At 30.9% G+C, this 57,671-nt stretch carries 49 protein-coding genes and 1 pseudogene (1 of these 50 running past the window's edge); 30 read left to right on the top strand and 20 right to left on the bottom strand.

Annotation, left to right across the window (positions count from 1 at the left end):
- Positions 1 to 685, top strand: the 3' portion of a protein-coding gene (locus MOV50_RS00250) for a hypothetical protein (RefSeq protein ID WP_321778449.1). The gene continues 119 nt to the left of window position 1, outside the view; the window shows 685 of its 804 coding nt (coding positions 120-804); its start codon lies beyond the left edge, outside the window; its stop codon occupies positions 683 to 685.
- Positions 675 to 2,264, top strand: coding sequence for an NAD(P)/FAD-dependent oxidoreductase (locus MOV50_RS00245; RefSeq protein WP_321778448.1), 1,590 nt, complete (start codon positions 675 to 677; stop codon positions 2,262 to 2,264). The genes MOV50_RS00250 and MOV50_RS00245 overlap by 11 nt, the downstream gene beginning before the upstream one ends.
- 2 nt (positions 2,265 to 2,266) lie before the next feature.
- Here the strand turns inward: MOV50_RS00245 and MOV50_RS00240 are convergent, their stop codons facing one another.
- Positions 2,267 to 3,328, bottom strand: coding sequence for a class I SAM-dependent methyltransferase (locus MOV50_RS00240; RefSeq protein WP_321778447.1), 1,062 nt, complete (start codon positions 3,326 to 3,328; stop codon positions 2,267 to 2,269).
- A 107-nt stretch (positions 3,329 to 3,435) separates the two neighbouring features.
- Here MOV50_RS00240 and MOV50_RS00235 point away from each other — a divergent pair, with 107 nt between their 5' ends.
- The 9 genes and pseudogenes from MOV50_RS00235 (at position 3,436) to MOV50_RS00190 (ending at position 12,666) form a co-directional block, all read left to right on the top strand.
- Positions 3,436 to 4,659 carry an NAD(P)/FAD-dependent oxidoreductase gene (locus MOV50_RS00235; protein WP_321778446.1) on the top strand — a complete coding sequence of 408 codons (1,224 nt, stop codon included), beginning with the start codon at positions 3,436 to 3,438 and terminating at the stop codon, positions 4,657 to 4,659.
- 1 nt (position 4,660) lies between these two features.
- Entirely contained in the window at positions 4,661 to 4,954 is a 294-nt protein-coding gene (locus tag MOV50_RS00230; protein WP_321778445.1) for a hypothetical protein, read from the top strand.
- A complete protein-coding gene (locus tag MOV50_RS00225; RefSeq protein WP_321778444.1) occupies positions 4,951 to 5,637 on the top strand; it encodes a glycosyltransferase family 2 protein in 687 nt (228 codons plus the stop codon). Before MOV50_RS00230 ends, MOV50_RS00225 begins: the two co-directional genes overlap by 4 nt.
- Positions 5,628 to 6,491, top strand: a complete 864-nt coding sequence (locus MOV50_RS00220; protein ID WP_321778443.1) for a lysophospholipid acyltransferase family protein — start codon at positions 5,628 to 5,630, stop codon at positions 6,489 to 6,491. The genes MOV50_RS00225 and MOV50_RS00220 overlap by 10 nt, the downstream gene beginning before the upstream one ends.
- On the top strand, positions 6,488 to 8,002 hold the full coding sequence (locus MOV50_RS00215; protein ID WP_321778442.1) for an aromatic amino acid ammonia-lyase: 1,515 nt from the start codon (positions 6,488 to 6,490) through the stop codon (positions 8,000 to 8,002). The genes MOV50_RS00220 and MOV50_RS00215 overlap by 4 nt, the downstream gene beginning before the upstream one ends.
- Positions 7,999 to 8,690, top strand: a pseudogene (locus MOV50_RS13465) (SDR family oxidoreductase). The gene MOV50_RS00215 and the pseudogene MOV50_RS13465 overlap by 4 nt, the downstream one beginning before the upstream one ends.
- On the top strand, positions 8,687 to 10,030 hold the full coding sequence (locus MOV50_RS00200) for a phytoene desaturase family protein (protein ID WP_321778439.1): 1,344 nt from the start codon (positions 8,687 to 8,689) through the stop codon (positions 10,028 to 10,030). Before MOV50_RS13465 ends, MOV50_RS00200 begins: the two are co-directional and overlap by 4 nt.
- Positions 10,023 to 11,246: a beta-ketoacyl-[acyl-carrier-protein] synthase family protein gene (locus tag MOV50_RS00195; RefSeq protein ID WP_321778438.1), complete on the top strand. Its 1,224-nt coding sequence runs from the start codon at positions 10,023 to 10,025 to the stop codon at positions 11,244 to 11,246. The genes MOV50_RS00200 and MOV50_RS00195 overlap by 8 nt, the downstream gene beginning before the upstream one ends.
- Entirely contained in the window at positions 11,239 to 12,666 is a 1,428-nt protein-coding gene (locus MOV50_RS00190; protein ID WP_321778437.1) for a B12-binding domain-containing radical SAM protein, read from the top strand. The genes MOV50_RS00195 and MOV50_RS00190 overlap by 8 nt, the downstream gene beginning before the upstream one ends.
- Here MOV50_RS00190 and MOV50_RS00185 read toward each other — a convergent pair.
- The 6 genes from MOV50_RS00185 to MOV50_RS00160 are packed head-to-tail and all read right to left on the bottom strand — an operon-like array spanning position 12,653 to position 17,912.
- Positions 12,653 to 13,843, bottom strand: a complete 1,191-nt coding sequence (locus MOV50_RS00185) for a class I adenylate-forming enzyme family protein (protein WP_321778436.1) — start codon at positions 13,841 to 13,843, stop codon at positions 12,653 to 12,655. The genes MOV50_RS00190 and MOV50_RS00185 overlap by 14 nt on opposite strands.
- Positions 13,840 to 15,948: a hypothetical protein gene (locus MOV50_RS00180; RefSeq protein ID WP_321778435.1), complete on the bottom strand. Its 2,109-nt coding sequence runs from the start codon at positions 15,946 to 15,948 to the stop codon at positions 13,840 to 13,842. The genes MOV50_RS00185 and MOV50_RS00180 overlap by 4 nt, the downstream gene beginning before the upstream one ends.
- Complete coding sequence (locus tag MOV50_RS00175) at positions 15,932 to 16,420, bottom strand: hypothetical protein (protein ID WP_321778434.1); 489 nt, start codon at positions 16,418 to 16,420, stop codon at positions 15,932 to 15,934. The genes MOV50_RS00180 and MOV50_RS00175 overlap by 17 nt, the downstream gene beginning before the upstream one ends.
- Positions 16,414 to 17,148 (bottom strand): lysophospholipid acyltransferase family protein, encoded by a 735-nt coding sequence (locus MOV50_RS00170; RefSeq protein WP_321778433.1) that lies wholly within the window; start codon positions 17,146 to 17,148, stop codon positions 16,414 to 16,416. Before MOV50_RS00170 ends, MOV50_RS00175 begins: the two co-directional genes overlap by 7 nt.
- Positions 17,126 to 17,668 carry a hypothetical protein gene (locus tag MOV50_RS00165; RefSeq protein ID WP_321778432.1) on the bottom strand — a complete coding sequence of 181 codons (543 nt, stop codon included), beginning with the start codon at positions 17,666 to 17,668 and terminating at the stop codon, positions 17,126 to 17,128. Before MOV50_RS00165 ends, MOV50_RS00170 begins: the two co-directional genes overlap by 23 nt.
- On the bottom strand, positions 17,661 to 17,912 hold the full coding sequence (locus MOV50_RS00160; RefSeq protein WP_321778431.1) for an acyl carrier protein: 252 nt from the start codon (positions 17,910 to 17,912) through the stop codon (positions 17,661 to 17,663). The genes MOV50_RS00165 and MOV50_RS00160 overlap by 8 nt, the downstream gene beginning before the upstream one ends.
- Before the next feature lie 214 nt (positions 17,913 to 18,126).
- Between MOV50_RS00160 and MOV50_RS00155 the strand changes: the two genes are divergently transcribed.
- Complete coding sequence (locus tag MOV50_RS00155; protein WP_321778430.1) at positions 18,127 to 19,155, top strand: bifunctional 3,4-dihydroxy-2-butanone 4-phosphate synthase/GTP cyclohydrolase II; 1,029 nt, start codon at positions 18,127 to 18,129, stop codon at positions 19,153 to 19,155.
- 67 nt (positions 19,156 to 19,222) lie between these two features.
- Positions 19,223 to 20,065 carry an FAD:protein FMN transferase gene (locus tag MOV50_RS00150; protein WP_321778429.1) on the top strand — a complete coding sequence of 281 codons (843 nt, stop codon included), beginning with the start codon at positions 19,223 to 19,225 and terminating at the stop codon, positions 20,063 to 20,065.
- Here the strand turns inward: MOV50_RS00150 and MOV50_RS00145 are convergent.
- The 7 genes from MOV50_RS00145 to MOV50_RS00120 form a co-directional block, all read right to left on the bottom strand.
- Positions 20,033 to 20,482 carry a hypothetical protein gene (locus MOV50_RS00145; protein ID WP_321778428.1) on the bottom strand — a complete coding sequence of 150 codons (450 nt, stop codon included), beginning with the start codon at positions 20,480 to 20,482 and terminating at the stop codon, positions 20,033 to 20,035. The two genes, MOV50_RS00150 and MOV50_RS00145, sit on opposite strands and share 33 nt — an antisense overlap.
- On the bottom strand, positions 20,466 to 20,939 hold the full coding sequence (locus tag MOV50_RS00140; protein WP_321778427.1) for a hypothetical protein: 474 nt from the start codon (positions 20,937 to 20,939) through the stop codon (positions 20,466 to 20,468). Before MOV50_RS00140 ends, MOV50_RS00145 begins: the two co-directional genes overlap by 17 nt.
- Entirely contained in the window at positions 20,936 to 21,457 is a 522-nt protein-coding gene (locus MOV50_RS00135) for an FMN-binding protein (protein WP_321778426.1), read from the bottom strand. The genes MOV50_RS00140 and MOV50_RS00135 overlap by 4 nt, the downstream gene beginning before the upstream one ends.
- Before the next feature lie 166 nt (positions 21,458 to 21,623).
- A complete protein-coding gene (locus MOV50_RS00130) occupies positions 21,624 to 21,908 on the bottom strand; it encodes a type II toxin-antitoxin system RelE/ParE family toxin (protein WP_321778425.1) in 285 nt (94 codons plus the stop codon).
- A complete protein-coding gene (locus MOV50_RS00125) occupies positions 21,909 to 22,154 on the bottom strand; it encodes a hypothetical protein (RefSeq protein ID WP_321778424.1) in 246 nt (81 codons plus the stop codon).
- Positions 22,155 to 22,266: 112 nt separating this feature from the next.
- The gene (locus MOV50_RS13460; RefSeq protein WP_415846389.1) at positions 22,267 to 22,422 is read right to left on the bottom strand and encodes a helix-turn-helix domain-containing protein; all 156 of its coding nucleotides are present in this window, start codon (positions 22,420 to 22,422) and stop codon (positions 22,267 to 22,269) included.
- A 1-nt stretch (position 22,423) separates the two neighbouring features.
- Entirely contained in the window at positions 22,424 to 23,029 is a 606-nt protein-coding gene (locus MOV50_RS00120; RefSeq protein WP_321778423.1) for a transposase, read from the bottom strand.
- Positions 23,030 to 23,221: 192 nt separating this feature from the next.
- On the opposite strand from MOV50_RS00120, the gene MOV50_RS00115 reads away from it, so the two are divergent.
- Together MOV50_RS00115 and MOV50_RS00110 are read left to right on the top strand one after the other, a co-directional pair.
- A complete protein-coding gene (locus MOV50_RS00115; RefSeq protein WP_321778422.1) occupies positions 23,222 to 23,461 on the top strand; it encodes a hypothetical protein in 240 nt (79 codons plus the stop codon).
- Positions 23,451 to 23,699: a hypothetical protein gene (locus tag MOV50_RS00110; RefSeq protein ID WP_321778421.1), complete on the top strand. Its 249-nt coding sequence runs from the start codon at positions 23,451 to 23,453 to the stop codon at positions 23,697 to 23,699. The genes MOV50_RS00115 and MOV50_RS00110 overlap by 11 nt, the downstream gene beginning before the upstream one ends.
- Before the next feature lie 105 nt (positions 23,700 to 23,804).
- Here the strand turns inward: MOV50_RS00110 and MOV50_RS00105 are convergent, their stop codons facing one another.
- The gene (locus MOV50_RS00105; RefSeq protein ID WP_321778420.1) at positions 23,805 to 24,290 is read right to left on the bottom strand and encodes a hypothetical protein; all 486 of its coding nucleotides are present in this window, start codon (positions 24,288 to 24,290) and stop codon (positions 23,805 to 23,807) included.
- A gap of 79 nt (positions 24,291 to 24,369) precedes the next feature.
- Positions 24,370 to 25,029, bottom strand: coding sequence for a hypothetical protein (locus MOV50_RS00100; RefSeq protein ID WP_321778419.1), 660 nt, complete (start codon positions 25,027 to 25,029; stop codon positions 24,370 to 24,372).
- Positions 25,030 to 25,948: 919 nt separating this feature from the next.
- Here MOV50_RS00100 and MOV50_RS00095 point away from each other — a divergent pair.
- The 9 genes from MOV50_RS00095 to MOV50_RS00055 are packed head-to-tail and all read left to right on the top strand — an operon-like array spanning position 25,949 to position 37,091.
- Entirely contained in the window at positions 25,949 to 26,671 is a 723-nt protein-coding gene (locus MOV50_RS00095) for a DUF695 domain-containing protein (protein ID WP_321778418.1), read from the top strand.
- A complete protein-coding gene (locus MOV50_RS00090; RefSeq protein ID WP_321778417.1) occupies positions 26,672 to 28,510 on the top strand; it encodes an MFS transporter in 1,839 nt (612 codons plus the stop codon).
- Complete coding sequence (locus MOV50_RS00085) at positions 28,497 to 28,868, top strand: diacylglycerol kinase (protein ID WP_321778416.1); 372 nt, start codon at positions 28,497 to 28,499, stop codon at positions 28,866 to 28,868. The genes MOV50_RS00090 and MOV50_RS00085 overlap by 14 nt, the downstream gene beginning before the upstream one ends.
- Before the next feature lie 7 nt (positions 28,869 to 28,875).
- Entirely contained in the window at positions 28,876 to 31,074 is a 2,199-nt protein-coding gene (locus tag MOV50_RS00080) for a patatin-like phospholipase family protein (RefSeq protein ID WP_321778415.1), read from the top strand.
- Entirely contained in the window at positions 31,071 to 32,255 is a 1,185-nt protein-coding gene (locus tag MOV50_RS00075; protein ID WP_321778414.1) for a saccharopine dehydrogenase family protein, read from the top strand. Before MOV50_RS00080 ends, MOV50_RS00075 begins: the two co-directional genes overlap by 4 nt.
- 1 nt (position 32,256) lies before the next feature.
- A complete protein-coding gene (locus MOV50_RS00070) occupies positions 32,257 to 33,099 on the top strand; it encodes an HDOD domain-containing protein (protein ID WP_321778413.1) in 843 nt (280 codons plus the stop codon).
- Positions 33,071 to 34,216 (top strand): carboxynorspermidine decarboxylase, encoded by a 1,146-nt coding sequence (nspC, locus tag MOV50_RS00065; protein WP_321778412.1) that lies wholly within the window; start codon positions 33,071 to 33,073, stop codon positions 34,214 to 34,216. The genes MOV50_RS00070 and nspC overlap by 29 nt, the downstream gene beginning before the upstream one ends.
- A gap of 23 nt (positions 34,217 to 34,239) precedes the next feature.
- The gene (locus tag MOV50_RS00060; RefSeq protein WP_321778411.1) at positions 34,240 to 36,525 is read left to right on the top strand and encodes an EAL domain-containing protein; all 2,286 of its coding nucleotides are present in this window, start codon (positions 34,240 to 34,242) and stop codon (positions 36,523 to 36,525) included.
- A gap of 11 nt (positions 36,526 to 36,536) precedes the next feature.
- Positions 36,537 to 37,091: a class I SAM-dependent methyltransferase gene (locus tag MOV50_RS00055; protein WP_321778410.1), complete on the top strand. Its 555-nt coding sequence runs from the start codon at positions 36,537 to 36,539 to the stop codon at positions 37,089 to 37,091.
- Here MOV50_RS00055 and MOV50_RS00050 read toward each other — a convergent pair.
- Genes MOV50_RS00050 through MOV50_RS00040 form a run of 3 tightly spaced genes read right to left on the bottom strand, consistent with a single transcriptional unit; the run spans position 37,088 to position 39,513 of the window.
- The gene (locus MOV50_RS00050; protein ID WP_321778409.1) at positions 37,088 to 38,170 is read right to left on the bottom strand and encodes a DNA alkylation repair protein; all 1,083 of its coding nucleotides are present in this window, start codon (positions 38,168 to 38,170) and stop codon (positions 37,088 to 37,090) included. The genes MOV50_RS00055 and MOV50_RS00050 overlap by 4 nt on opposite strands.
- A gap of 31 nt (positions 38,171 to 38,201) precedes the next feature.
- Positions 38,202 to 38,834, bottom strand: coding sequence for a hypothetical protein (locus MOV50_RS00045; protein WP_321778408.1), 633 nt, complete (start codon positions 38,832 to 38,834; stop codon positions 38,202 to 38,204).
- A gap of 10 nt (positions 38,835 to 38,844) precedes the next feature.
- Positions 38,845 to 39,513 carry a hypothetical protein gene (locus MOV50_RS00040; RefSeq protein ID WP_321778407.1) on the bottom strand — a complete coding sequence of 223 codons (669 nt, stop codon included), beginning with the start codon at positions 39,511 to 39,513 and terminating at the stop codon, positions 38,845 to 38,847.
- A 131-nt stretch (positions 39,514 to 39,644) separates the two neighbouring features.
- Between MOV50_RS00040 and MOV50_RS00035 the strand changes: the two genes are divergently transcribed.
- Together MOV50_RS00035 and MOV50_RS00030 are read left to right on the top strand one after the other, a co-directional pair.
- Positions 39,645 to 40,274 (top strand): hypothetical protein, encoded by a 630-nt coding sequence (locus tag MOV50_RS00035; protein ID WP_321778406.1) that lies wholly within the window; start codon positions 39,645 to 39,647, stop codon positions 40,272 to 40,274.
- Positions 40,274 to 43,333: a hypothetical protein gene (locus tag MOV50_RS00030; RefSeq protein WP_321778405.1), complete on the top strand. Its 3,060-nt coding sequence runs from the start codon at positions 40,274 to 40,276 to the stop codon at positions 43,331 to 43,333. The genes MOV50_RS00035 and MOV50_RS00030 overlap by 1 nt, the downstream gene beginning before the upstream one ends.
- A 52-nt stretch (positions 43,334 to 43,385) precedes the next feature.
- Here MOV50_RS00030 and recO read toward each other — a convergent pair whose 3' ends face one another.
- On the bottom strand, positions 43,386 to 44,006 hold the full coding sequence (gene recO / locus MOV50_RS00025) for a recombination protein RecO (protein WP_321778404.1): 621 nt from the start codon (positions 44,004 to 44,006) through the stop codon (positions 43,386 to 43,388).
- Positions 44,007 to 44,183: 177 nt separating this feature from the next.
- Here recO and gltB point away from each other — a divergent pair, with 177 nt between their 5' ends.
- The 4 genes from gltB to MOV50_RS00005 all read left to right on the top strand — a co-directional run bounded on the left by gltB (position 44,184) and on the right by MOV50_RS00005 (position 57,562).
- The gene (gltB, locus tag MOV50_RS00020) at positions 44,184 to 48,623 is read left to right on the top strand and encodes a glutamate synthase large subunit (protein WP_321778403.1); all 4,440 of its coding nucleotides are present in this window, start codon (positions 44,184 to 44,186) and stop codon (positions 48,621 to 48,623) included.
- A gap of 2 nt (positions 48,624 to 48,625) precedes the next feature.
- Complete coding sequence (locus MOV50_RS00015) at positions 48,626 to 50,011, top strand: glutamate synthase subunit beta (RefSeq protein ID WP_321778402.1); 1,386 nt, start codon at positions 48,626 to 48,628, stop codon at positions 50,009 to 50,011.
- A 240-nt stretch (positions 50,012 to 50,251) separates the two neighbouring features.
- A complete protein-coding gene (locus tag MOV50_RS00010) occupies positions 50,252 to 50,920 on the top strand; it encodes a hypothetical protein (protein ID WP_321778401.1) in 669 nt (222 codons plus the stop codon).
- Between the two features lie 9 nt (positions 50,921 to 50,929).
- Positions 50,930 to 57,562: an RHS repeat-associated core domain-containing protein gene (locus tag MOV50_RS00005; RefSeq protein ID WP_321778400.1), complete on the top strand. Its 6,633-nt coding sequence runs from the start codon at positions 50,930 to 50,932 to the stop codon at positions 57,560 to 57,562.
- Positions 57,563 to 57,671 lie beyond the last annotated feature (109 nt).

The following is a 57,671-nucleotide window of genomic DNA, read 5'->3' as shown; positions in this document are numbered from 1 at the left end:
TTTAGCAATGTTTGGTATTTTAAGATTAAAAGATAAGATAGATATTGATTTATATACTGAACTTTATATGACTAGTGGTGTTGGAAATATCGATATAATTCAAAAAGTTTATGAGTATGTAACAGTACAAAAGCAATGCATAATGCCATTTGATTTTATAAATATGGTTGGGAATACTACAAGTTATTATGTTTGTGATTCAGTTGGTCTAAAAGGCAAAAGCATATTCCAAATATCAGATAATTTTACATTTATAAATTCTCTTGTTTCTGTGTATGCTTCTATATCTACTTCAAAAAAAGATGCAATAATAGGCTCCATAGATTTGATTAGTGAATCAGAAAATATAATAAAAAAAGTTTTAGGTATTACAGAAAAAACAAAAATTGTTAGTAGTGTGAATTATCAATATGTTTCGTTAACTTCAAAAGATGCATTAGCAAAACTAGAATTTGATACAAAAATATATACTTTAGATGAAGTGAAAAATCATATTAATGATTTAAATTATCAAATTGTAGCTTCTATTAGATGTTCAAAATTAGATGTAGATAAAGATAGTGTATTTTTTGAAACTATGCCAAGTTGGGCTATAAATAATGCTATATCAAAATCAAAAAATATTATTTTTATCGACTGTTTTGAAGATAAATATAAAATTATAAAGTTAAAAAATGAAATTTGATACGATTATAATAGGTTCTGGTGCTGGTGGATTGTCAGCCGCAATATGTTTAGCAAAAGCAGGTCAAAAAGTTTTAGTATTGGAACAACACTATGTAGCTGGCGGTTGGTGCCATAGCTTTAAACTTCATGGAAGTAAATTTACTCCTGGTATCCACTATATAGGTTTGCTTGAAGATGGAGAATCTACTTCAGAACTTTATAAAGGTTTAGGGATTGCGAACGATTTAACATTCTTTAAAATGAATAAAGATGCTTATGAACATTGTTATATTGGTAATGAGCGTTTTGATATACCAGCAAATTTTGAAGAATTTAAAAACGCTTTGATAAAACGCTTTCCACATGAAAAAAAAAGTATAACTAGATATTTAAACACCATAAAAGATGTAAGTAGAGAACTTCAACTTATACCAAAGATGAATGGTTTTTTGGATGCGATTACTATACCTTGGAGAACAAGACATATGGGAAAATATGGATTGTTCTCTTTAAAGAGAGTAATAGATTGGCATGTGAAAGATCCTTTATTGCAGATAATTTTAAATGTACAATGTGGCGATCATGGTTTACCTCCAGCCCTTGCATCTTTTCCTCTTCACGCAGCAGTGATGGAACACTACTTTAGTGGTGGTTATTACCCAAAAGGTGGAGGTGCTTCTATTGTAGATGCTATGATAAAGAAAATAAATTTACATGGTTCACAAGTAAGAGTAAAGCAGATGGTTAAAAGTATTATTATTCAAGGTGAAGAAGATAAAAAGGCTGTTGGTGTAGAACTTCAGAGTGGTGAAAAAATTTATGCTAATAATATTCTTTCAAATGCTGATCCACATAAAACCTATGTAGATTTAGTAGGTCAAAATCATTTAAGTAAAAAACTAAATGAAAAATTAGATAGTACAAAATATTCTTGTACATCTATTATGTTGTTTTTGACAGTAAATCTTGATGTTAGAGAAGCTGGACTAGACTCTGGTAATATCTGGGTAATGCCAAATAAAGATATGGATGAAGTGTATTCAGATATGATGAGTGTAGATATATTGTCAACAGATAAATTCAAGGGTCTTTTTGTAAGTTGTACAACCTTAAAAGACCCAGATAGTTTTGATGGTAAACATCATGTTTTAGAAGTAATAACCTATATAAATTATGAATCATTTAAAGAGTTTGAAGGTGAGAAGAAAAAACGCTCAAAAGAGTATTTAGTATTTAAAGAAAAGTTAATGAGTAAGATGATTAACTCTTTAGAAGAGGTGATACCAAATATTTCTAAGCATATTGTGCATAAAGACTTAGCAACCCCTATTACTAACAATCATTATATTAATTCAAGTAAAGGTAATGTTTATGGAACAGCTAAAAATTTAAAACAGATAGGTCCATTTGCATTTAGACCAAAAAGTGAGATACAAAATCTTTACCTTTGTGGTGCTAGTATACTCTCCCATGGCGTAGCTGGTGCTAGTCATTCAGGAGTACATACCGCAGCAACAATACTTGGGTGTAGATTTGAGGAACTACTTAAGCATGACAATACGCAAAAGCTTAAAATTATAGATGCGCAGAAGAAATAATTTTATTTTTTCTCACAAATCATTAGAGTATGACCAAATCCTAAGCCATTAATTTCTTCAACTACTTTTAGACCAGCTTCATCAACAAAGGATTCAAACTCTACGGCTCTATACATTTTACTAGTGCCGTTTGCCAAAGCAGTAAAGTAGGGTGATGTGTTTATAAGACAATAAGCACCAATTTCATGGCTTTGTCTATCCCAAAATGGTTCAACAATAAAAACTTTTCCATCTTCATTTAGTGCATCTTTTGAACGCTTTAGTATTGATATAATATCAGAAGGTGAAAAACAGTCTAAAAATTGACTCATCCAAACACCATCATATCCTTTTGGAAAATCTATGCTGTGGTCTAGTAAATCAATCGCTCTAGCATCTACTCTATCTTCAACTCCATTTTTTTTTGCATTTATTAGTGCTACATCTATTTGACCTTGATGATCAAGTATAGTTACGCTTGTTTGAGGAGAAGCCTTAGTTATTGACACTGCCCATTTTCCAGTATTTCCACCTGGTTCTAGTAACTTTTTAACACCTTTTTTGCTCATAATATCAATCAGTAGTTTAAATGCAGCATCTGAGTAGAAATGGTCAAAATTAAACCAACTTTTTTTAACTTTTGGTGGTAGTTTTGAGAGTATAGGATAAATTGTTTCTTCTTTAGAAAAAGTGTGATGAAGACCAGAAGGTTCGTTGTTTTTTAGTGCTTCATCAAGGTAAAATAAACCTTGATAGTTTACATCATGATTAAAGTCCATATTTACTTTTGTCATCTCGTCAATTAGTAAAAAGTAACCTATCTTTGTTATAGAATATTTTTCGTTTTCTAATTTTAAAGCACCCATACTAAAGCCTGATTCACATAAGATTTCAACTGTATAAATAGATAGTCCTAAAGTTTTAGAAATTTCTTCTACGCTAATAGAGGTTTTTTTATCTTGAAGTAATTTAAAAACACCCCAATCTCTAAGTAATCTAGCAGTTTGAAATACAACAGGTCCAAATGCAATTTTTTGAGCTTCCAATAGCGCATCTGCCGCACTTAAATTATTTCCTTCAAACATAAAACCCCTTGTTTTATTAATAATGTGAATGGATTATACTAAAATGCTCTTAAGTTTTATGTTTATTTTGTTAAGATAAGGTAAATTTAAACTATTTTGGAAGTTTTATGAGAGAAGTTGATATATTCATTATTGGAGCTGGACCTGCAGGTTCTATTGCAGGGGCTAAACTTGTTCAAGATGGTTTTAGTGTTAAAATAGTAGATAAAAGTACTTTTCCAAGATTTGTCATTGGAGAGTCTTTACTTCCACGGTGTAATGAGTTATTAGAAAATGCAAATATGCTTGAACCAATAGTAAATGCAAGATTTGAACTTAAACCTGGTGCCGTTTTTCAAGACCAAGGTCATAATTATATTGCACTTGATTTTTCAAAAAATCTTGGACAAAAATGGGGAAGTTCTTTTCAAGTAAAAAGAGAAGAGTTCGATAAACTTCTTATAGATGATGCAGAGTCTAAGGGTGTTGATGTAGAATATGAAGTAAGTGTTGTAGCATATGATGAAATAAACAACATTATAGTAGTTGAAAATAAAGACGGCTCTCAAGTTAAGTATAAGGCTAAAAAAGTTTTAGATGCTTCTGGATATGGAAGAGTTTTACCAAGTTTATTAAACCTAGAAACAGATTCTTCTTTAGCAATCCGACGCGCAACATTTGCAAGAGTAGATAGTGATGAAAGACCTAGTGGTGATACGAATGGTTATATATTTATAGATGTGGTAGGTGATAACGAAGCCTGGATTTGGAATATTCCTTTTTCTGATGCTACAACTTCAGTAGGTATAGTTTGTACTGAAGAATATTTTTCAGGTTTTAAAATGAGTGATGAAGAATTTTGGAATCATATTATATATAGTAATAAGAATTCTGCAAAAAGATATAAAAACTCAAATCGTATTGTAGAAGTTGGCTCCATCTCTGGATATTCTGCAGCTGTAACAAAACTATTTGATAAAAATTATATTTTGACTGGCAATGCTTCAGAATTTTTAGACCCTGTATTTTCATCTGGAGTCACTTTAGCACTTGAGTCTGGAGCAAAAGCGGCAGAACTCACAGCAAGGGAACTTAGTGGAGAAGAAATAGATTATCAGGTAGAATATGCTGATTATATGATGTTAGGCATAAATGTATTTAGAGATTATGTTAACGCTTGGTATGATGGCTCATTGCAAACTATACTTTTTTCAGATAAAAAGAACGAAGAAATAACAAAAAAAGTTATTTCTATTTTAAGTGGTTATGTTTGGGATAAAAATAATAGTTTTGTTACATCATCAAGACTAGCACTTAAAACTACATATGAAATTTTAAGTAAAGTTTCATAGTATGTTTTGTGATGGTTTATATGAAATAGTAAGTAAAACTGCAGATGAAGCAGTGGTAAAATTAAGCGATAAAAAACATCCTATTTTTAAGGCTCATTTTCCAATAAAACCAATACTTCCAGGTTTTATACATTTTGAAATTATTGCTGATGTGTTTGATATGGAAATAACAAATATAAAAAAAACAAAGTTTACAAAAATGGTGAAACCATCTCAAACATTAGTTTATAAAAGAGATAACAATAAATTTAAAGTATTTTGTGATAATGAAGAGGTAGTAAGTATAATTTTATGAATTTTTGTGTTGTTGTTCCAGTGTATAATTCACCATATATTAAAGAAGTTATAGAAGATATTTTAAACTATAATTATTTTATAATTATTGTAGATGATGGTTCAGATGTTAAATTTGATTTTAAAAATGAAAACATAAACTTAATTAGACATTCTTCAAACAAAGGTAAAGGTGCAGCCATATTAAGCGGTGCTAAAAGAGCTAAAGATTTAGGTTTTGACTTTTTTGTGACAGTAGATGCTGATAAGCAACACATTCCATCTGAAATTCAAAAACTCATAGATGCATATAAAAACAATCATATAGTTATCGGAAATCGTGATTTTTCTTCAAGCACAGTTCCAAATAGTTCAAAATTTGGTCGTAAATTTTCAAATTTTTGGGTTAAACTAGAAACATTATGCACTCTTGGCGACACTCAAAGTGGTTTTAGAGCTTACCCTATTGATATATTAGAATTATCTCTTAACAACACAAGATTTGATTTTGAGATAGAAATACTTGCAAAACATTCATTTCGTGGTGGTAAATTTATAGATGTAGAAGTTGAGTGTTACTATCCTCCAGCAGATGAGCGTATCTCTCATTTTAATAAATTAGATGATAATGTTCGTCTTAGCGTGATGCATACAAAATTAATTATACAAAGATATCTGTTTTTAAGAGGTTGGTTGTGGAAGTAAAACAAAAAGGAAATGCCTTTGGGCATAAGGTAGTTTTATTTATTTATAAATTATTTGGCTATAAGTTTGTTGCTTTTATTTTAAACTTTGTATCGCTTTATTATGTAGTTTTCTCACAATCAACTAAAAAATCATTGCAAAGTTATTATGATCATCTAGATATTAAACTTACAAATTATCAATTTTTTTGCCATATAAAACTTTTTTCATTTTCCATTTTTGATAGGTTTGTATCTAGAATGAAACCAGATGAACTAACTCTTGTCCAAGATAATAGATATGTATTTGAGGCTATGTATGAAACTGGTGGTGTAGCCCTATTTTCACATTTTGGTGCGTGGTCAGTTGCTTCACATTCCATAAGTGATAACAAATCCAAAATTCATGTTGTTATGAGAGAAAATACAAAACAAGAGATAAATGAAGTAGAAAAAACAACTCAAAGACAAAATGAAAGCAGTGTGAATTTTATTGATTTAAACAAAGGTGCAATAGCCGCAAATATTCAGATAGCAAATGCCATTATGAGTAAAGAAATAGTCGCAATGATGGTAGATAGGATAAGTGATGAGTCTAAGACAATAGAAGTAAAGTTTTTGAACGATAAAGTTAAGATAAATAAAAATCCTTTTGATATAGCAAAAAGACTAAATGTTCCTATAGTAGCAACTTTTGTAATAAACATAGGGATGGCAAAATATAATGTAAATTTTGTAGAAGTTCAGACAAAAGATAAAACATTAGAAGAGATAGCTCAAAATTATATGAAAATATTAGAAAAAATGGTAAAAAACAATCCAAAACAATGGTATAATTTTTATGATTTTTTTAAAACACAAGGAATTAATAAGTGATAATTGATAATGAAGTAGTTAAATATAAAAATTTTTTAAAAGATAAAAATATTTCTTTAAGTGATAATAAAGAGTATATAGATTTTATAGATGCTGGTCATGAGTATTTAATCCAACAGATGAAAACAGGTATGCCTATATATGGGGTAACAACAGGTTATGGAGAAGCAGGACAAAATTATGCTCCATATGAAGAAGCTCAGGAGTTACAGAAAAATCTTTATAGATTTCATGGTTGTGGAGTAGGTGAATATTTAAGTCCAGAAGTTTCTCGCATAATGGTTACGATTCGTTTTATTAGTTTGAGTAAAGGCAAGAGTGGTGTTAGTTATGATTTGTTAAAAAGATTTGAATTAATATTAAAAAATGATATTTATCCTCTCATTCCTTCGCAAGGGTCAGTTGGTGCTAGTGGAGATTTAACTCCTTTATCATATATAGCCGCAGTCATAGCAGGAGAAAGAGAAGTAATTTATAATAATGAAGTTCTTCCAACTATGGAAGTCTATGATAAGCTTGGAATTACACCATATATATTTAAACCAAAAGAAGCTTTAGCAATAATGAATGGTACTGCTGCTATGAGTGCTATAGCGATAGATGCTATTGAAAAATTTGAAATTTTACTAAAAACTTCTGAGAGTTTTATAGCATCTGTATTTGAGCTTTTGTTATGCGACATTACTCCTTTAGAGCCATTTGTACATGATTCTAAGCCATTTGATGGTCAAATAAAAGCAGCTGCGAATATACTTGATAAGTGTAAAAATTCAAAACTTACGCATGAAGCATTTTCAAGGTATGAAAATTTTCATTTAGAAGCAGAGCAAAATATTCAGGATAGATATTCTATCCGTTGTGCTCCACAAGTTTTAGGTGTAATTCATGATAATTTAGAAATAGCTAAAAAATGGATACAAACTGAGATAAATGGTGTTAACGACAACCCTCTCATCGATCATATAGGCAAAAAAATATATACTTCTGGAAATTTTTATGGTGGTTATGTGGCTCATGCTATGGATACAATGCGTATATGTGTTGGAAATTTAGCTGATATACTTGATAAAGAGTTTGCTCTTATGGTAGATCATAAATTTAATCGTGGTCTTGGAGAAAGTTTAAAGTTAAACAAAAAATCAATTCACCATGGCTTTAAAGCTATGCAAATAACTCTAAGTTCACTTACTGCTGATGTTATTATGAATACAATTCCAGCTTCATTAAATTCTCGTCCCACAGAATCATATAATCAAGACAAAGTAAGTATGGGTACTACAGCAGCGCTTCATTTTGCTAAACAACTTCCAGATTTAACAAATATGTTAAGTATAGCCCTTTTAGGAATGGCTCAAGGTGTTGATTTGAGGGGTTATGAAAATTGTTCCGCTTTTCTTCAAAATAGTTATACAACTATAAGAGAAAAAATTGATAGACTTGAGAATGATAGACGCATGGATGGTGATATTAAAAATATAAACAAAATGATAAAAGCTGGTAAGTTCGCATGAAAAAAGTACTAATTACAGGTTCAACAGGTGCTATTGGTGAAGCATGTGCTAGATACTTTCATGATAATGGTTATTTTGTATATTTAAACTATAGGAATAATCTGCAAAAAGTAAATACTTTAAATAAGGAGTTGATTAACTCACAAAGTATTAAATTTGATATATCAAATAAAGAAGAAGTTAATGAAGCTATAAAAGATTTAGAGATTGATGTTCTTGTAAATAATGCTGGAATAGCTAAAGATAATCTTTTCTTTTGGATGAGTGATGACGAGTGGAAGGATGTTATAGATATTTCTGTTCATGGAACATATTATGTAACTAAAGCAATTTTAAAAATATGATATCAAATAAAAAAGGTTCTATTATAAATGTTGCTTCAGTATCTGGTTTAGTTGGAAATGCTGGACAAACAAATTATTCAGCTGCTAAAGGTGCAATGATAGCATTTACTAAAGCACTCTCAGCAGAAGTGGCAAGATATAAAATACGCGTTAATGCGGTTGCCCCTGGTCTTATAGAATCAGAAATGACAAAAGATTTGCCTCTAAAAGAGATGAAAAAAAGTATTCCACTTAGAAGAGTTGGTAAGCCCTATGATGTGGCAGAATGTGTATTCTTTTTAGGAGATAAAGCAGGTTATGTTACAGGTGAAGTTATCAATATAAGTGGTGGCATGGTTAGATGAAAATCGCTATCATAGGTGGTGGTCTAAGTGGACTTATTTGTGCAAATATGCTTGAAAAAAAAGGTTATTCACCAACTATATATGAACGATTACCAAAAGTGGGCGGTGTTCTTGACTCCTTTAAAAGGAAAAAAATTTTATTTGATGTTGGATTTCACTATTCTGGAGCTTTAGCGCCAAAGCAGTATTTATATGAAATAATGAAAGAACTTAATCTTTTAAATAGTTTAGACCTTTTACCTTATGATGATATTTTTGATACAATTTATGTTGATAATAAGATAATTAAAATAGCACAAGGCTCAACAAATTTTAAACATCAACTTCAAGATATGTTCCCTAATGAGATTGAAAATATTGATGATTTTTTTAAAAAATGTTATGAATCAAGCTTTATAAGTGCAAATCCTGAAGCATTTGTAAAGATTGATTCTCGCTCATTAAAAGATGTTATGATAGATATTAAAGATAAAACTCTTAGAAAAGTATTTCTTCATTTTACAATATTTTATGCTACTGTATTTTACGAAGAAGCATCTTTTGATTTTTATGCAAAAGTATTTATAAATATGCTGGATGGAACTAGAAAAGTGAGTGGTGGCGGTGGTGCTATAATACAAGCACTAAAAAATTCGCTTAAACATACGACTATAGAAGTTAGAAGTGAAGTAACACAAATACTTCAAGATGATGCAGGAATAAAATCTTTAATTTGTAAAAATAAAGAGATAAGTTTTGACTCTATCATAAGTACAGTTCATCCTAAAACAACTATGGACATGCTTGAAATATCTACTAAAAAATTATCACGATATAAAAAACATATAAATGACCTTGAAGAATCACCGTCATTTTTTTCTATATTTTGTTTGATAGATGCTAGTATAGAGTCAAACTTGTACTTCTATGGAGATGAAGGAAAAGATTTTATATCTGTTTTACCATCAAGAAGTTTTGATGGCAAAACTGTTGCAACAATTTTAGCAGGAAGTTATTATAAAAATTATGAAAATCTTTCAAAAGATGAATATAGAAAAGAAAAAGAAAAAGAGTGTCAGTACCATTTAGATAGAGTGAAAAAACTTTATGATTTTGGTGAAATAACAGTATATGATAGTTCTACTCCTATGACAAAACAACATTACAGTAACGGGGCAGAGGGAAGCATCTATGGTATATTGTGTTCGGCAAAACAAAAAAGCTTATCAGTTTTAATGCCAAGAACAAGAGTTAACAATCTTTATTTTGCAGGTGAAAATATAATTGCACCTGGTTTAATTGGCACCTTTTTGGGTGCAGAAATTTTAATGAATTATTTTAAGGAGTTAGATTATGCGTAGAGTAGTAATAACAGGAGTAGGTCTTAATTCACCACTTGGAAACTCTTATGAAGAATTATATGAGAATTTAAAGAATGAAGTGTCTGGTATCCATTATGTACCAGAATGGGAAGATATCAAGCATCTAGGTACGAAAGTGGCTGGTACTGTAAAAGATGTAGATTTAAAGTCTATCCCAAGGAAATATAGACGCTCAATGGGTAGAGTAGCACAACTTACAGCAATATCAACCACTCAGGCAATAGCAGATGCAAATTTAACGCAAGAGATGTTAAGCTCGAGAAGATGTGGTTTGTCCTTTGGTTCTACTATGGGTGCAAATGAAACAATGTTTGAGTATGTTCCTGAAGTAAAACAAAATATGAGCTTTCGTGGTCAAAATTCTATGGCTTTTTTAAAAATGATGAGCCATACAGTCGCTGCTAATATTGCACAAATGTTTGGGATAAAAGGTCGCAATATTCCAACTTGTTCAGCATGTACATCATCGTCACAAGGCATCGGTTCTGGGTATGAAAGTATAAAATATGCAATGAGTGATATTATGATTTGTGGTGGCGGAGAAGAACATCATTATTTATCTGCTGGTGTATTTGATGTAATGGGTGCAGCATCTACAAAATATCCAAATGAAGCACACTTGTCTTCTAAGCCTTTTGATGAATCAAGAGATGGATTGGTCGTAAGTGAAGGAAGTGGTGCTGTTGTACTAGAAGAGCTAGAACATGCACTTGCTCGTGGAGCAAAAATATATGGAGAGGTTATAGGTTATGCAACTAGTTGCGATGGCTCACATATTACAACACCTTCAGAAGAAGGAATGAAGCAAGTTATGCAAACTTCTTTAGAAGATGCAAAGCTAAAGCCTTCTGATATTGAGTATATAAATGCACATGCAACTGCAACTGCTAGAGGAGATATTGCTGAGTCACACGCAACATACAATCTTTTTGGAGGTTCAACACCGGTAAGTAGTACAAAAGGGCATATGGGACATCTTTTGGGTGGCTGTGGTGTTGTTGAGAGTATCATATGTTTAATAGCATTAAATAAATCATTTTTACCAAAAACTATGAATTTTAAAACATTAGATAAAGAGTGTGCAAAGATAAATGTACTTGCTCAAAATAAATCTCAAAACCTAAATATAGTAATGAGTAATAATTTTGCTTTTGGTGGAATAAATACTTCGTTAATATTTAAAAAATATGATTGATATTGTTTTTGTAAATCCTCCTTATGAACAAGTAACACAAGGTACTGATTATTTAAAGCATATAACCAACAGAAGTCCATCTATTGGTCTTTTGCTCTTAGCCGCTAAAGCTAGAGAGATAGGCTATAAACCTCAAATAATAGAAAGTGATTTAGAAAGTTATTCTGCACAAAAAGTGGCTGAAATGATTTTAGAAATCAACCCTAAGTTTGTTGGAATAACTCTTTTTACAGTTGGTGTATTTAATGCGGGAATTATTGCAAAAATTTTAAAAGAAAAAAATTCAGACATCATTATACTAGTTGGTGGACCGCATATATCATCAATGGGTTATGAAACTATGAATAAATTTGTAGACTTTGATGTAGCCGTTGTGCATGAAGGTGAGCTTATTTTACAAAACTTGCTAAATAATATAGAAAATAATAAATCGCTTGAAGATGTTAAGGGTATTATATATAGAGATAAAAATAGTGCCATACGAAGAACATTAGCACCTCCAAGCATAGAAAGTCTTGACTCATTGCCAAGACCAGCATGGGATTTATTACCAAACTTTCCAAAAGCGTATTTACCAGCAATTTATGACTATCCAAGAGCTCCAGTTGCAACATATTCAGCTTCTCGTGGTTGTCCATTTGAATGTGAATTTTGTGACACTTCAACCTTTGGAGCAAAGATTCGTTATAACTCTCCACAGCATGTTTATGACACTATGAAACATTTAAGTGAAACCTATGATATCAAACATTTACAATTTGTAGATGATCTTTTTGTAGCACATAATGGTCGTGTTGTTGAGTTTAGTAAACTTTTAATCGCAAATCCTATAGATATGACTTGGAGTTGTACAGCAAGAGTAAATACTGTTAAACCTGAAACTTTAAAACTTATGAAAAAAGCCGGTTGTTGGGAAATCAGTTTTGGACTTGAGAGTGGTTCTGATTTTATGTTAGATGAAATGAAAAAATCTCAAAAAGTTTCCACTTCTATAAAGGCTGTTAACTGGACTCATGATGCAGGTATTCGCGTAAAAGGTTTACTAATGTTGGGTTATCCAGGTGAGAGTCAACAAACTATTGAAGAAACTAAAGAATTTGTTAAAAGTATACCTCTAACTACTATGAATTTATCTAAGTTCACTCCTTATCCAGGTTCTCCAATCTATAGAAAATTATATGGTGCTTCCATAAGAGAAGAAGATTGGGAAAAATTAAATGGCATGAACTTTGTATATCAGGCTGAAGGTTTCACAGAAGAAGAACTTGATTATCAGTATAAAGAAATCATTAAAAGTTTTTACAAAAGAAATGAGATTTTACTCTACTATATAAAAATGTCTTTCGCAAATTTTACACACTTAAAAAGACTAGGCATGTTCTTCCTTGGGCTTTTAGGGTCTAAAATTAGGAGAATATAACTTTTTTGCCAACACTAGAGTAGTTTATTTTATCAACATAAGTCAAACTAAAGGGTATGGTTAAAGTTCCATATCTCTGGGCTATAATGCTTTTTATTATACTTTTAGATATATCTTGATTTGATTCTAGTGTTATTTTTATCTGTTCACTTCTAAGTAAATCTTTTTTATATACAATTTCTACTATTGCTTTATTAACATCATCGATACTTTCTAGCATAGACTCTATTTCTAAAGCAGAAATTCGTTTTCCTGCTATTTTAATAAGTTTATTACTTCTTCCTATGAGTTCAAACTTATTATTATTTATTTCTATTATATCTTCAGTTGTAAAAGGTATATTTAGTTTAGTTATTTTTTTATTTAATATATATTTTGATACAAAAGGAGATTTTACTGATAGCTTAGAGTCTATCGATGAAATTTCAACATGCTCAAGGTTTTTCCATAGTTTTGTCTTTCCAATTTTATAAGCTATACCGCTTGTTTCAGTGGAACCAAATAGTTGTAATACTTTTGTGGAGTATTTAGACTCTAACTCTACTACATCATCACTATGAAGTGGACCTGTTGAGGATATGAAAAGGCAAGAAGATAGTCTTTTACTCTCATCTAGTCTTGCTAATGCTTTTATAAATACAGGAGTTGTGACAATAAGTGTATCGTCTTTAGATGCTTGGTCGAATAAATCATAGGGTAAAAAATCATCTTTAATAATTAACTCTATATCACCTAGTGATGAGGGCAGTAGTAAACCTGCTATTATTCCATATATATGAACAAAAGGAACACTAACAACTACTCTCTTTATGTTGTAATCTTTTAGTAGGTTTTTTAATACACTAACTTCTTCTAGAAGATTCTTTCTACTTTTAAATGCACCAACTGGAAAACCACTACTACCTGATGTGAAAAATAGTAATTGAGCTTCTTTATTAACCTTGTCTATGTCTTGTAAAGTGTTTATATCTGTATCTTGATGAAATTTTAAAAGTTGTTTATGATTTTTATCAAAAAGAATTATTTTTTGACCACTATAAAATGCTGGTAAAAATTGTTTTATAAACTCTATTTTACTTAAAGCGTCTATGTTAATCCAACTTTTTTTTACTTTAGTAGTTGTTTTAATGCTGATATTTTCTTTTGTATTATCAGCATGAATATATGTTAAAATCATTTCATAACCTTTACGAGCAAAAAGATAGATGCACAGCCTATGCTTATAACAACACCTATGGAGTTTAGAGCGGTTATGGAACTAAATATAAGTACACCAAAAGCACTAAATGTACTAAGCAGAGAATATCTTATAGCCAACCGAGTGTTTGTAGTTTTATTTGTATTACTCATATAGATGCCATAGTCAATTCCTATGGCTATTAAAATTATAAGTGAAAAAAGATGCATAATATTTACATCATACATAGTTACAATAATAGCTAGTGTTAAACTGAGTGGAAAAAGTATATAGTTTAAAGCGTAAATATGATTTTTCTTAACACTTAGTAAAAGAAGTATAAAAATGATTACAATTACAAAAGATGAATACTTTGTTAAATCTATATACATTTTATTTGCCATTTTAGCAAATATTTTTTTTGCATCTATACTTGTAAAAAATTTAAATTTTTGTATTTTTTCAGTATTACTCACTAAAGCAATACTAAAGTAGTTGTGATTATCATTATATAAATTTAAGCCGTATTGTTTAAAGATATCTAAGTTAGTTATATCGCAAGTTGGTATATTTTTTGTAAACTTATAAGCATCAAGAAAATAATCTTTTTTAAAGCCTATTTTATTTGCTTGAATGTTTACAAGAGTATTTAGAGTATTAAAATCATAGTTTTGTATAGTGTTTTTATGCTTTAAGCAACTACCTTTACTCGGTATTAGAGAAGCATAAGAAAAAGTATCTGGAAGTTCTTTATGAATTTTGTATAGATTGTCTAGGAGTTCCTCTTTTGTTTTTGCTTGAACAATAATTGGATGCATCTGTACTTTACTTGCTCGCTTGAATATTTGTTCTATATTTTTAAGATTATGATTTTGATAATCTAAATTTCTAATATTATTATCTAGTTTTAAATTTAAAACACTATAAATAAGCATTGCAACCGATAGCATAAAGATTAAAGAAGCAGGAATCTTTTGATTATATTTATGTGGTATATTATTGGATTTATACTCTTTTAATTCCAGATATGGAAAAACAAATGTAAATAAAAAGTATGCAAAAGAGAGTGAAAAAACAGCAAAAATACTAATTTGCGAAATTATCGGTATGGGTATAAAAGAAAAAATACCAAATGCAACAGTAGTTGTTAAAAATCCATAAAGTACATTTTTGTCTATTACTTTTTTATTTTGATAAAAATTATGAAAGTGGTAGTGTAGAACATAATCAATACTAACAGCGGTTAAACTCATACCAAAAGCAAGTGATAAAATATTGAAATTATCAAAAAATATAGTACTTATTAGTCCTGCAAATATCATTGAAGAAGCTAAAACTATAATTATTTGCGAAAGAAGTCTAATATTTTTAATGACTATATAGTAAATAAATAATAGAGCTATAGTTGACATAATTATAATAAATTGAACATCTTTTTGTATTTGAGTTGAATTTTCAACTGTGTAAAAAAATGGCGCAAAAGCAATAACTTCTTTGTAACTAGAAGTTATATGTTTTATCTCTTTGTAGAGTATTTTTGCTTCATTCATTTGCGCTGGAGAAATTGTAGTTGAGGCTTTTATAAGGTACCCATAATTGCCAAGTGTTAGATATTTCCCTTTATTGGTAAAATTTTTATTTTTATTATGTTTAAATGAAAAAAGTCTTAAAGGATCGTTCTTATCAATGGCTGTATAAAAAACACTGTTAAACTGTGCGTCGTAGAGTGATTTTAGTTTATTATAAATGCTTGATTTGGTCTGTTTTGTTTCATTAAAAGTCGCCAATAAAACATAATTTTTTTTGTAATATTTTTTTATGCTTTTTGATGGTTCTAGTGTGTATATAATTGATGTTACTTGTTGTAAATTTGAGAGTTTGTTTACAATTTCTTGAACTTTAGTTTTGGAGTTTTTATCAAAACCTTTAACAGCTATAAGTAAGTCTTTAGAATAGCCTAGTTTATTTGCTATATCTAATTTACTTATAGCATCTTTAGACGCAAATAATGATAATAAATTTGTAGAAATGTTAATATAATCTTTAAATAAAACACCTATACTAAGTAAAAAAAAGAGTATAAAGAAGTTAGCGTATTTTTTCATAGATGCTTATTGTGATTGAGTCATTATTTTGAAAAAATAATTTTATTTTTGATAACTCATTTTTTTGTTTATATAGTTCTATATACTTTATATAATTTGATAGCATGCCTAATGGAGTAAGTTGTGTTTTCGTATCTAAATTTTTAATAGTAAATATCTCTTTCATTTCATTATTATCGCCATTATGCAAAAGTGTTAAAATTTCAAAATAATTGATTATTTTATGAATTTGGTCTTCATTTAGTTCAACTTCATTGTCATTATCAAAGTAACTTAATTTCTTATTTATATATCTAAGTTCTTTCTTTTTGTTAGGATATTTTATATTTAGATAGTTTTTTCTAAAAGTTATTTCCCCTTTTAACTCGATGTTAGTATCTAACGCATCGCTATATCTTAGTTCTGAAAAATTATAAGTATCTCCATAAAGTATATTGACAAGTAAAAATGTCAGGGTAAGTATTTTTAGCATCTACTCTCTTTTAGTTTTTGTTCCATAAAATTTTGTACATATTTTAGCATTTCATTTTCATTTTTAAAAGCATTAGGGTATATCGGTTCTAGTATTGTTACTTTAATAGTATGTGTATCAAGATTATTAAAACAAAAATCACCTTTAGTAATTATGTCCGAAGAACCATCTAAAAGTATAGGTATCACAGGTTTATTTGTTTTAAATGAGAGTCTAAATGCTCCATGCTTAAAGCGTGAAAGTTTTTTCCCATCTCCACGAGTTCCTTCTGGAAAAAGCAATACATTTCTATTGGCATTTAACATTTCTTCAAATTCTTCAAAGATACTATGAACTTCATCAATACTACTTTTGTTTAAATACCTAACACCAATCAATTTACCAATATAGTTTATAAATGGAATATTCTTGACATTTATATTTGTAATGGTTAAATACTTAGGTATAAACATACCAAGAAGTGGATAATCAAGACTTGATTGATGGGTTGAAATATAAATAGCACCAGTAGCAAGAGTGTTTTGAATTTTTATATCTGTTTGTATTTTAGGTACTAAAAAGTAAAATGTCTTGTAGATATACGAGGCTAATTTTTGAAAAGTGTCTTGTGGATATTTTGTAAAAGGATAAATGATGTAGTAGATTGCTAAAGATGGCAAAACCATTACACCAATAAGACCAAAAAATAGTACAAAAACATAAACACTAAGAATACATTTTAATTGCATAAAGCTTCCCGTATAATATTTGTGAAATTAAGGTTAAAACAAAATAAATATACCAGCCAATAGAACTCATAAATGCCCATTGTAAATCATTTCCAAGAAATACTATCCCTATTAAAATAAACATATATAGAGATAGAGCAACAGCCCAAAAAGAGTCACCATTTTTTAAATAATTTATTTCTGCTGGAGGTATTGGTTTTTTATAAAATTTTTTTGTAAATTTAAGTATCAACTCTTTTTTATGTAGTGCAGCATCTATAAAAATAGCTACAAATATCATAGATGTAAATATAGGTATGAATTTGATTGTATTAAAACTTGTCGAGAAGTAGGCTATACAAAGTAGTACAAAGTAAGTAGCAATTACTATAAAGTCCTCAAGTTTTTTTTGTTTTTTATAGGCATATATAAAAAAAATGACTGATAAAAGTATATAAAGTAAAACAATTGCATTAAATTCAAAATATCTTATCAATATTAAAAAAGATGGAGCGAAAAGTAAGCTAAATAAACTACTCATTACCTGCTGTAGCTAGTATAAAATCGCAAACATCTTGAATCGTACGTATTTCTTGCATCTCTTCTGTTTTAATTTCAACACCAAGTTCTTTATCAAGCGTAACCATTAAGTCAATTGCATCAAGGCTATCTAACTCTAAGTCTGTGAATAAATTAGATTCTAATGAGATATCATCAGCTTCTACTTCAAATTCATCAACTAAAACACTTTTTATTTTATCATATACTTCTTTTTGTGTTGGCAAAACTATTCCTTAAATTAATTATAAGCGTATTATAATATTTATTTCACCTATGTTTACTTAAATGTTTAAGTAAATTACTTAATTTGAGTCTATGGTATTTTGGAGCAAAACCTTTTGTTCATTTATATGTTAAAAGTTTTAGTTAAATTTGTAAACTTATATTTAAATAACTTTTATGTATAATTTCAGACTAAAAAAATTACAAAGAGAATATATGACACCGATACAAAGAGTATTAGAAGCGATTGAAGAGATTAAAAAGGGTCGCATGATTATTATGTGTGATGATGAAGATAGAGAAAATGAGGGTGATTTAGTTTATGCTGCTGCATTTTCAACACCTCAAAATGTAAACTTTATGGCGACTCATGCTCGTGGTTTAATCTGCGTGGCACTTGGAAAACAGATAGCATCTAGACTAGAGTTAAACCCTATGGTAAACTCAAACACATCTTCTTATGAAACAGCATTTACTGTTTCAGTAGATGCTAAAGACGCTCTAACAGGTATATCGGCAGGGGAGAGAGATGAGACTATAAAAATCTTAGCAAATCCTATCTCTCATGCAACAGAACTTGTTAAACCAGGGCATATCTTTCCTCTTATCGCAAAAGATGGTGGAACGCTTGTTAGAACTGGTCATACAGAAGGTTCAGTTGATATATGTCGTTTAGCAGGTCTTAGTGAGGCAGGTGTAATTTGTGAAATCATTAAAGAAGATGGAACTATGGCTAGACGAGATGACTTAGACATCTTTGCTAAAGAACATGACTTAAAAACTGTTTTTATCTCTGATATAGTTGAGTATCGTTTGGCAAATGAAAGACTTGTAAATGAGATAGAAGTTAAAGAGATAGACTTTTTTGGTGTAAAAGTAAATCAGCATACTTTTAAAGACCATGATTCCATTGAGCATACAGCCATAGTATTTTATAATGCTGGTGAAATAGCAAATGTAAGAGTTCACAATGTTGTTCCAGATATAGAACTTCTTTTAAATCAAAAAAAATACAATAATCTTATAAATTCCATAGAATACTTAAAGCAAAATAGTGGTGTTTTAGTTTTTATAAACAAAACAAATCATCAAGATAATGCTGCTATAAAAGAGATAGGTACAGGCGCTCAAATCTTACAAAATCTAGGTGTATCAAAAATGAACCTTATAACATCTATGAAACAAACTTCTTTTGTCGGTCTTAGTGGCTTTGGCTTAGAAATTAATGAGGTTATAAATATATAAATTAACTCTTTTTTTGCTTTTGAGCCTTGTTTTAGAGGCTCAGACTCTCTCAAGAACACAAATCATTATGTCAACCTTTGTGACAATCACAGTTGAGAAAAATGATAAATACTTTGTTGAACATGCTTTTAAAATCTTCAAAGATATAGATGCTTCTCTATCTTCATTTAACAAAAAATCCCCAATATATAAACTCAACAAAAATAAAAAAGCAAAGATAAATAACTATACTTATGAAGCTTTTGTTCAAAGTAAAAAGTTTTATAAAGATACAGATGCTTACTTTAACATTGCTATTGGCTCTATTACTAAAGATTTATATCGTTTTGGTGCAGATGAAAGAGTTGCATCTAGAGATGAACTTAAAAAGGCAAGAGTTGATTTTAATGATGTGTTTTTCACAAAAGATGAAGCTAAGTTAGCCAAAGGCATAAAAGTTGATTTTGGAGGAATGGGTAAGGGGTTTGGAGTAGATTATGTATCTTCTTATTTTAGAGGAAATAGCGTAGATGCAACTATCTCTGCGAGTGGAGATATAAGGTGTTTAGGTATTTGTAGTTTTGATATACAAAACCCTTTTGGCGAGGGTGCTTTAAGTTCTTATACAACTACTAAAAAAGATTTAGGCATAAGTACAAGTGGAAACTATGTAAGATATGTAAAGTCAAAAAACAACAACCATCTCATTAATCCAAAAACAAAAAAATCTCAAACGACATTTGTATCAATTACTTTGATTTCAGAGTTAAGTAGTAGCGCTTTAGATGCTTACGCAACGGCTTCAAGTGTTATGCCAATAAAAAAGGCTTATGAGTTTTTAGACTCTTTAGAACTTGCTTATATTATCTTACAAAGTAATGGCGATTTAAAAATTAGCTCAAATATATCTGATTATGCTTTGAAAAAGTAACCACGAAATATATATAATCAAAAAACAAAAGATAAAAAAAGATAAAAGTTTTAAATAAGCAAAAAACTCTAAACCGCTGATGATTAAAAATGGAGAAAATATCTCAGCAAATGCAGTAAAAAAAGTTAGGTAAATAAGTGCAAGAGTGCTTTTTTTATATCTAAGTTTTGTAAAAACTAAAAAATGAAGCAAAACCATAGATAAGAGTCCAAAGACAAAGATATGTGGTAAGACAATTTTTAAGATGCCACTAAAACTTTTTGCTATTATAAAACTATCTTCATTACCTCTGTAATAATTAACAACGCTCTGATAACTAAAGCCAATTTTATGCTCAAAAAGCATATATGCACTTAAAATAAGAAGCAAAGAAAAGGCTAGATAGTAAAGTATAGAGAGTTTATATGCTTTTGTCATTTAACTTCCAAAATGAGTAAAGTATCATATAGATAGCACTTAGATGCCAGATGAAAAATGTTAAAAGATATATATATATAAAGTCTGATGAAACGAAATAGGACATAGGAAGTGAGACAAGTGAGATAATTGCACTTATCATAAGAATATTTGTCATAGCAATTTTACTCTTGTTCGCAAGACGAATAAAAATAGCACTTAGAGTTAGTAAAATCATCATCATAAAAAAGATTTCAGTGTGCCAAAATTCTAAAAAAGAACTCTTTGTTATGGGGTCTATAAACTCTTCTTCATTTCCAAAAAGTGTTGTGCTGATAGCATCTATGCTTATGCCAAAACTATAATACTTTACTGAAATATCAGAAATAAGATAAAGAAGTATAAATAGTAAAAAACCTTTTAAGATAAGGCTCATCGCCTTATCACTTTGTATGTTTTTTATAAGAGTAAATTTCACTTTTTTAGTAACTCATTATAAATAGCAAAAGCAAGTCTTGAGCCATCGGTGATACTTCTAGCACTCATAGTTGCACCCGTAATAGTAGGGATTTGTCTTCCTACACGAAGTTGTTTATCTGTTTTTATATCTTGAAATTGAGAAATCCACTTCTTAGATGGAATATACTCATGTGGCTCATTAAAAGCGATTATTTCTATGCTTTTTAAAATATTTTTTGAGATTATGTAGAGAATTACAGCATTTTTAGAACGAACTTTTTTATTTATCAGAACACCATAACCTAATATTTTTCCATTTGTACTTGCTTTAAAAGTTCTAAATATTTTAGTTCTTAGTTTTACTTTTGAAGTTTGTTGAATACTTTTTGCTTGTTTTCTGTTAAGTATTATATTTTTTTTAACTATTTTCGCACTATTTCCAAAGCTTTGTTTCATTGCATCTATGGGAGATATGAGTATTTTAGCACTAAGAGGTAGTGCTAAAATTATAAAAAGTGTTAAGAGTATTTTTTTCATAAAAAATCTTTTGTTAAATTTAGAGGATTGTATATAATTTTATATGTTTTGTCAATCCTCTTTATTAAGTTTTTAAAATATAAAACCCATTGAAACACTATTGATATTTGTTTATATTTAAAAGTGAGATTCATTCACAGGGGCGTATATCTAGTTTTCTAGTTTTTTAATTAGTGGGCTTATTTTGGTTAAATATTCTTAAAACTTCAATTGTATTCTTTTGAAAGCTTACTTTGTAAATTATCGTATAACCTTTATAGGTCATATCTCTTACATTTTCATTTTTAAAATAAATTGATGGTTTATATTTTAGAGGGTTGTCAGGAATTAAGAATATTAATTTTTCAAGTTCTCTGGCAAAATTTGTACTTGCATTAATTTTATCTTGAGCTATATAATTGACTATATGAAGCAATTGTTTTTCAAAAGTTTTCTTATAGATTATTTGCATCTAACTATCTATAGATTTTAAGTGGCTGTTTATGTTGTTCCATAAATCATTATGTGAAACCATTTCAGCTTTTTCACTTTCTACTTCTTCTAAGTCTTGGTGTAATTGTTTTTGTCTTTCATAAAAGTATGGGTCAAGTTCAAGATTTTTATCTTTTGAAACAGTTATATTTGAATGACTTTCTTTTACAAAATTCATAAACTGTTGCATATAAGCATCTTGTATCTGTATTGATAAAGTTTGCATAAACTATCCTTCTCATTTATTGAAAGTTCATTATATCAAAACTTAAGTGAAGTTCGCTTAAGTTTTAGTGTATAGTTTTATCCTTTCATCGATTAGTAGAGTCCTCTTTCCTCTATATGCCATTCACCCCTGTGAGTGAATCACCACTTTTTATTACTTTTGATATTAAAGATTTTGATACTCCTAAATATTGGGCTATTTCTACTTGTGAATAACCATCAAGATATGCATTTATTATAGAGAGATTTCTGTCTTGTCTTGTTTGTATACTATCGAAATGTTCTTGAAAATGCTTTTTTTATAATTTTTTGTTTTTGTTTCTCTTTTAAAAAGTCTAACTCTTTTTTAGTTATCTTTTTATCTAAAAATTCACTCAATGTGTGAATATCAAATTCATTTATAAGTATAGATGCATTAGAACAAGGAAAAATATCTCTTGCCTTATAAATAGAGTGTGCAAAAGTATATGGGTACTCTCCAATATTTTCACAAAGCCCAGCTTCTATAGGGTTGTTTTCAATATATCTAAGAAGAACATATAAATAGTTTTGGGTAGTTATGTATTTTGATTTATATCTATCTTGCCATAAATGACCGCTACGACTATACTTTTTATTAAAATATTTAGCATAGTTGGCATTTACACTTCTCATAAATATGGATAAATTCTCTTTTGTAGTTTCTATAAGAAAGTGATAGTGATTGTCCATCAAAACATAGTCATGTAAAGTTACTTTTTCTAGTGTGGCAGCTTTATTTATAATTTGTAAAAACATATCTTTATCACTATCGTGATTGAACACATTACATCTGTTTACACCTCTGTTAATAATATGATGATAACCAGCTAAATCTACTCTCAATCTTGTAGGCATATTATAATCCTTATCTATGATTTCAAACAATAGCATCTATTGTTTATCATGATTAAATATATGACAAATTGAAATACTTTTCTTTTATATTAGTTTTTTAAAAGTGGAGATTCATTCACAGGGGTGTATATTTAAGTGATTTTCACTTGAGTTTGGTTATAATTATCTAGACCTGTATTATTGGAGTAAATTATGCAACTAGCAGTAAATGTATCATTACCAAATATTTTAACTTTAATTTCTCAAATGTCATTAAATGAAATTGAACAAATTAAAAATAAAATAGTAGAAAAAGAACTTTATTTTAAAAAATTTAAAAAAGATAAAATTGAGAATGTAATGAGTGATTTTCAAAAAGAAGATTATTCAGATGATTTCTTAAAAGACTTGGAAGATGGTTTAAAAAAGAGTTCAGTTTACAATGATAATTAAGCAAATTAGAGATGATTTAGATAAATACCTCAAAACGCATAACTTAGAGAAGAAGTATAAAAAAGCTAAAAAGTTTTTTGAACAAGACCCTTTTTATCCTTCTTTAAATACTGAATTGTTAGAACCAAAAGATAGGTTGCTTTATTCATTTAGATTAGATAGAAAATATAGAGCCATTTTTATTTATATTGATGAAAGTACTGTTGAGATAGTGATGTTTACAAACCATTATAAATAGAAATTACTCGTAAGTTCAGATATAACAAGTACGAGAAACTGTGAAAAATTCAGCCTCTTTCTTCAGTAAATTCTAAAAGTGGAGATTCATTCACAGGGGTGTATATTATATCTTCTTACAATCTGATTTTTTTACAACTACACTTAAAATATGTGTTTTATCCTTGGTATAGTATGCATTTATAATTTCATTGCCACTATCAATTAAAATCCTAAAATTCTTACTTTTACATCTTTGTTCTCTAATTAAATTTATTTCTTTAACTGTAAAATAATCTGTAACACTTTTTACATATGTATCTTCTTGTTTAAAATCTATATTTTTTATTGTAAAATTAAAAATTAGTTTTGAGTCCTCGGCACTACTACTGTTTATACTAAGATTGTCATTTATATCAATAGGAAGCATTTCATTATATTTACTTGCCTTTTCTGCTAAGTATTCTACAGTAGTAAACTCATTAAGATATATATAATTGATAATTTTACTATCTAACCTTGTCTTACCTAAAAATATAAATAGTACCACTACTGTTATCACTATTACTATCGATATTTTCATTATTTTCTGTATTAACGGTAAATTTTCCATTTATATTCCTTCTTTTTAATATTGTTTTTAGGTGCATCTTTCTGATTTGTTATGTATTTACTCCAATTTATAATACCATCTAAATAATTACCGTTTTTTGGTTAAGCCCATCAAAAACGAGTAGTTCGTTAAACGGGTGGTCCTTCACATTCTCTCTCACTTTATCAATTAAGTATTCCCACTCATTATTTAAGTAAAGAGTATTTAAAAAACACTGTACAATTAATGATGTATTTTTTGGGTAATTTTTCTTTGACTTAACTTCTATACTTTTCAATACAAGAGGAACAAAATTTTCTACATGTTCCATATTTGTGAATATCACAGGCTCACATACTCTAGTTCCATCTTTTCCCCTTTTTACACCTTCAGGAGAAAAAGCGGGACTAAGTTTCCATGTCCAATGTTCATTCTCATGCATTGCGGATGTTACTTCTAAAAATGCATTCTCAGGGTAGTATCCAAGTTCAACATAATCCCCTCTTTGAACTAATACAGCATCATAGGTTTGATTACCGTTAATCCATTTAACAGATATATAACGGCCTGCTCGATAGCACATTTGTACATACCGGCAAATAGGAAGCAGTTCTTCTATCATTAGCTTGCCAAAAGATGTCTCTCTAAGAGGGATTTTCTCACATCCACCTTCTTTTATTCTAAGCTTTTCGAATAAACAATAGACCTTTGAACAAAATTCAAGTCCATCAATCATTTTTCCATCTAAATCATTTAGCACTTTCTCCTCCTAGATACATAACTATTTATTCAACATCATTATATATAGAGTAAGCTTAAAATAAATCATTAACTATCATGCTTAATGATTGTTAATTAATAAAGTTTCTATAAAATATGACTATTTGTCATACTTTTGCATTATAATGAATATTTTACCTATTATACTTAAAACTAAGATGATTGTTAATTGTCTCATGGAAAAATAACAGCTTCAAATGAGTGTTAATTGTTCAAAAACTTACATAACACTCATGATGATACTTAAGCCAAAGGTTGGAATATGGAAGTAAAAAGAAAATTATTAGAATTAGTTCGAGATTAGATTTAAACACTATAGTTATTCAACAGAAAGAACTTATACTCACTACAATCACCCCTATAAACAAATCTCAACTTTTTAAAATTTTTAATATTAAAGATTTTGACACTCCTAAATATTGGGCTACTTCTACTTGTGAATAAGCACCTATATATGCATTGATTATTGAAAGGTTTCTATTTTATCTTGTTTGTATACTATCAAAATGTTCCTGACCCTTAGCTCTTAATCATGAGAGGAAACTACTCACAGATTGTGATTAGTTGAAAATTATTGCAATTTGTCATACTTTTACACTCTATTCTAAAAAAACACTATACTTATTTCTGTACAACTGGTGTTGATTTCTTCTGCGACTGGGTGATAATAGGGAGTGGAGTAAGTGGGTATCTCCAAAAAAGGAGGATACGCCAGTGAAGTTTTTCATTGTGCTAATGGTTTTAATGGTACTCGCAATACCGTTATATTAAAGTGTGGGAGCTTTCGCTCTCACTCCATTGGTACAATTGTACCATAAGTTAGTTTGTCAATCAACATTATCAAGATTTAGGGCTTAATCATAAATTAGCTATAATAAATAAAAAAATATAGAGAGTATATGAGAGAATTATTTACAAGAGTCGAAGAAAAGAATGAAATAAGTATAGAAGTTAATTTAGAAGCTTTAGAATCAAAAGAGATGAACCCTTGGTTACTTAGTGTGTTTGTGAAAAATGATGCCCTAGAAGCAAATGAAGAATCTTATGAAGAGTTTTTAGAAACTAAAGAATCTTTAATCATCGCACTAGAACATAATCAAAGAGCCGTATATGTTGGAAGTAGGGTTGTTGATGGGTGGAGTGAGTTCTATTTTTATTCTTATGATTCAAAAAGACTAGATGCAATAGTGAAAAATATTTTAGCTCCATCAGAGTATGTTTACGAAAGTAATATTGTGAGAGATACAAAGTGGGGCTTTTATGAGGCACAGCTCGAACCAACAGAACTTGAACTATGTCATATACAAAGTGCTAAAATCATTTTTTTACTTCAAGAAGAGGGTGAAGATTTAGAAATATCTAGAGATGTTGAACATTATATTTCTTTTGAAACACCAACTCAGAAGAACAGATTTGTAAATACTCTTGATTTAGAAGGTTTTAGTTTTAAAGATGAAATAAGTACCGAAGATTTTGAACATGGTGTAGCTCTTGTAAATAATCATAATGTTACAGAGATAGAAGTACAAAAAATAGTAAGTACATTATTTGAAAAAATAAAAATAGATCATGGTTATTATGAAGGTTGGAGTACACTTTTAATCAACGAGGACGAAGAGTAGATGCAAAAAAAAGATACTCTTTTTGGTATCGTAGGGCTGATTAACTATCTTATAGTTATCTTTTTAAACGCCTTTACAGATTTAGGTCATAAAATCATCATACAAAATACAATATTTAAAGTTTATGATGGCGATACACTTATAGTTTTAACAGCTATCATAAATGCTCTTATCCTTTTACCTTTTATCTTGATGTTTTCTCCTTCTGGTTTCTTAGCAGATAGATTTCCTAAAAATAAAATTATGGAGTATTCTTCTATTTTTGCCATTTTTATTACTTTAGGGATAACATATTCTTACTATCATGGACATTTTTATGTAGCTTTTGGTATGACTTTTGTACTTGCTTTTCAAAGTGCCATCTATGGACCTGCAAAATACGGTTATATAAAAGAGTTAGTTGGCATAAAGTTTATAAGTGCTGGAAATGGAGCGATTCAAGCAGTTACAACGGTTGCTATCTTAGGTGGAATTCTTTTTTATACAGTCTTATTTGAAGGAATGCTTGGAAATGGTTTTGAGAGCAAAGAAGATATTTTAAAAGTTGTTGCTCCTCTTGGTTGGCTTCTTGTAATTAGTTCTGTACTAGAATGGTTTTTAGCATCTAAACTTCCAAATAAAATGATAGTAAGAAGTGAAAAAAGTTTTAAACTTAGACGCTATTTAATAGGTGCCTATCTTCATAAAAATATGAAAATTATAAAAAGAAAAAAAGAGATTTTTGAAGCCATAATTGCTCTAAGTCTTTTTTGGTCTATCTCTCAAGTTGTTTTAGCAGTTTTTGGAGAGTATGCAAAGAGTAAGCTAGGTGTAACAAATACTATCTTTGTTCAAGGTGTGATGGCATTAGCCGGTATTGGTATAGTTATAGGCTCTATCATGGCGGCAAAATTTTCAAAGTATTTTATAAATACAGGTTTATCCGCTATTGGTGCGATAGGTTTAACTATAGTTGTCTTTCTTGTTCCAACTTCAACTTCATTAGGTCAATTAGCAGTTATTTTTATGCTTTTTGGAATTTTCAGTGGCTTTTTAATGGTACCTTTAAATGCACAAATTCAGTTTCTTTCTCCACGAGTACATCTAGGAACTATTTTAGCTGGTAATAATTTCATACAAAATATTTTTATGTTTTCATTTTTAGTTTTAACAACTATTTTTGCTTACCACTCTATTAGTGGTGGAATCCTCATTTATGCGATGGCAATTGTTGGAGTTCTTCTTAGTTTTTTACTTTTAAAAAGGTATCAAGTTCTTAGTTTTTGGGCAGTAATGGAGTTGTTTTCTAGTTTTAGACATTCATATACTTATGTTGGTTTACAAAATGTACCTGAGGGTGCTGTACTTCTTTTAGGAAATCATGTGAGTTGGTTAGATTGGATTATTGTTCAGCTTCCACTTGCTAGACGCATAAACTTTTTAATGGATAAAGATATATACAACTGGAAATTTTTTCATGCATTTTTTAAAAAAGGAGAAGCTATCCCAGTATCTCCTAAAGCATCTAAAGATGCTTTCAAAGAGGCACATAAACGACTTTTAAATGGAAAAATAGTTGGTATGTATCCAGAAGGTGGAATAAGCACAGATGGAGAATTGGGAAAATTTTATAAAGGCTATGAAATCATACCAACTGATTATAATGGTGTTATAGTTCCCTATTTTATAGATGGAGTTTTTGGAAGTTCATTCTCAAAGTACAAACCAAAAAAGAAAAAAAGTTTTTTCAAACGAAGACAAATAACTGTTTATTTCTCAGAACCTATACCAAACAATACAAAAGCTGATGAACTAAAAAATATAATTCAAGAATTAAAGGATAAATATGAAACTAAATAAACCAAAGCACTCACTTTTTCGTAATGGTGGATACGCACTTGAGGGCTTTATAGATATAGTTAAAAATGAAACATCTTTTAAATGGCAACTTCTTATGCTTTTTGTTATGGGAATAGTAGCTTGGAACTTACCTATAAGTTTTTCACATTCAAGCATACTTTTTTTATCTCTTTTTATTCCTGTTTTAGCAGAGGTTGCAAACAGTGCGATAGAGAGAGTTGTGGATTTGGTTACTACGGATTACCACATACTTGCAAAACAAGCAAAAGATGTAGGTGCAACTATGGTTCTTTTGAGCTTAATACTTACATCTTTGATTTGGTTATGTGTCTTAGTAGTTGCTTTTGAGTTAGTTTAGGATTTTTATGAGAATATTACTTATTTTATTTTTAGTTTTTAGCTTTTCTTATGCAAATAAAAGAGTAAAAATAGCCTTAGTTCTTAGTGGTGGTGGAGCAAGAGGTGGTGCTCATGTTGGAGTATTAAAAGTTTTAGAAGAAAAAAAGATACCAATAGATTTGATTATTGGAACGAGTATGGGTTCTTTTGTTGGTGGACTTTATGCATCTGGGATGAGTGCTGATGAAATAAAAGAGATGCTTATAACTACTGACTGGAGAAAGTATATACGAACAGATTTTGATAGAAAAGATACTCCTATGCGAGTTAAAGAAGTTAAGTACATTTATCAAGGACGACTTGGATTAGGAGTAAATAAAAACAATGATATTGTTCTTCCAACAGGGGTTCTTAAAAGACAGCCAATGTTGATGAAGTTTTTAGAACTCACCCAAAATTATCAACATATGAAAAGTTTTGATGATTTATCTATACCATTTCGCGTGGTTGCGACAAATATTGCAAATGGAGAAGCAGTAGTTTTAAAGTCTGGTTCTTTGGCAAAAGCTATTTACGCTTCTAGCGCTATTCCGGGAGGATTTCAGCCTATTAATATAGATGGAATAAACTTAGTAGATGGAGGAGTTAGTGATAATCTTCCTATCCAGCTTGCTAAAGATATGGGCGCAGATATTATCATAGCGGTTGATGTTAGTGAAAAATTTGAAGATGATATAGATATAAATTCATACTTTGTTGTATTAGGTCAGATGGTAAATATTTTAATGAGAAAAAATGCTGATGAGTCAATACTAAAACTTCATAACACAGATATCTTAATAACTCCAGATTTAGGTAGCTTTGGAGGTTTAGATGCTGATAAATATGCTCAAATTATTCAAAAAGGTTTAGAAGCAACAAACAAAGTATATGAAACTAAACTAAAGCATTTAAGCATTAGTAATGAAGCATATGAAAAATATAAAAAGAAGCATAGAGTTATAAAAAAGTTTGAAACCACAATCATAGATGCCATAGAAATTAAAAATCTAACTTATTTAAGTGATGAGTCTATACTTAGAAGACTTAAGGTAAAAGTTGGCGATAAACTTGATGAAAATCTTTTAAGACAAAATCTTATGCATATATATAATATGACTATTTTTGATAGTGTTGAGTATGTTTTAAAAAAAGTAAATGGTAAAAATATATTAGTGATTGTAATAACTCCAAGTTGGAACAATCGTGGAGAGATAAATTTTGCTTTTGGTATAGAAGATGACTTTAAAGGTCACTCTTCTTATTCTCTTAAAGTTGGTTATACAAAATTTGGTGTAAATGAGTTGGGGGCAGAGTGGAAAAATGATTTTGAGATTGGTAGAAGACAAAGAGCCTATACAGAGTTTTTTCAACCCCTTGATACTAAGCAAAGATACTATGTTAAACCAGCACTTTTATATGAAAATATTGTTGAATTAGTCCCTGCAAATAAAACTGCTTCCATTGAACTTGAAAGTAAAAGATATGGAGCTTCTTTTAGTGCTGGTGCTCATGTTACAACTAACTATGAGTTTGAGATAGGAATTGCTGCATATAAAGACTTTGTAGAAGTATCACTTGTTGATGGTGCAAGTGAAGACTACAATGCTCGACCTATTTATGCTTCAGTTTTAGTTGATAACTTAGACAATTTAAACTTTCCAAATACAGGAGTGAAATCAACTATAAAATGGACAAAAGAGATGAAAGAGTTTGGTAGTGATTATGATCATGAAAAAATTTATTTTGATATAGAAAAACCTCTTAGCTTCTACAACAATAATTTTACAGCATACTTAAAAGTAGGTACAGTTTATAAAAATAATAATGTTAGTGATAAATTGATGTTAAACGATAAGTTTGTTCTTGGTGGTTTGTTTAATATGTCAGGGTATAGACCATATTCTCTTGTTGGAAATCATATGGCCTTAGGAGTTTTAAAGTACAGATACCGCATAAAAGATGGTGGATTTTTTGGTTCTTTAAATGCACCACTTTATGCTGGTTTTAGTTTAGAAGTAGGGGATGCTTGGAATGATGGAGATAAAGAAACACTAAGTAGTTTCAAAAAATCAGGGACTGTATATGCGGCAGCAAATACTTTTTTAGGACCAGTATATTTTGCCTTTGGTTTTGCTCAAGATGGAGAACAATCATTTTATTTATATTTAGGAGAAAAATTTTGAAAACAACTTTAATTATTGGTGCAGGTGGAGTCAGTCGAGTAGTTGTGCATAAATGTGTACAAAATGCAGATACTTTTGGACGCATAATTTTAGCTAGTAGAACTATAAAAAGATGTCAAAATATAAAAAATGAACTCCCAAATGCAAATATAAAAGTAGCATCTATAGATGCTGATGATGTAGATGCTTTGGTAGAACTCATAAATATATATACTCCAGATATAGTTATAAATGTAGCACTTCCATATCAAGATTTAACTATTATGGATGCTTGTATAAAAACTTCAACCCCATATCTTGATACTGCAAACTATGAGCATCCAGATGAGGCAAAGTTTGAGTATAAACTTCAATGGGAAAGAGATGAAAAGTTTAAAAAAGCTGGAATTATGGGACTTCTTGGAAGTGGTTTTGACCCTGGGGTTACAAATGTATTTTGTGCTTATGCTCAGAAACACTACTTTGATGAGATTCATACTATTGATATACTTGATTGTAATGATGGTGATCATGGTTATGCTTTTGCAACAAACTTCAACCCAGAGATAAATCTTCGTGAAGTTTCTTCAAATGGAAGATACTGGGAGGGCGGAAAATGGATAGAAACTAAACCAATGGAAATAAAAATGGTTTGGGATTATCCCGAAGTTGGAGAAAAAGACTCTTATCTGCTTTACCATGAAGAGATGGAAAGTTTAGTTAAGCATATTAAAGGACTTAAGCGTATAAGATTTTTTATGACCTTTGGAGAGAGTTATTTAACGCATATGCAGTGTTTGCAAAATGTTGGAATGTTAGGTATAAAAGAGGTTGAACACAAGGGTATGAAAATAGTTCCTATGGAGTTTTTAGCAACACTTCTTCCTGATCCTTCAACATTAGGAGAGAGAACAAAAGGTAAAACAAACATAGGTATTGTAGCCGAAGGTTTAAAAGATGGTAAAAAAAGAAAAATTTATATTTATCAAGTAAGTGACCATGAAAAATGTTTTAAAGAAGTAAACTCACAAGCTGTTTCATATACAACAGGTGTTCCCGCTATGATAGGTGCAAAACTTATGTTAGAAGGTAAGTGGAGTGCAAATGGAGTTTATAACATGGAAGAATTTGATCCAGATTTATTTATGGATGAATTAAATAAACAAGGACTTCCTTGGCAAGTTAAAGAGTTAGAAGTTTAAAATGACATTTGAGCAAATCATAAAAGATATAGATTCTCTCCCTCCTTTGTCTAATGCTGCTCATATAGTCCAATCTCTTTATGCTGGTGGTGTTGAGCATATAAATATCTCAAAATTAGTAAGAGTAATAGAGTCAGATGCTATGCTGTCTGTAAATATTTTAAAGATGATTAACTCTCCATATTATGGCATGACTAAGCAGATAAGTTCTATTTCTCAAGCGGTATCTCTTTTAGGTGTGCAAGAAATCTATATGTTAGTTATTCATTATGCGATAAGCCAAAAACTTAAAGCAGATCCAAGCATCTATGGTTTTACAAATGCTCAGTTTAATGATGTTTGCCAACTTCAAGGTAGATTAATGCTTAAATGGTGTTCTAAAATCAATGTAAAAGATGCACAGTTTTTAACTCCTTTAGCCCTGATGATGGAATCAGGAAAGCTAATCCTTGCAAAAGAGGTTATTAAGAGTGACTATTGTGGTGAATTTAGGAAGAGTTTTAACGAGTGTGAAGATATCCAAAAGTATGAAAAAGGTTTAATAGGTAAAACTTCTTATGCTCTTACTGCAATGCTTTTTTCTCACTGGAATTTAGAGTCAAAATATGTAGAAATTTTAAAACTCTTAGATGCTACACAAGATGAACTCAAAGAAAAGAAGACAGATGAAAAAATTATTGCATATATACAAAAAATAAAAGTTGTTAGAGAGAGCATAAATGTAAAAGAGATACTTACAAATAATGCTATAAAAAAGAGTATGAAGCTTGTTCATCAGCTTGGAGAAGATACAAACCATTTCAAAGAAGTTGCCCTTGAACTTAGAAAATCATATCTTAAATAGTATAAGAACTCCTTGCTATCTTTGCTCGGAGGAACTTTTACAAAAGAATTTAAAACTATTAGATTATGTCCAAAAAGAAAGTGGAGCAAAAATAATCTTAGCTCTTAAGGGTTTTGCTATGTGGAGTACATTTGACTTAGTTTCAAAGTATCTTCATGGTTGTACTGCAAGTGGTTTGCATGAGGCTAGACTAGCTTATGAAGAGTTTAAAAAAGAAGTTCATACTTATTCTCCCGCTTTTAAAGATGAAGAGATAGATGAAATAGCAAAAATCTCAAATTGTATAGTTTTTAACTCTCCAAATCAGCTTTTAAAGTACGCTAAGAGAGTAAAAAAGGTAAATCATTCATTAAGTATATCTCTTCGTATAAATCCAGAGTTTTCAGCATCTCCACAAGAGATATATAACCCTTGTGGCATCTATAGTCGTTTAGGAACAACTATTGATAATTTTGATGAGGCAGTTTTAGAGCATATAGATGGACTAAATTTTCATGCTCTTTGTGAGCAAGGTGCTGATGAGTTAGAAGAAGTTTTAAAAGCTTTTGAAAGTAAGTTTGCAAAGTATTTAAAAAATTTAAAGTATGTAAATTTTGGTGGAGGTCATCATATAACCAAAGAGGGTTACGATATCAAAAAGCTCATAAGACTTATAAAAACATTTAAAGATAAGTATGGCGTAGAAGTTTATCTCGAACCAGGAGAAGCAGTTGCTTGGGAAACGGGTATTTTGATTTCTAGTGTTTTAGATATAGTAGATAATGGAATGAAGATAGCAATTTTAGATACATCAGCAGAAGCTCATATGCCTGATACTCTTGCTATGCCATATCGAGCAGAAGTTGAGAATGCATCTTTTGCAAATGATAAAAAATATACTTATAGACTTGCTGGAAATACTTGTTTAGCTGGGGATATTATGGGAGATTACTCTTTTGACAAGCCTTTAGAAATTGGAGATAAAGTAGTTTTCTTAGATCAAATTCATTATACCTTTGTTAAAAATACAACCTTTAATGGCATTAAACTTCCAGCTTTAGCGATTTTAAGTAAAGATAAAAAAGTAAATATAATAAGAAATTTTGGATATGAAGAGTATAGAGACAGACTCTCTTGATATAATTTTGGTATAATTCTTACATGAAAACAATCAGTAACATCAGTAACATATGGACGACATTTTATTTAATGTTTTTTGGCTCTTTTGCCCTTATTTTAGTTTTACTATATTTTAATTATATAGATATAAAAAAAAGACACTATACGCAACTTAAACACTACTCAAAAGTTGTATCAAGAGCGATACATTCTGATCTACTTCAAAATGAGATGATATTAACAGTTATTGGGAAACAACTTTTAGACAATGATAACTATAAAGATAAACAAAAAGTTCAAAAACTTTTTGATGAGTTACTAAAACAAAATCCATCTTATATTGGTTTTGGTCTTGCAGATATAGATGGTAATCTTATGGCTACAAGTTCAAATATAAAGGTTTCAAAAGATTATAATTTTTTGAAAAATAAAAAAACAGTAGATGATTTTAAAAGAGTGTTGAAATCTAAAAAAATGATAGTTGCTAGAACTTACTTTTTTAAAAATATAGATGAGTGGATTATCCCTTTAAGAAAAGCTATCTTGGATGAAAATGGCAATATTTTAGCTGTGATGATAACAGGTTTAAGAAATGATAAAAATAGAAATATTATAGAAGGTTTAGGAGTATCAAACGATCAATCCATTGCAATTATTAAAGATTATAACTATGAACATAAAATGTATAGACAGTATGTCAGTCAAATAGGCGATATTTCTAATGATATTATGTACAATACAGTTATTCCCAATAGCTTGATAGAATCAATAAAAAGAACATTAAAAATAAGATATGACTTATCACTGGATTCACTAAGAGAAAATGGACAAACTGTTAGTATAAAAATTACAACATCTTTTAATAAAAGCTTGATAGCTGGTATGACCTATGATAAAGATTATAAGTTATGGATTTTTGTACAAGCTAGTGGCTCCACAATAGTAAGTGAATTTTTTAATAATTTATTTATATATTTTGCTCTTTTTATCGCAAGTTTTATAGTTTTTTATTTTTTATTTAAAAAGATTGCTCTCTCTGATAGAAAACAACAAGAAGAACTAATCTTTCAAGCTCAACACGATAGTTTAACAAAACTTCCAAATAGAACTTTTATGTACGCGCACATAGAAAAATGGAAAAAAAGACATGATACAGAGTATTTTGTTCTTTATTTGGATTTAGATAATTTTAAAAATATTAATGATAAGTTTGGACATACTGTTGGAGATAAAATACTTGTAGAAGTAGCTCATAGATTAGAAATGTTCTTTTATGAGGACGATATGCTTATAAGACAAGGTGGAGATGAATTTATAGTTTTAAAAGAGTGTATAGATGCTAATAATATTGAAGATAATATTGAGAGTCTTATTAGTCTTATTTCTCAGGTTTACCACATAGATGCTAAAGAGTTTAGAATTGGCGTTAGTGTCGGTATAGCAAGATATCCAATAGATGCAAAAGAAACTGAAGAGTTACTTAGCATCGCTGATACCGCTATGTATGAAGCAAAAAAACGAAAAAATTCATACTGCTTTTTCTCAGAAACTATGAGGCATGAAAATATTGTAAAAACAGATATAGAACAAGAGTTGCGTAGCGCAATAGAAAAAGATGAACTTTGGATGGTTTATCAACCGCAAATAAAAGCGGATGGAAGCTTGTATGGAGTGGAAGCACTTGTTAGGTGGGAAAATGAAAAACTTGGGTTTGTAGGACCTGATAAATTTATACCAGTTGCTGAAGAAACAGGAATCATAAGAGAACTTGGTGATTTTATAATAAATACTGCCTTGAGTGAAGTAGCAACTATTCAAGCCCAACTAAACTTAGAATTTAGTCTAGCTATAAATATTTCTGGTGTTCAGCTAATGGAAGTGAATTTTTTAGAAACTTTTTTAAAGCAGATAGAAAATTCAAATTTTAACAGAGCGTCTGTAACTCTAGAAATCACAGAGAGTGTATCGATAGAAAAGATGGATGATGTCTTAAATGTACTTTATGACCTTCAAGAGCATAATATTAAAATATCTTTAGATGATTTTGGAACTGGATATTCATCTTTGAGTATTTTAAGAGAGTTACCAATAGATGAGTTAAAGATAGATAAAAGTTTTATAGATAAAATACTATATGATGATAATGAAAAAGCTCTAGTTCAAAGTATCATAAATATAGGTAAAAACTTCAATATGAAAACTTTAGCAGAGGGTGTTGAGAGTGAAAAGCAAGTACAAAACTTAAAAGAAGCTAATTGCGATATATTTCAAGGTTATTACTACTCTAAGCCACTTACAAAAGAGCATTTGTTAGAATACTTAAAATAATAGGAAGAATTATGTTAGAAGATAAACAAAGATGGAACGAAAGATATCAAGAGAACCCAATGCCTGATAATGTTAGTGTTGTTCTTGAGAAGTATATTGATAATGTAAATGTTGGGAAAGCCCTTGATGTTGCTTGTGGAATTGGAAGAAACACACACTTTCTTGCAACAAAAGGCTTTGATATAGATGCTGTTGATATTTCAGACTATGCTTTAAGTAAAGTAAAAAAATCACCAACCATAAATAAGATAGAAATTGATTTAGATAAGTACAACATAACTGCAAATAAGTATGACCTTATACTAAATACAAACTATCTAAACCGTCGTTTGCTCTCTCAAATGAAAGAGGGGCTAAAGCAAGGGGGAGTTGTTATATTTGAAACCTTTATAGTTGCTCATGGCGACTTTAAACTCCCAACGATGAACTTGGACTACCTTTTGCGTAAAAATGAGCTTTTGCACTCATTTATAGGCTTAGATGTTATCTACTATGAAGAGCGAATAGATACGAATCTTAGAGGCGAGAGAATCAAAGTAGCATCTATTGTTGCTCAAAAAAACTAAGTTAAAAAAAACTCTTCTTTTGCAAATATTTCTCCATTGATTACAATGGAGAGTTTGTGTAAACCTTTATAATAAACTCTTGTACTTATGGGTTTAAAAGAGTGCTTTTTAAAAACTTTTTTTTCATTTTTTTCAAAGATGCCTTCTGAAATTTTAAAAACTTTTGCATTATGTTTTTTATTTTTTCGTATAAACTCTAAAATATATTCTATTCTTAATTTTCCTAAATTATTTTGAGAATTTAAAATAAATGAAAACTCTAATTCCTCTCCCATTTTAAGCTCTTTACTTAGTTTAAATTCACCTAAAATTACAGCATCTGGACTCTTAAAACCAAAAAGATTTAAAATCTCTTTGTCACTACTCTTTAGTAAAGTTCTGCATCCATGTTTTAAAAGGGCATCTCTATTAGAATTTACTCCTATCCACTTAGATGCTAACTTTTTAACTACTTGTGGGTTGTCTTTTGAAATATCGTTGATATTATTTGCTACACTTTTTCGTACATACTCACTCTCATCATCTTTTAAAATATCAAGAATTTGTAAAACTTCAAAAGGCTCTTTTTTAAACTTAGGAAGTGCAATAGCCCAAGGAAGTCTAGGTCTGCAACCCTCAGAAGCTAGTCTTCTAACATGAAAGTTGTCTGATTTAGCCCAGATTAGCATCTGAGCGATTGTGGCATCTTGGTATTTTAATATAAACTTTCTTATTGCAAATTCACTAGATGACTCTATGGTAAAAAACTCCATAGCATCTATGGATATTTCAAAATTCTCAAGTCCATAAACTTCTACAAAGTCTTGAAATATCATATTCTCAAGGCGGTACGCATGATTTAGTTGTAAAAAACTTTTTTTTAAGATTTCTATAGCCCGTTCATAATCTTTTGGTAAAAATAGACCAAGAGTAGTACTTATATGCCTCATTCTCTCTTTTAATTCTTTAGTATCCCATTCATAATTGAAAATTGACTTGAAAAAACTCTCTTTATTAAAATCACCATAGACTAGAGTGAGTTCACTTGAAAGTATTTCCAAGTAAGATTTATTATAAATATTTTTTAACAACTCCGCCATATTAGTAGCCTTAGATTCATACCTACTCTAATTATTTTTTCACATTATAATTCAAATTAGCATCGATGTTGAAATATTGTAACTTGCGTAAAGTTTGAAATTCTATGCGTAATTTTTTATCTTCAACAGGGTACTTGACTTTATCGAAAAATACAAAACCTGTGATAGATTGTCCACTATGAACTATATCTTCACGCAAGGCTTGTTTAAAAAAGATAGAATTTACAGCTGATGTTTTCATCATTTGTCTATTGTCTACCATTGCTACAGGTTCATTAATTCCAGGAAAAGTAGTAACGCTATTGCGTATTGTCTTCTTTAGTAAATCAGCATTAGACTGCTTAACTGTTTTATTTCCAACTACAATAACAGTCTCTAATGAACGCACTAATACATCCTGAGAAGCATTGTTTGTTATAGTAACAAGTAAAGGAACATAGCCTTTTGGTTCAAGTTCATCCGAGAAGTAAGTTTCTTGCATCTCCTCACTAACACCTGTTACTGCTATACTAATCTTGTATTTTGTTGTAGAGTCTTCCATCATACTAGCATCACGAAAAGGCAATTTTTGATTTAGTGCTTTAGCTTCATCTGTGTTTGAAGGATTAGCTCCACAACCTACAATTAACAGTGATACAAATAAAAATAATAATATTTTACTCATCTATCTTCCTTTACTTCATCTCTAAGCCGGCAGTTGAAATCAACTGACGCATGTCACTAAAAAGACCCTTTAACCCAGGTGCTGTTAACTCTGAGAGTTGTCCTCTACTCATACTTCCATCTGTCAATATTTTAGACTCTCTATTTACCACATCTGCCCATACAACAGTTCCGCTATTTAAGTGAATAAGCTGTGTAAATGTTTTGACACTGAAAATTAGATTGTAAGTATATATCATCATATCTTTACCCTCTTTTTTACGAAGAAGGTTAAAGTCTATCAAGTCACTAACTAAAATCATATCAACATTATGCTCTAGTGCTAAAAACTTCAAGGCTTTAGCATCTAAGACTTTAGGAAGCTTTTCATCTATAAAAACAGTCTCTTTAAAGAGTCCACTATTTTTAAACTCTTGGTACATCATCTTAGAAAAACCATTTGGAATAGGCTCTTTGTAAAACTCATCCTTCTCATCAAAAAACTTATAAGGTCTTGAGTCCCTCGCTGTCATAATTCCCACTTTAAGAGGGTACTTCATAGGCATTTTATAACCATATGACGCTTGATACATCATGCTTGGTCCTGCCCCTTTACCAGACGGAGCTGGTTTAGCCGGTATACAACCACCAAGAATTAACATAGAAATAATTGTTAAAGAAAACAATTTTAAAAACTTCATACACTCTCCTTTAAAGTTATTTACTTAATTAAAACATAAAAGAGCTAAAATAATTAGAAATAACCTTATATTAATTTAGATATAAATATAATTGTTACACAAGTATACAATATGAACTAAAGGTTATACAGATGTTAAAAACTTTTTTTTTACTCAGCCTTCTAATATTATCTACTCCTCAAAACATATATGCCAAAGAAGCTTACTTTCCCAGTGAGAAAAAGCTGGTAGATGAATGTCATAGAGATTATTCGACTTCTTGTGTAAACAGACTTGCGCAACTTAGATTTAAGTACGCTGTAAAATCATTTATTTACATTAAAAAAACTGAAAATTTGCTTGCAGTTGAGTTACCTCTAATGTATGCTGAATCAGCAGTAGAATTAAATCCCCAAGAGAGTAAGTACTGGACTCTACTTGGTGAAATATATTCTTCACTTCATTCAGATGCTGCTCTTACACTATCAGAAGGCGCGTTGATAGAAGCACTGGAGTTAGATAGTTCAAACAATAAAGCTCGATTATTATTAGCATCTATTATGTACAGCCAAGAGAGGTTCTTCAAATCTAGCGAATTGATACTAGAAGCAATAGAGAGAGACAACTCTCTACTAACTAGAGAACTTGCAGAATCATTAGCACTAATTTATCTTATAGACAACAATACACAAAAAGGTTTAGAGTCTTTTCTAGAGTTAAAAGAAGAAACCAATATTGCCTTTCTTAATGAATTTATTAAACTCATGAAAAAGGTTCAGTAATGAAAAATATATTTTTTATAATTTTATTTTTTGTAACATCGCTCTTTAGTGCGGATGATATATCTTTTACACAAAAAGTACAATTTGAGCAGCAAAAGTACAACGATATAAAAAGAGGAAAAAAGAGTTTAGCAAGCGAACTTAAATCAACTCTTCCTCCTGAAGCTTTTAAGAAAAATGGAAAACTAAAGGCTGATCACCCTGCGGTTATAAAGGTAAGAAAAGCGTATAAACAAAGATCTGAAATCATTGGACTAGAAGCTCAAAATAAGTATAACCAAGCTTTAGAAACTGTTGGAAAAGATTCTCACTCTGGAGTAAATGCTCTAAGATCTGAGCTAAAAGAAAAAAAGAAAAAGATTTTTGATAAATACGAAGCAAGACTAAAGAAAAATCCTGATGGTAGCTTTAACAGAGATCATCCTAGTTTTAAAAAAATTAAAGCCCAAATGAATACAGAACTAGATAAAACACATAGAGAAATGAACCTAAGAGATGCATCTCGTAAGGAGTATATACAAAAAACCTTTGGAGATGCAAAGCTTGAATACGATATTAAAAATGGAAAAAAAGGTCTTAAATCTCCAACTATAAAAGCAAATGTTGAATTTGTTGGAAGTCCTCCAAATGATATAAAGAGTGATTTAGATATGAACTCTCGAAACGATAAAGAGTTTAAAAAGATAATTAAAAATGATAAAAGCTGGGTTGAATACTCTGATAGGTTTGTAAATACAAAACATGACATTACTACTTGGAAGAAGAATTCTTTAGGAAAAGGTATAAAGGGCAAAGTAGGACAAAGTTCTCATGATTCTGAGATGGTATTTGGTGCACAAAAAAATAGTGACAGCTTTCCTACTACAGATGGTAAAAGATATGCTAGTGGTGCTAAGAACTACAACAAAGCAAATGCGATAACATCTAATCAAATTAAGTATGTACATAGTTATGGAGATAAAACACCCAGTAATATAAACATTGACAACATTGATTCTATTGATACTAAAACAATGGCAAAAAGTACGTACAAATCTATGGAAATTGCAGAGGTCTCTGTAGATGGTAAGTTTAAAAAACAACTTAAAGATTTAAAAGATGGTAAAAGCGTAGAAGAAGCTTTAGACCTTTTTGGTCACTCCAAAAATGAAAAAAACAAAAGAGTAAAAGAACTACTAGTAAATTCAAAGAATACTATGGCAGAGAGTTACGATAAAGCTTCAACAGAAAATACAAAAAATTTAAATAACCTCGAAGATAAGCGTCAAAAACTCATAAAAGAAAAGGCTTCGACTAAAGAGATAAAAAAAGTTGAAAAGAAGTTATACAAAGAAAAACTGTTTTTACAAGAAAATAAAGCAGTTTTAGGAGAACTTGCGACTATAAACCCTAAAGTAACAGGAGATATGGTTTCAAAAGAAGTTGATGTTATCCGTAAAACAGATGGTTCATACTATAGTGTTGATAAAAAAAGAAATATGTCATCTAGTGAAATAAAAGAGCATATTACAGGAGATATGAACACTAAAACTGCGAAAAAATCTCAATTTGTAGATGTAAGTAGTAGTTATTTTAGCAAAGGGAAAAAGAAAATTGTTGCACTAAATAGTTCAAAGTCTGTCAAAGGTCTCAAAGTAGGTATAGGCTATCTTGACTTGGCACTTGGAACAGTAAAAGCAGCCGAACAAGCTGTTATGGAAGAAAAAGAGGGAGACTCTTATTTAAAAACATATCTTAAAACTCTTTACTACACTACACCAGTAAAAGGTTTAACAGATCTTCAAAAATCTAGCACTTTTAGTGCATTGGATAACTACAAAAAAGCCATGAAAGCATCTGGCAAAGAAAATGACACTTTCACTCAAGCAAAAAATTTAGCTAAACATGGGTCAATTGCTCTATTTAATATGGGTTACACTTTTATTAAAGGAACAGTTACCGGTTTTTATGACACAGGTGCAGATACTGGTAAGTATCTAGAAAAAGCGACAAGAACTGAAAATGAAGAAAAAAGTCTACATGATAAAGATGTAATGGAGCAAAGACTTGCAAGTTACAACACTAACAAGCTTGGTTTTTTATATGACGAAGCTAGCAGTCTTGACTTGAATAATAAAAAAGCAAAAGAGGATTTTAACAACAAACTCAATAGATACATAAAACAATGGAACAAACGAGAAGATGCTTCTATGTTTTCACAAAGAGCCATATCTTTAAAAAATGCACTTAATAAAACTTCTGTAGAGGTCGTTGTTAAAGAGAAAAAAAAAGATGATAACCCTTTTGCAGCAGACATGTCAAATGACCTCTTTGCAGATGTTGACCAAAACAAAGTAAACGATGTAAAAAGACAACTTGAAAATAATAAGCAAAGAGAAAAAGCATATACTGCTAGTAAAATCTCTTCAAAAGTAAGTTCACTATCTGATGAGTCAAGAAGAAAGTGGGCAGCACGAGCAGCTGCAGCTGCAGAGATGCAACAGACACTGCAACAAGTATCTCAACAGATGAATGATATCAGAGCTAAAGAGAGGGCTCAAGACAAAAGATACGCAGAAGTTGCAGCTCAAAATAAAACAAACCTTTATAATTCGCAAAGAAAACAATATGACTATAACACTCAACCAAAAAAGAGTGCTAGTGGATATCAGATTATTGACCCATATGCACAGAGATATGCTTCTTCTCTTCAAAAAAAGACAACTAAACCAAAGCCTAAATCTAAACCAAAGCCTGTTTTTGTAGCACCAAAGCCTAAACCAAAACCAAAACCTGTTTTTGTAGCACCAAAGCCTAAACCAAAACCAAAACCTGTTTATGTTGCACCTAAAAAATGCTCCGATTATACTTTAATGATATGGCAAAGTGGAGGCACAGCACTTGCACCAAGTGATCTATGTGCAAAAAAAATGAACCAAAATTATAAAAATTCTATAGTTATATGTGGGAAGACTATATATGGGGGAGATGATATATTACTTATTAACTTACAGAAATTCTCTGGCTTTTATGTGTTAAAAGATAAAAATAAAAAAACAATATGTGAAGAAGACAGATAAAAAATTAGAAGACTACAACATGGAAGTAATAATAGGAAGGGATGGTAGCCTTTTATAAACCCTCTAGCAAAACATTCCAAAGTCTATCAACTTCTTTATCATTTAAAAAAAGAGATGATTTGTTAAAAAATAGTTCGTGTAATGCCAGTTTATTTATACCAAGTGTATGTGAGCATTGTGTATGTGTTGGTAAAAAAGCACGAATAACAGATATTTCATTATCTTGTATCTCTAAAGAACATAAAAAACATTCCATCTCTTTGTGAAGTCGTCCTTCATGTTCTAATAATTTCACATAAGATTCTATTGCTACTCTTTTTGGATTTTGAGTTCCCCAGATATCTGAAGCATTATCTAAAAGTTCAAAGTAAAAGTCGCCTATTTCTTCTGAGTCCTGGAGATGCTTGTGAAAAAGTTTTAAAAAATCTTGCCATAATTTTAAAAGTTTATAGTCATTTATCCATTTAAAGCCAATATGAATGACATCTTTTAACCTAGAAATAGTTGATTTTGCAGAACCTTCCTTTTCATAATCAATTTTAAATCCAATATTTATGCTTCCATGTCTTGCTCCATAGAACCTATAAAGAGTATCTAAGTTGCCCTTAGATATTATGGTAACTATTAAGTCCTCATCTTTTACTTTGTTAAGATTTATGATGTAACCCTGCATTTTTAGCTTCTTTTATACACAATTTGTAATTATATTTTGATAATTTTTACATAATTATGCTTCTTTAAACCTTTAAACGATACAATACAAACACTTTATTCTAAATATACTAAATATCTTTAAAAAGAGATTAAATTTAGAATATTTAGTTGTAAATTTACAAATTTTGGAGTGATTATGACAAAACATCATGATTTATTAAGATCATTTAAAGATAACTGTGGTTTTGGACTTGTAGCCAATATCAAAAATAAAGCTTCTCATAAAGTTTTAAATGATGCAGTTACAGCACTAGAGAGAATGATGCATCGCGGTGCGGTTGCAGCAGATGGAAAAACAGGCGATGGAAGTGGTTTGCTTCTTTCTATGCCATATGATTTTCTTCGTAATGTAGCATCGCAAAGTGATGTTGAACTTCCTAAGCAATTTGCAATTGCTTCTGTTTTTACAAAAAACAAAAAACATTTAAAAACTTTAGAAGATATTTGTGCAAACAATGATTTAAAAGTAGTTTTAACTCGTGAAGTTCCCATAAATACAGATGCTCTTGGTGCTCAAGCTATGGAGTCTTTACCAAATATTATACAGCTTTTTATCACTCCAAACTCTATTATGGCTACAAATAGATTTGATGCCCTCTTGTATCTTTCTCGTAAAGAAACAGAGCATAAACTCATAAAAGATAGAGATTTTTATATATCTTCAATGAGTTCAAAAGTTCTTTCATATAAAGGTCTTGTTATGCCAACGCATATTAAAGAGTTTTATACTGATCTTCAAAGTGAAGAGTTTAAAATCTCTTTTTCTCTCTTTCATCAAAGATTTTCAACAAATACACTTCCAGAATGGAGATTGGCTCAACCGTTTCGTGCAGTTGCACATAATGGAGAAATCAATTCAGTTGAAGGAAATCGCTTAAATGTAGAAATAAAATCTGAATCTATTAAAAGTGAAGTTTTTACTCCAGAGGAGATAGATAGAATTCTTCCAATTTTACAACTAAACTCATCCGATAGTGCATCTGCTGATAACTTTTTTGAATTTTTGATAGTTAATGGTATGGACTTTTTTAAAGCAGTTCGTGGAGTTATCCCATCTGCTTGGCAAAATGCTCCTCACATGGACCCAGAACTTCGTGCTTTTTATGAGTATCACTCAACTGTATTTGAAGCATGGGACGGACCTGCCGCTTTTTCTGTAACTGATGGTCGTTATATTGGCTGTGTATTAGATAGAAATGGACTCCGTCCATCAAAATATATAGTTACAAAAGACAATAACCTTCTTATAGCTAGTGAGTACGGTGTTGTTGATATCGCAGAAGAAGATATCAAAGAAAGAGGGCGACTTCAATCAGGAGAGATGCTAGGACTTGACCTTAAATTTGGGAAACTTCTTAAAAATGATGAGATAAACGATTATTTAAAAAGCTCAAATCCTTATATGAAATGGTTAAATGAGCATATGATTTATCTTCAAGAACATGTTGAAGTTCAGTATGAAACTCAATGTGAATTTGATAAAGATGATTTTATTAAAAGACAAAGATTTTTTAATGTTACTCAAGAGGTTGTAGAGCAAGTAATCGAACCTATGATAATAGATTCTAAAGAAGCTGTTGGAAGTATGGGAGATGATACTCCACTTGCAGCATTCTCAAATAAACAAAGAAATTTTACAGATTATTTTAAACAAAAGTTTGCTCAAGTTACAAATCCACCAATAGACCCAATTCGTGAAAAAGTTGTAATGAGTTTAAATACAGGTTTTGGTGAAATTCACAATATGCTAGATGAAATTCCATCTCATGCGCATAGACTTAAATCTATTTCTCCAATCATAACCTTAGAAAAGCTAGATGTTCTTAAATCTTTTGGAGATAAAAAGTCACCTCGTTATCAAGTTTTTTATCACAATACAGTTTTCTCAACTGCATATACAACTTCTTTAAAAGATTCTTTAGATACTTTAGTAAAAAAAGTTATAGATTCAGTTAAAAATGATGGCACTAGAATTATCATCTTAGATGATTATGGTTTTGATGTAAAAACTAAAGTTATGCCTATGGCAATGGTTATTGGACGAATTAACTTTGCACTAATTAAAGAAAAAATTCGCCATTTAGCATCTCTGATTGCTGTAACAGGTGAAGTTATTGACTCTCATAGTGCGGCTGTTCTTATTGGTTATGGTGTAAGTGCGATTTATCCAAATCTTCTTTTTGCAACAGTTGTAGATAGGATTCAAAGTTCAAGAGCTCTAAAAATGGAGTGTAGTGAAGGTATAAAATCAGTTCACGCAGCCCTTAATAGTGGTCTTTTAAAAATCATGTCAAAAATGGGAATAGCAACGATAGCTTCATATAGGAATGCTGGTCTTTTTGATGTATTAGGCTTAAATGATGAGATTGTAATTGATTGTTTCCTTAGTTCAAACTCAGAGTTAGGCGGACTTAACTATAAAGATATTGATGAGAGAATTTCAAGATACCATAAAGAAGCTTTTGTAGAAGATGGCTTTAAGAAAATTTTTCCATTAAATATTGGTGGTTATTATAAATTTTATAATGAACAAGAACATCATGATTATGGTCCTGCTGTAATTCATGCAATTCATAAAGTATCAAATAGTGGTAAAAAAGAAGACTTTAAAGCTTTAACTGATTTAATAAATAACAGAGGGCTTAAATTTATTCGTGACTTTTTTGATTTAAAATCACCTAAAAAAGCTATTGATATTAGTGAAGTAGAATCAAAAGAAAAAATCTTTAAAAGATTTGCATCTGCTGCTATGAGTCTTGGTTCAATAAGTCCTGAGGCACATGAAACTATCGCAATAGCGATGAATAGAATAGGTGCTCAATCAAACTCTGGTGAGGGTGGAGAAGATAAAGATAGATTTGGGACTGAGAGAGTTTCAAAAATTAAACAAGTTGCATCTGGTAGATTTGGTGTTACGCCTGCATATCTTAGAAGTGCTGAGGAAATTCAGATAAAAGTTGCTCAAGGTGCAAAACCTGGTGAAGGTGGACAACTTCCAGGGCATAAAGTAACGCCACTTATTGGTAAACTTCGTAATACAGTTCCAGGAGTTACTCTTATTTCTCCTCCTCCGCATCATGATATTTACTCTATTGAAGATTTATCACAACTTATTTTTGACATCAAACAAGTAAATCCTAAGGCTAGAGTAGCTGTAAAACTTGTTTCAACAATAGGCGTTGGAACTATTGCCGCTGGTGTTGCAAAAGCTTATGCAGATAAAATTATCATCTCTGGTGGAGATGGTGGTACAGGTGCCGCTCCACTCACATCTATAAAGTTTGCAGGTAATCCATGGGAAATAGGTTTAAGTGAGGCGCATAATGCTTTAAAAGCTAATAACCTGCGTGGATTGGTTGAGCTTCAAACAGATGGTGGTTTAAAGTCAGGCTTAGATGTTGTAAAAGCCGCTCTTTTAGGTGCTGAATCTTATGCTTTTGGTACAGGTGTTTTAACAATAGTTGGTTGTAAAATGCTTCGTATTTGTCATGTAAATAAATGTTCAGTAGGAATTGCTACTCAAAATGAGAAACTTCGTGAAGAGTTTTTTAAAGGTCATGTTGATCAAGTTATAAATTACTTTACACTTTTAGCCGAAGATGTTCGCTCTATCATGGCTGAGCTAGGTTTTTCTACTATGGAAGAGTTGATAGGTCAAGTTGATATATTAGTTCCTAAAGATGATGAATTTGTGAAAAAATTTGATTTTTCTTCTATACTTCATAAAGAAAAAGGTGTAAATACTCATCAGCAAAAATTTAACCACCCTTTTGATGATAATGCTTTTGAAAAAGATGTTTTAAAAGAGGCTATGACAGCTATAAAACATCCAGAACACCCGATACGCATAAATAGAGAGATAAAAAATATACATAGAAGTTTTGGAGCTTTAGTTTCTGGTGAAATTGCTCAATACTATGGTGATAAAGGTCTAAAAGCAGATACGATTAAGATTAAGCTAAAAGGTATAGCAGGTCAAGCACTTGGAGCTTTTTTAATCCCTGGTGTTTCTATTCACTTAGAGGGTGTTGCAAATGACTATATCGGTAAAGGTATGCATGGTGGTAAAATCATAATTACTTCTAAAAATGAGGGTGAAATTTTTGGAGCAGGTGGTAACACTTGTCTTTATGGTGCTACTGGTGGTAAACTTTATATCTCTGGAAGTGTTGGAGAAAGATTTGCTGTTCGTAACTCTGGAGCAACTGCTATAGTAGAAGGAACAGGCGATAACGCATGTGAATATATGACTGGCGGTATTGTACTTATCCTTGGTCGTACTGGTATCAACTTTGGTGCTGGTATGACAGGCGGAATTAGTTTTGTGTATGACGCAGACCATAGTTTTGTTGAAAATGTAAACCGTGAACTCGTAGATGCTATCCGAATAGATACAGATGAAGGTGCAGATGCTAGACATCTACTCAAAAAACTGCTTAAAGATTATGTAGTTGAAACTGAGAGTAAAAAAGCAAAAGATTTGATAGATAATTTCAGAGTAGAAGTAAGAAATTTTTGGCTTGTTAAACCTAAAAATTTAACGAAATTACCTTTAAACTTAGAGAATGGAGATTAATAATGAGAGAATATTTAGCAACTGAAAGACTTAATCCAACTAAAAGATTAGTGGTAGAAAGAACAAAAGATTTTGGTGAGATTTATGAAGTATTTGACCGTGATGATGCTTCTACTCAAAGTGAAAGATGTATCCAATGTGGTGACCCATTTTGTTTAAATAAATGTCCACTTCATAACTACATTCCTCAATGGTTGAAATCTATTGCCCAAAAAGATTTAGAATTTGCTTTTAAACTATCTAATGAGCCTTCGCCATTTCCTGAAGTAATGGGAAGAGTTTGTCCTCATGATAAACTTTGTGAAGGAGATTGTACTTTAAATGATGGACATGGTGCTATTACTATTGGTTCTATTGAAACTCACATAACAGAAGAGGGTTTTAAGGCTGGGTATAAGCCAGAATTTCCAGGAATCACAACTAGTAAAAGTGTTGCTGTTATAGGAAGTGGTCCTGCTGGACTCTCTGTTGCAACATATCTACTTCGTTCTGGCATCGCTGTAACTATGTATGAGAGAAGTGATAGAGCAGGTGGGCTTTTAACTTATGGTATTCCAAATTTTAAACTTGATAAAAAAATAGTAGAGCGACGCGTAAAATTACTAAAAGAAGCAGGTTTAAAGCTTGTTTTAAATTGTGAAGTTGGTAAAGATATAGCTTTTGAAGAGTTAGCTAATTCTAATGATGCAATGTTTATAGGTGTTGGTGCTACAAAGGCTAAGAGTGCTTCTTTATTGGGAGAAAAAGCAGATGCTGTATATGATGCTATGGAGTATTTAACTGCTATGCAGAGAAAAAACTTTAAACTTTCATATGATAAAAAGTTTGACTTTAAAGACTTGAATGTTGTTGTTATTGGTGGTGGAGATACTGCTATGGACTGTCTTAGAACTGCTAAAAGAGAAGAAGCAAGAAGTGTAAACTGTCTATATCGTAGAGATGCACACAACATGCCAGGAAGTAAAAAAGAGTATAAAAATGCTATGGAAGAGGGTGTTGATTTTACTTTTTTTGTATCTCCAAAAGAGATAGTTTTAGATGAAAAATCTAATGTAATTGCCGTGGAAGTAGTTAAAACAACTCTTGGTGTAAAAGATGAAAGTGGTCGTCAAAGAATAGAAGAGCTAAAGGGAAGTGAAACAAGAATTCAAGCTGATATAGTTATCATGTCTTTAGGTTTTAATCCAGAAATACCTGCTTTTTTAGCAGAAAATGGCATCGAAACAAATAGTTGGGGAGGAGTGATTATAAATGAAGAAACTCATGAAACAACTACTTCTGGCATCTATGCTGGCGGTGATTGTTATAGAGGTGCAGACTTAGTTGTAACAGCTGCTTATGATGGACGGGAAGCTGCTAGAAGTATAGCAAAATCTCTACTAAAATAAATTAACTTTTTTCCCCTTATTATTCTCAGCTTATACTGAGGATAATAATTTTTAAAAACTAAAACTTTATTTTTAACTTTTTATAATATTTGTTTCTTTTCGTAGCATATCATATGAATATACTTGATACATATTCTCATAATGGACTAATTGAATACTTTTTTAATAAAATCATACCTTAGACTCTAAAACTAATATTATTAAATAAATTAGCTTTAAATTTATGCTAAGGGAAAATAGATGAATGAACGAATTTATCAAGGTGTAGTAGGTGTTTTAGTAGTAGCTGTTTCAGTTGCTTCTTATCAACTCTACAAAAAAGAATCACCGGTTAATGTGACAACAAATGTAGCTAAAGGCGTAGATATCGCTGCTATAAAGCCAAAGTATCAATATATTAGTTCTAAAGAACTACTTATGCAACAGCAAAGAAGAAATAACTTTGAAAAAGTAAAGCTAAATGCTTCTCTTGTGGAACTTCGTAATAGTACACAAAAAAGTATGCAGATGATAAAGGATTATAATGAAAAATATCCTAATAATCCAATCACACAGGAGTTTGAATTTAATGCTCTGCAAGATAGTAATTATGACTTTGACACAGTTCAAGTACAGCCTAGTTCAAAACAGGTTCAAAAAGGAGTAAAAGAGACCAATAAAAGACTTGAACTAGCACAAGAAGGTATTACAAGTAATTATGGTGGTGCTACAGGTTCTTATGGTGGTTCATCACAGACAAATAAAACATCTACTGAAGCTTCGCAACAAACAAATAAAACTACAGCTTCTAAAAGTAAAAAGACAACTCCTTCAACTGAGAAAGAAGTAGATGTAGAATTAGTAGCTTATCAAGCCTCAATTAATGATATTACAAAAGTAATAGAACAAATCAATAATAATTTGAATTAGGAGTTAGTGATGAAATTTAAACATATACTTTTAACACTACTGTTTTTATCCATCAATGCTTATGCTATTGTTGGAGCGACTAAAGGTAGTGCAGATGTTGCACAAGGTAGTTTTACTTACGATGTGGAGGTCATAACTCCTAAAGGAGTTTCAGGTCTTCAACCCTCACTGAGACTAAACTACAACTCTTCAAACAGTGGCAACTCCATCTTTGGTGTTGGTTTTTCTATTTCAGGTCTTAGTAGCATTACTAAGTGTAATGAATCATTGTTTGATGAAAAGGCAGATAGTTCACGAAATTACAACTATTGCCTTGATGGACAAAAGCTACTTTTAGTAGATACTGCACAAGAGTATGGAAGTGAGAACAGTGAATATAAAACTGAGATAAACAACCATAGCAAGATAGTTAAAACTAAAACTTCTTGGAAGGTATGGTCTAAAGATGGACTCATACATGAGTATGGAAATACAGCAGACTCAAATGATGGAGAGGTTTTTTACAAGATAAGTAAAATCTCTGATAGATACGATAATGATATAGACTTTATCTACGCATCTGGTAATAATCACAGATATATAAAACAGATAAAGTACTCAAACAACACTATAGACTTTATATATGAAGATAGAGATGATAAAAAGAAACTCTCAACTAGAGGGGTTACGACAAATATAGATAAACGAGTAAAAAAAATCTCAATCAACACAGCAAATAAAGAAGTATCTTCTTATGAGCTGAACTATGAATACAGTAATAACTTTTCAAGAATAACAAATATAACTGAGTGTGCTAATGGTGAGTGTTTGGAGCCTGTTGTGTTTGGGTGGGAAGAAACTTTAAGTAAATTTGGTGAGATGGAGAATTGGGGGCAGAATTCTACTGATAATCTTTTTTATAGAACAACATATTCATTATCAGATGGTAGTGCGATGAGTAGCTTCATAGATTTAAATGGAGATGGATTACCTGATAAAGTTCATTATTATAATACTGCAACAAGTCAATATGGTTATTGGGTACAGATAAATACAGGTCATAGTTTTGGAGAGATGGAGAACTGGGGACAGAATGCGACAGACAATGCCCAGTATAGACCAACTTGGACTGGTACAAATGGTTCACACAGTAGTTTCTTAGATGTAAATGGAGATGGTTTACCAGATAGAGTACATCATTATAATTATTTTACAGGTAAATATGCATACTGGGTGCAATTAAATACTGGTCATAGTTTTGGTCCAATGGAAGATTGGGGAGGTTCTACGCATACTAGTCAATATAACCAAACATGGTCAGATGCTTCAGGTACATTAAGTAGCTTTTTAGATGTAAATGGAGATGGTTTACCAGATAGAGTACACCATCATAATTATTTTACAGGTAAATATGCATACTGGGTGCAATTAAATACTGGTCATAGTTTTGGTCCAATGGAAGATTGGGGAGGTTCTACGCATACTAGTCAATATAACCAAACATGGTCAGATGCTTCAGGTACATTAAGTAGCTTTTTAGATGTAAATGGAGATGGTTTACCAGATAGAGTACACCATCATAATTATTTTACAGGTAAATATGCATACTGGGTGCAATTAAATACTGGTCATAGTTTTGGTCCAATGGAAGATTGGGGAGGTTCTACGCATACTAGTCAATATAACCAAACATGGTCAGATGCTTCAGGTACATTAAGTAGCTTTTTAGATGTAAATGGAGATGGCTTACCAGATAGAGTACACCACAATAATTATACAATTGGTCAGCGTGGATATTGGGTACAGATAAATTCTGGAAGTAGTTTTGGTGAGATGCAGAATTGGGGACAGAATGCAACATATAATGAACAATATAGACTAACTTATTCAGATGCTTCAGGTACATTAAGTAGCTTTTTAGATGTAAATGGAGATGGTTTACCAGATAGAGTTCACCACTACAATTATACAACAAGTCAATATGGATACTGGGTACAAATAAATACAGGTAGTAGTTTTGGTGAGATGGAGAATTGGGGGCAAAATGCTAGTAATCCTTTGGAGTATAGACAAAACTGGATAGGTGGACTTATAACATATAGTACTTTTTTAGATGTAAATGGAGATGGATTACCAGATAGAGTTCACCACTACAATTATACAACAAGTCAATATGGATACTGGGTACAGATAAACCAAACCAAAAAAGCAAAAATCATTTCAGTAAACAACTCAAAAGACCAAGACTTGCAAATAGAATATTCAACTCTTAGAGATGCTGAGATTTATACAGCTTTAGAAGATGCAGAACTTCCAGAGCTTGATATTAAAGCATCTCCTATGAGTATAGTAAAATCTTTTAAAGTTGCAGATGCAGTTGGTGGGTTTAATACTACTACATTTAAGTATGAAGGATTTAAAGTTCATAGAGAGAGAGGTTCTCTTGGATTTTCAAAAATAGAAACTTTTAATGATATTTCAAATACTAAAACCATTACAGAGTATCATCAAACCTTCCCATTTGTTGGAATCTCAAAAAACAGTGAGTCATATCTAGGAGAAAGCACAAAACTCTCTAGTGAGAGTAGTAGTATTCAACAGCAAAGCTACTTCAGTAATCCAGCTATCTTAAACTTAGAGATAACAGGAAATACTCAGATAAAGAACGATATCAACGGAGCTTACCTACTCACACATGAGACTATAAACTCAAACTTTGATAAGTACGGCAATATCCTAAACATTAAAACTACAACAAAGAACGACGCTGAGAACTACTCAATCATTACTCAGAATGTCTACACAAACGATGAGTCAAAATGGATACTATCTCGTCTGACTAGTGCAAAAGTGACACATGTTCATGCTGATGGCTCAACTGTTGAGAAGACATCTGCTTTTATCTATGATGTAGAGAAAGGAACTCTTAGCTCAGAGGTTATAGAACCAGCCAGTGCGAAACAACTTGTAAAATCATATCAGTATGACACTTCAGGTAATAAAATACTAGAGACAGTAAGTGGTACAGATATAGAAGCTAGAAGTACAAAGTATCTTTATGATGCACAGGGTAAAAATATTATCAAGATTATCAACTCTTTGGGACATAGTGAAAATAGAGAGTACGATATAAATAACCAGCTTATAAAAATAACTGGTCCAAATAGTTTAAGTACAAGCTTTAGTTATGACGCTATGGGTAAAAAAGTTCAAGAGTTAAGAGCTGATGGCTCATCTACTATTTGGTCCAATGCTTGGGATAACTCAATAGCAAACAGTATGTTTAGAGTTACTAAAAAGAGTACAGGTTCACCTGAGTCTATTGCCTACTTTAACAAAGCTGGTAAAAAGATAAGAACTATAAAAGTAGGCTTTGATGGTTCAAAAATCTATGAAGATACTTTCTACGATGCTTTAGGCAGAGTAGTAAAATATACAACTCCTCACTATGAAATAGATGCTTCTGTATACATCTACAATACATATGATGCACTTGGAAGAGTTACATCTACTGACAGACCAGGAGCAACAGGAAACAGAATCCAAAACACAGTAGTTTATAGCGGTCTTGATGTTACAACTACAAAAGCTAATACTCAAGCAAAAACTACTAAAAATAATATCATAGGTAAAAAGCTAAAAGTCATAGAGGGTAATTCTTTTATAGACTATAAGTATGATGCTTTTGGAAAGTTAGTACAAACTACAGACTCTAAAGGTAATGTAATTACTCTTACTTATGATTTATTTGGAAATAAAATAGGTATGAATGATCCGGATATGGGTATCTGGTCTTATGAGTATAACGCTCTTGGTAAACTTATAAAACAGACAGATGCAAAAGGTCAATTCTCTACTATGACTTATGACCTGCTTGGTCGTATGGTAAAAAGAGTAGAAGCTGAGGGTGAGACAACTTGGACTTATGACAGAAGTGTAAAAGGTATAGGAAAACTCTCTTATGTCCAAAACGCTGACTATAGGAAGGAGTTTTACTACGATAACTTTGGAAGACTACAAAATATAAAAGAGTTTATAGATGCTAATGTATTTAATACTTCTTATGTTTACAATAGTGAAGGTAAATTAGAGAAGACTATCAGTCCTGATGGTTTTACTTCTATCAACGAATATAATAAGCAAGGTTACCTACAAGCTGTAAAATCTCCAAAAGTTACTAGTAATCTCTACTCATACGATGAGATAAAAAATGCTATAGAAGATAGCTTAAATGTCTCGATGCAGTTTGCAAGTGAAGCGGTAAACTACTCTAATCAAGCAGAGAAACAGAGTGCAAAAGGAAATCTCTTTTTAGCTTTGGCAAACGATATAACAGATGAGAGTCTAAAAACACAGCTAAAAGAGACAGCAGCTCTCTCCATACAAACAGCTCTGCTTTTAAAGACATCTTCAAATGATGCACAAGATGAGTCCATAAAAGCACTAAACAGAGTAAATTACTTTCTCAAAATGGCTAGTAAGTTTAAAGATGCTAACTTCTATGAGTTTGTAGCATCTAAGTTTAGAGCACAAACCCGTTTCTACATAGATATGGCACTTGTAAATCTAAACAACGCCATCACTTCCGTAGATGGAATACTTGTAAATGGCTCACTAGAAGCTGCTTATCTGCAACAAGAAAAAGATATGATTAACTCTCATATTGCTCAAACACGGTCTCTTTTAGTGGCAGCACAGGGTCTTTCTCAAAAGGTTGTAAACTATAAGACTAAACATATAGATGCCGTAAATAAAATAGAGACACTTTCAAGCACAACATACTTTGATATGTTAGATGATAAAAACTATAACTACTTCTACAAGGTCTTAAAGGCTGATGAGTTTGGTAGAGTTATAAGTGATATTATCGGAAATGGTCTTATTACGAAAAAAGAGTACAACAAAGCGAATGGACATCTAAACTATATCACTACAGGCTATAACGGTGATAATGATATAAGAGATATCTCATATACCTTTGATGATATGAATAATGTTCTCTCACGCGTAGATGCAAAACAAAATATTACTTCTTCGTTTACTTATGATGCTCTAAACAGAGTTAGCTCTGCAAATATAACAGGAGATAGTTTTTCAACAGAGATACTTTATGCGTATGACTCTATAGGAAATATGTTAAGTAAATCAGACCTAGGCTCTTATGCTTACCAAAAAGCTCATCAAGTTGTAGCTGCGGGTTCTAACACTTATGAGTACGATGCAAATGGTAATGCCGTTAGAAAAAATGACACGACCATAACATACAGTTCTTATAACAAACCTACACAAATAGAAGACTCAAACCACAAGACAAACTTCTTCTACGCTCCAAACAGAGCAAGATACAAGAAGACTTTAGATGGAGATACAACATACTACGCAGGAAAACTCTTTGAAAAAGAGATAATAAATGCAAAAGTAAGATACAAAAACTTCATATACGCAGGCGGTAATCTTGTAGCTATAAATGTAGAAGAAGATGATGGAGAATTGCTTGTACCAAGTGTAAGATACTTACATAAAGGTGCACTTAATTCTACAGACACAGTTACAAATGAGTCAGGTGAAGTTATACAAAGACTGGCTTACAAACCTTTTGGCGAGAGAATAGTAGGTGATTGGATAAATCAAGTAGATGATGCTAACGCCATCACAAAAAGAGGATTTACAGGACACGAACACATAAGCGAGTTCAACCTTATACACATGAATGGAAGAGTTTATGACCCAGTAATAGGAAAGTTTCTAAGTGCTGACCCATACATACAAGCACCATATGATACGCAGAGTTATAACAGATACTCTTATGTTAAGAACAATCCGCTTAAGTATGTTGATCCTAGTGGGTTTTTCTTTGGGTCTATTGCTAAATTTTTTAAGAAGGTTGTTAACTTTGTTAAGAAAAATTGGAGGGTAATAGTTGCTGTTATTGTTGCAATAGTAATTACTGTGGTTACTTTAGGCACAGCTGCTCCAGCGGTAGCTGCTCTTTGGGCTGGCTGGTTTGGTACAGGGATTGGTGCTTCAATGGCTGCAGGGGCAGTAGCAGGTTTTGCCTCCGGGGCAATAATTACAGGAACATGGAAAGGTGCCTTGACCGGTGCCTTGACTGGTGCAATAGGTGGTGCTGTTGGTGGATACTATGCTGGTCTAAGTAAAGCTGGAGAAATGTCTAATATGGCTCAATTGGGAAGGGTTGTAGCTAAAGGTGCTGTCGGAGGAATAAACTCTAAGATAAATGGTGGTAAATTTGCTGATGGATTTAAGATGGGTATTGCCACTGCAAGTGCTAGATATCTTTATAATAGTTCGGTAGGTAAAGATACTACATTCAGAAAAGATGGCCCTAATCAGATGGGATTAAGTGGAGACACTAAGTCAGAATATAAACTTGTTGAGTTTGCTAATGAGCACATTGCTTCTGATAAATCAGAATTTATGAAAATGTTAAGTTGGCTTCCAGGAGTGAATTCTTTCGCAAAATTACATGATTCTTTCTTTATTACTAATGGAGGTTCTATGCCATTTAATATGTTAACAAACATTCCATCAATGGTACCAGCATTAGCAATAAATTATGCAGCACTATATGACAAACATAGTGTAGTTCTTGAAATGGATAGACATAAAAATGAAAGGAATATTTATCGTAGATTATTTTAGAGATAAAGATATATTTCAATGGTTGAAAATCCACTTTTAAGTTCTCACTCTTTAGGAGTGAGGACATATCAGTATGCTACTCTTACAACAGGAGAGTCTATTAAGTATA

The sequence above is a fragment of the Sulfurimonas sp. genome, assembly GCF_029027585.1.
Lineage (GTDB): Bacteria > Campylobacterota > Campylobacteria > Campylobacterales > Sulfurimonadaceae > Sulfurimonas.
This window is presented reverse-complemented; position numbering and strand designations above follow the sequence as displayed.

Bases quoted from the DNA above. Each gene is read 5' to 3' on its own strand.
- MOV50_RS00245 (WP_321778448.1), top strand. From the start codon at position 675: ATGAAATTTGATACGATTATAATAGGTTCTGGTGCTGGTGGATTGTCA.
- MOV50_RS00240 (WP_321778447.1), bottom strand. From the start codon at position 3,328: ATGTTTGAAGGAAATAATTTAAGTGCGGCAGATGCGCTATTGGAAGCT.
- MOV50_RS00235 (WP_321778446.1), top strand. From the start codon at position 3,436: ATGAGAGAAGTTGATATATTCATTATTGGAGCTGGACCTGCAGGTTCT.
- MOV50_RS00230 (WP_321778445.1), top strand. From the start codon at position 4,661: ATGTTTTGTGATGGTTTATATGAAATAGTAAGTAAAACTGCAGATGAA.
- MOV50_RS00225 (WP_321778444.1), top strand. From the start codon at position 4,951: ATGAATTTTTGTGTTGTTGTTCCAGTGTATAATTCACCATATATTAAA.
- MOV50_RS00200 (WP_321778439.1), top strand. From the start codon at position 8,687: ATGAAAATCGCTATCATAGGTGGTGGTCTAAGTGGACTTATTTGTGCA.
- MOV50_RS00195 (WP_321778438.1), top strand. From the start codon at position 10,023: ATGCGTAGAGTAGTAATAACAGGAGTAGGTCTTAATTCACCACTTGGA.
- MOV50_RS00190 (WP_321778437.1), top strand. From the start codon at position 11,239: ATGATTGATATTGTTTTTGTAAATCCTCCTTATGAACAAGTAACACAA.
- MOV50_RS00185 (WP_321778436.1), bottom strand. From the start codon at position 13,843: ATGATTTTAACATATATTCATGCTGATAATACAAAAGAAAATATCAGC.
- MOV50_RS00180 (WP_321778435.1), bottom strand. From the start codon at position 15,948: ATGAAAAAATACGCTAACTTCTTTATACTCTTTTTTTTACTTAGTATA.
- MOV50_RS00175 (WP_321778434.1), bottom strand. From the start codon at position 16,420: ATGCTAAAAATACTTACCCTGACATTTTTACTTGTCAATATACTTTAT.
- MOV50_RS00170 (WP_321778433.1), bottom strand. From the start codon at position 17,148: ATGCAATTAAAATGTATTCTTAGTGTTTATGTTTTTGTACTATTTTTT.
- MOV50_RS00165 (WP_321778432.1), bottom strand. From the start codon at position 17,668: ATGAGTAGTTTATTTAGCTTACTTTTCGCTCCATCTTTTTTAATATTG.
- MOV50_RS00155 (WP_321778430.1), top strand. From the start codon at position 18,127: ATGACACCGATACAAAGAGTATTAGAAGCGATTGAAGAGATTAAAAAG.
- MOV50_RS00150 (WP_321778429.1), top strand. From the start codon at position 19,223: ATGTCAACCTTTGTGACAATCACAGTTGAGAAAAATGATAAATACTTT.
- MOV50_RS00145 (WP_321778428.1), bottom strand. From the start codon at position 20,482: ATGACAAAAGCATATAAACTCTCTATACTTTACTATCTAGCCTTTTCT.
- MOV50_RS00135 (WP_321778426.1), bottom strand. From the start codon at position 21,457: ATGAAAAAAATACTCTTAACACTTTTTATAATTTTAGCACTACCTCTT.
- MOV50_RS00130 (WP_321778425.1), bottom strand. From the start codon at position 21,908: ATGCAAATAATCTATAAGAAAACTTTTGAAAAACAATTGCTTCATATA.
- MOV50_RS00125 (WP_321778424.1), bottom strand. From the start codon at position 22,154: ATGCAAACTTTATCAATACAGATACAAGATGCTTATATGCAACAGTTT.
- MOV50_RS00120 (WP_321778423.1), bottom strand. From the start codon at position 23,029: ATGCCTACAAGATTGAGAGTAGATTTAGCTGGTTATCATCATATTATT.
- MOV50_RS00115 (WP_321778422.1), top strand. From the start codon at position 23,222: ATGCAACTAGCAGTAAATGTATCATTACCAAATATTTTAACTTTAATT.
- MOV50_RS00110 (WP_321778421.1), top strand. From the start codon at position 23,451: ATGATAATTAAGCAAATTAGAGATGATTTAGATAAATACCTCAAAACG.
- MOV50_RS00105 (WP_321778420.1), bottom strand. From the start codon at position 24,290: ATGGAAAATTTACCGTTAATACAGAAAATAATGAAAATATCGATAGTA.
- MOV50_RS00095 (WP_321778418.1), top strand. From the start codon at position 25,949: ATGAGAGAATTATTTACAAGAGTCGAAGAAAAGAATGAAATAAGTATA.
- MOV50_RS00090 (WP_321778417.1), top strand. From the start codon at position 26,672: ATGCAAAAAAAAGATACTCTTTTTGGTATCGTAGGGCTGATTAACTAT.
- MOV50_RS00085 (WP_321778416.1), top strand. From the start codon at position 28,497: ATGAAACTAAATAAACCAAAGCACTCACTTTTTCGTAATGGTGGATAC.
- MOV50_RS00080 (WP_321778415.1), top strand. From the start codon at position 28,876: ATGAGAATATTACTTATTTTATTTTTAGTTTTTAGCTTTTCTTATGCA.
- MOV50_RS00070 (WP_321778413.1), top strand. From the start codon at position 32,257: ATGACATTTGAGCAAATCATAAAAGATATAGATTCTCTCCCTCCTTTG.
- MOV50_RS00060 (WP_321778411.1), top strand. From the start codon at position 34,240: ATGAAAACAATCAGTAACATCAGTAACATATGGACGACATTTTATTTA.
- MOV50_RS00055 (WP_321778410.1), top strand. From the start codon at position 36,537: ATGTTAGAAGATAAACAAAGATGGAACGAAAGATATCAAGAGAACCCA.
- MOV50_RS00050 (WP_321778409.1), bottom strand. From the start codon at position 38,170: ATGGCGGAGTTGTTAAAAAATATTTATAATAAATCTTACTTGGAAATA.
- MOV50_RS00045 (WP_321778408.1), bottom strand. From the start codon at position 38,834: ATGAGTAAAATATTATTATTTTTATTTGTATCACTGTTAATTGTAGGT.
- MOV50_RS00040 (WP_321778407.1), bottom strand. From the start codon at position 39,513: ATGAAGTTTTTAAAATTGTTTTCTTTAACAATTATTTCTATGTTAATT.
- MOV50_RS00035 (WP_321778406.1), top strand. From the start codon at position 39,645: ATGTTAAAAACTTTTTTTTTACTCAGCCTTCTAATATTATCTACTCCT.
- MOV50_RS00030 (WP_321778405.1), top strand. From the start codon at position 40,274: ATGAAAAATATATTTTTTATAATTTTATTTTTTGTAACATCGCTCTTT.
- recO (WP_321778404.1), bottom strand. From the start codon at position 44,006: ATGCAGGGTTACATCATAAATCTTAACAAAGTAAAAGATGAGGACTTA.
- gltB (WP_321778403.1), top strand. From the start codon at position 44,184: ATGACAAAACATCATGATTTATTAAGATCATTTAAAGATAACTGTGGT.
- MOV50_RS00015 (WP_321778402.1), top strand. From the start codon at position 48,626: ATGAGAGAATATTTAGCAACTGAAAGACTTAATCCAACTAAAAGATTA.
- MOV50_RS00010 (WP_321778401.1), top strand. From the start codon at position 50,252: ATGAATGAACGAATTTATCAAGGTGTAGTAGGTGTTTTAGTAGTAGCT.
- MOV50_RS00005 (WP_321778400.1), top strand. From the start codon at position 50,930: ATGAAATTTAAACATATACTTTTAACACTACTGTTTTTATCCATCAAT.